Here is a 57,671-nt window from a genome sequence, read left to right on the forward strand (position 1 = left end):
TCTTTCGTCGGTTCGGCCTCGACGAAAGCCTGACCCGCTACGGCCACGAAGACACCAAGTTCGGGTGGCGGCTGCGGGAAGCCGGCATTGCCGTACGCCACCTCGACAACCCCGTGCTCCACGATGGGCTGGAGCCCGCCGAGGACTTTCTGCACAAGACGCACGATGCCGTGCGTAATCTGGCGCTGCTGTATCGTACCGAAGGGTTGGGAACCGATACGCGCCTGCTCCGCATGGCTTTGCGCCTGGAGCAAAATGGCCTGAGCGGGCTGGTGCGACCTGCCCTGACCGCGCTGGAACCAGTCTTCCGCCGCAATCTACTGTCCGGCAAGCCCGGCCTGCGGCACCTGGATATGCTGAAGCTAGGCTGGCTTCTGCAGGCTCTGTACCGGCCTGCTGAGAAATAAGAAAGGCCCGTCACTCTTCGTAACGGGCCTTTCTTATTTCTCAGTAATCTGACTTATTAGTCGTTGTCCGTATTCTTCACTTCGGACTTCACTTCCTTGTAGGCCCCTTTTACGGCACTACCTACCTTACTGCCCACTTTGGCGGCACCCTGGCCTACGTCTTTGCCGGTTTCCTTTACATCGGAGGCAGTATTGCGGGCCGCCTGACCTACGGCACCGCGCTCGTCGGCGGTGCGGGCGTTCATTTCGTTGGCTTCGCCCCGAACCTCGGCGGCTCCCTGCGAAACCCGGGCTTCCGACTTATCAAACGACTTAAAGGCGGCGTATTTCAGCTTCTCCTTCTGAATCTCGGCCAGATCGTTGGCGGGAATGTCGCCTTTCACCACGTCGTAGGCTTCATCCAGGGCGCGCCACTCGGCATTGATGTTTTTCCAGTCGTTGATATCGTACTTGTCCTCGTTCAGCTTCACGCTCTGCACGAAAGCTTCGTAGGTGGCCCGGGCATTGGCCGCCGTGACTTTGCTGGCCGGGTTGCTGGGTTTGTAGTACTGACCCATCACCGCCGTGGTAGCCATGCCGCCGGCGCTGCGGTTGCGCCAGGCCATGTCGCGCTGGTCGTAGGCCGTGGTGTAGCGGGTGCGCAGCTGCTCGATTTCCTGGCGGCGGGCGTCGTCGTACTGGCCGGCATACTGGTCAACGGCGGCTACCTTGGTATCGAAATCGGCCTTGAGCCGGGCCGTTTCGGCATTGTAGTCGGCTTCGGTAGCCGTGGCGGCGTTGCCGGCGCTGGTTTCTACCGTCGCTACGTAGTCTTTAAAGTTCGTGTAGGCCTGGTCGCTATCCTGGGATACTTCCTTTTTTTCGGCCTGGGAGCAGCTGGTCTGGGTGAAAGTGAGGCCGCCGATGGTGAGCAGCGCGGCCAGGGTATGGAGGGTTATGGTTTTCTTAAACATGGCAGGAGGTGTTGAAGGGAGAGAATATAGCAGCAGTCAAATGCTACGCTGCCCAACTAAACGGAAGCTCCGGCGCGGGGTTGCATCGCGCGGCCGAGAACAGGCATCAGCTGGGGGTACTATCTTTGGCTTTTACCCTTCAGCCGCTGCCCTTGCCCACGCCTTCTTCCCCGGTCTCACCAATCCAGATGCTGGACCTGGCGGCCCAGCACGCCGCCATTCAACCGGAGCTGGACGAAGCCCTGCGCCACACGCTGCACGAAGCCGCCTTTATCCAGGGGCCGGCCGTAGGGGAGTTTGCCCAAGAGCTGAGCGACTACCTCGGCGGCCCCCACATCGTTCCCTGCGCCAACGGCACCGACGCGCTCCAGCTGGCGCTAATGAGCCTGAGCCTGCCGGCCGGGGCCGAAATCATCATGCCCGCCTTCACCTACGTGGCCACGCTGGAAGCGGCCGCCATCCTGGGATTGCGCCCCGTACCCGTAGACGTGCGGCCCGACACGTTCAACCTCGATCCGGCGGCGGTAGAGGCGGCTATTACGCCCCGCACCGGCGCCATCATCGTGGTTCATCTGTTCGGGCAGTGCGCTGATCTGCCGGTGCTGCTGTCCATAGGGGAGAAGTACGGCGTACCCCTTATTGAAGACAATGCCCAGGCCATTGGGGCCACCTGCCAGCTGGCTGATGGCCGGCGGGTGGCGGCCGGCACGGCGGGCTACGCGGGCACCACCTCGTTTTTTCCCTCCAAAAACCTCGGGGCCCTCGGCGACGGTGGGGCCCTGTTCACGCAGGATGCGGCGCGGGCCCAGCTCCTGCGCCAGCTCGCCAACCACGGCCAGACCCGCAAGTACCACCACGAGTACATCGGCCTCAACTCCCGCCTCGACACCCTGCAGGCGGCCCTGCTGCGCGTAAAGCTGCGCCACCTGCCGGCCTGGACCGCCCGCCGTCAGCGCCTCGCCGATCAGTACGATTCGGCTCTGGCGGACGTAGCCGGTCTGCGCGTTCCGGCCCGGGACCCGCGCAGTACGCACGTCTTTCACCAGTACACGCTCATTGTGGAAGAAGCGGCAAGTGGCTCCAACCGTCGCGACGAGCTACAGCGGTTTTTGCAAGAGCGCGGCATTCCCAGCGTCGTGTATTACCCCTTGCCCAACCACCTCCAGCCGGCCTACGGCTACCTGGGCTACCGGGCCGGGCAGTTTCCGGTGGCCGAGCGCCTGTGCCGCACGGTGCTGTCGGTGCCTATTCATCCCACGCTAAGCGACGAGCAGGTGGCGTACGTGGCGCAGACGATCCGGCAATTCTGACGAACGGGCCAAACCGATAAGTTTTGGGCGCGTGCAGCGGAAGCAGCCGGTTCGCGCTACATTCGCAGCCTGTGAGCAACATTCTTCCCGCCGTTCGTTTCGCCATCTGCGGCGTGGGCCACATCGGCCGCCGCCACGCCACCTTCGTCCAGAACCACCCCGGAGCGGAGCTGGTGGCCCTGATCGATATTCTGCCCGTCCGTCAGGCGGCCCTGGCCGCGGAATTTCCCGGCGTGCCGTTTTTTCTCTCCCTGGCCGACTATCTGGCTCAGGGCCCCGCCGCCGACGTGCTGACGGTGGCCACGCCCAACCATCTGCACGCGCCCCAGGCCATTCAGGGGTTGAAGCACGGCCTACACGTTGTTATTGAAAAGCCTATTGCGTTGCGGAAGGTTGATGCCGAGGCCATCGTGCATACGGCCCTGCAAACCGGCCGCCTCGTGTTTGGGGTGATGCAGAACCGCTACTCGCCGCCCGCCGCCTGGCTCAAGCAGGTGTACGACGAAGGCCGGCTGGGGCAGATCTACCTCGTGCAGCTCAACTGCTTCTGGAACCGCGACGCCCGCTACTACCAGCCCGACGGCTGGAAAGGCCGGCAGGAGCAGGACGGCGGCACGCTCTTCACCCAGTTCAGCCACTTCGTCGATCTGCTCTACTGGGTGTTCGGCGACATCACCAGCATCACGGCCCGCTTCCGCGACTTCAACCACGCCGGCCTCACCGACTTCGAGGACTCCGGCCTGGTGACCTTCGACCTGGTGCGCGGCGGCAGCGGTACCTTGCAGTACAGCACCGCCGTCTGGGACCGGAACCTGGAAAGCTCCCTGACGGTGGTAGCCGAACACGGCAGCCTGCGCATCGGCGGGCAGTACATGGACAAAGTCGAGTACTGCCACCTGCGCGACTACCAGCTGCCTGAACTGCCGCCCACCAACCCCGCCAACGACTACGGCCCCTACCAGGGCAGCGCCGCCAACCACGTGCAGGTGATAGAGAATGTGGTGGATACGGTACAGAAACGCAGCTTCGCCACGACCAACGCGCTGGAAGGCATGAAGGTGGTGGAGATTATCGAGCGGGTGTATAGTTTGAAGTGAGAACCAGTTCGCCAAAATGACTGTATCTTCATCGTATTCTTTTCCATCAGCTATGAGCCGCACGGACACGATTCTGCAGGAAATTGCTTCGCTGACTCCCCACGAGCTAGAGCTGGTGTATCAGGAAATCCTGAAGCGGCGGAGCAACCGGGTAGCGGAGGTGTTAGACCGCCATCGGGGTAAAGGTCAGGGCGTATGGACCACCGATGCCCAGCAGTATGTAAATCAGCTGCGCGCCGACGACCGTGAGTAAACTGTTCTTTGACACGGCCCCGTTTATTTACCTGGTCGAAAACCACCCCGATTTCTACCGGCCCGTCGCTGGCTACCTGACGCAGGTAGTAGGGGGCGGCGCAGTGCTGGTTACCAGCGTACTTACCTACACCGAGTTTTGCGTAAAACCTGAGCAGCTGGGGCGTCCGGATGTAATTCTGGACTTCGACGCACTATTACGGGACCTGGACATTCAAGTGCTTGATATACCGTTGGCTGTGGCTACGCTGGCTTACAAGCTGCGGGCGAAGTACTCATTTTTGAAAGGCATGGATTCGCTGCAAGTGGCCAGCGCCCTTCACGCCGGCTGCAGCCAGTTTCTAACAAATGATAAGAAATTGAAGAGTGTGCTGGAAATACAGGTAGTCGTGGTAGCTGACTTATAATGGCTGCGCTCCGCTGCTCTCGTTAGCATCTTTGAGCGGCGCAAATGAAATCGTTCACCGAGAAGACGCGAAGGGTCGCGTCGCTAGACCGTTCGTGAAACCGCTACATGTCCTTCCCCGACCAGCAGGCCTACGACGAGCTGCACGCCTGGCAGCAGCAGATGCAGCGGCCCCCGTCGCTGCTGAACCGCGTGGCCCGGCGGGTGCAGACGCGGCTCAATGCCCTGCTGCCGGAGAAAGTGCACCAGGCCCTTACTTCGGCTATTAAGCAGATGGTGCGCGGCGTGCTGTTCGGCTCCACCCACACCACCCGCAAGCCCATTCTGGAAGCTTCGCTGGCGGCCCGCGAAATAGCCGTGCGCGACCATATCCGCTACTACCGCACCACGGCCGCGGCCGAAGGAGCTCTGACCGGCGCGGGCGGCTTCCTGCTCGGCCTGGTCGATTTTCCCCTCCTGCTCAGCCTTAAGCTCAAGCTGCTCTTCGACATTGCGGCGCAGTACGGCTACGATGTGACGGACTACTCCGAGCGGCTCTACCTGTTGCACATTTTCCAGCTGGCCTTCAGCAGCCAGCACAGCCGCAACGAAACCTACCGCCGCCTCGCCGACTGGGAAACCTACCGCCACACCCTGCCCACCGACGTCCACGAGTTCGACTGGCGCACCTTCCAGCAGGAGTACCGCGACTACATCGACCTGGCCAAGATGGCCCAGCTTGTGCCCGTAATCGGGGCGGCCGTGGGCGCCGTGGCCAACTACCGCCTCATCGGGCAGCTCGGCATCACGGCCATGAACTGCTACCGGATGCGCTACTTCGCGGCGCAGCCGCCGACACTGCTCACGTAGCAGCACCGCGGCTTTACACCCTTCAGAACGACACGGTGAGCTTATGAAGCTGTTTAAGAAGTCGGTTTCGGGTCATGCTGAGCGCAGTCGAAGCATCTTGCTCGCGTCGTTGAACGGCTCCGATGACGCGAGCGAGATGCTTCGGCTGCGCTCAGCATGACCGTCTGGAGTGTTTCGAACGACTTCCTGAACAGCTTCTATATAAAGCCGCCCGCGTTGATGATTGCGTGGTGACCAAACAGCAGCGACAGCGAGGCAACGACCGGCAGACCCCAGTGAGCACCAGCAGTTTTTAGGTCACTACCAAACGCGTACTGGAAATTGGCTTGCAAATCCCAGGTATACGGACTTACCTTTGCCGCATCAATTCTTTATCCCAAAGGATTGTTTTTATAGAGAGGCGCTGAGAGACAGGCTCTGTGACGCGCCGGCAACCATCCGCAACTGCGGGCAAGGTGCCAATTCCTGACCATATAAAAACAAGTTGCCGTGGACGCTGCCAACACTTCCCCCGTTTTCTCTGCTGCTTTCGATGCCCGGCATCGGTCGTGTGGTACCTGTGGTACCCGACTGATGTGTACGCGCCCGGCGGATATGGGCTGTTGTTGTTGTCGGGCGTAACGTTTCCGGTACCCTCCTCGGGCGGGACTAAGCGGGCGGAAGGGCGGTTGATCCGCTGCCGGCTCCCGCTTTTCCGGCTGCTTTAGCGGCCTCCTTTCCTTTCGTGGTTTTTGCCCGGCTACCGGGCCCCCGCTCGTCGTGGGGCTTGTTGCCCTGAGCCGTTAAGGTCGCTCCTCAGTCCGGGAGTCCGCCGGGGTTTTCCGCGACCACGCAGGTGCCGAAGTGCCGCCGCCAGAAACGCCCGGACCCGCCGGTTGACCGCCCCGAAGCAGGGGCCCTGCTGCCAAACTCCCCTTTCATTCCTGGTCCGGCCATTTACCCGACTGACGGGCCGTTTATCTCCTCTTTTACTTCAACTTCTGCTGCGTATGTCATCTTCCCCCAAGCCCATTGGCATCTATTTCGAGCACCCCGAATGGTTTAAGCCGCTCTTCGCCGAGCTGGACCGCCGCGGGCTGCCCTACGAGAAAATAGACGCCGCCCATCACCTCTTTAACCCGGCCGAAAAGGAGAGCCGCTACAGCTTGGTAGTGAACCGCATGAGCTCTTCGGCCTACCTGCGCGGGCACGGCCAGGGCATTTTTCACACGGCCGGGTTTGCCACCCACCTCGAGCGGATTGGTACGCGCATCATCAACGGCTCGGCCGCCACGGCCATCGAAACCAACAAGGCCCGGCAACTCTCGCTGTTTGAGTCCCTGGGGCTGAAATATCCCAAGTCCCTGGTGATAAACCACGCTTCGCGGGCCGTGGACGCGGCTAAGGAGCTGCGCTTTCCCATCGTGGTGAAGGTGAACATCGGGGGCAGCGGCGCGGGCATCATCCGCTTCGACACGCCCGAGGGCCTGCAGGCCGCCGTAGACGCCGACCAGATTGACCTGGGCATCGACCAGACCGCCCTGGTGCAGGAGTACGTGACGCCCCGCGGCGGCAACATCCACCGCGTGGAAATGCTGGACGGCAAGTTTCTCTACGCCATGAAAGTGTTTACCACCGGCGAAAGCTTCAACCTCTGCCCGGCCGAAATCTGCCGGATTCCGGAGGAGCAGTCGGCGGAGTTCTGCCTGACGGAAGCGCCCAAAAAGGGCATTCAGGTGGAAGCCTTCACGCCGCCGGCCGAGGTGATTGCCGCCGTGGAGCTCATCGTGGCCGCCGCCGGAATCGACGTGGGCGGCATCGAATACCTGATTGATGACCGCACCGGCGACGTGCTGTTTTACGACATCAACGCCCTGTCCAACTTCGTGGCCGACGCCGTGAACGTGGTCGGCTTCGACCCTTACGCCCGCTTCGTGGACTACCTGGAAACCCAGCTGCCGGGGGCGGCCACGCCGGCTGCGGCGCAAGCTGAATTCGCTACCGTTTAAACCACCCCGCCATGAAATTTGGATATTGGATGCCCGTTTTTGGGGGCTGGCTGCGCAACGTCGAAGACGAGCAGATGCCCACCGACTGGAGCTACGTGAAGCAGCTGGCCCAGCGCAGCGAGTCGCTCGGCTACGATCTGACGCTGATTGCCGAGCTGTACCTGAACGATATCAAAGGCCCCGAAGCGCCGGCCCTGGAGGCCTGGAGCACGGCCGCCGCGCTGGCCGCCGTGACTAAGGAGCTGGAAATAATGGTGGCCGTGCGCCCCACGTTTCACCAGCCGGCGCTGCTGGCCAAGCAGGCCGCCAACATCGATTTGATTGCCCCCGGCCGGTTGTCGCTGAACGTGGTGTCGAGCTGGTGGCGGGATGAGGCCACCAAGTACGGCCTGCACTTTGAGCAGCACGACGACCGGTACGCCCGCACCCGGGAGTGGCTCGACGTGGTGACCAACGTGTGGAAGCAGGATCATTTCAGCTACGAGGGCAAGTATTATCAGGTGACCGACAACGTGCTGCAACCCAAGCCCGCCAAGGCCCCGTTCCTGTATGCCGGGGGCGAATCGGAAGCGGCCAAGGACCTGATTTCCAGCCAGTGCGACGGCTATGTGATGCACGGCGACTCGCCGGAGCAAATCGGGGCCCGCATTGCCGACATGCGCCGCCGCCGCGAGCAGAAAAGCCTGCCGCCGATGAAGTTCGGCGTGGCCGGCTACACCATCGTGCGCGACAACGAGCAGGACGTAAAAAAGGAGCTGGACCGCATCACCAACGTGAAGGCTTCCGCCGCCGGCTTCGGTAACTACCAGCAGTGGCTGGCCGGCACCCAGCTCGAGCAGCAGGTGTCATTGCACGACTATTCCGTATCCAACCGGGGCCTGCGCACCGGCCTCACGGGCACGTCGGCGCAGCTCCAGGACCGGATTGGGGCCTTTGAGGCCGTCGGCGTCGACTTCTTTCTGCTGCAAGCCAGCCCGCAGCTGGAGGAAATGGAGCGGTTCTCGGAATCGGTTATTCGGGTGCTGGCCTAACTGCGCATACCCGCGCGCCGGGCTTGCCCGGCAGGGGCAGGCCCGGCGTAATTCAGGGGGCCGGAATCGGCTCCTTTTCATTCATGCAGGCAGGCGCCTGCGGCCCCGCCCGACGCCTGTTTATTTTGCCTTATGCTTAAAAAATCACTGGCCATGCTTCGTCTGGAAGCGGCCGAAACGGGAGCCCATACCCTCAAAAGAAGTCTGGGCGGCTTCAGCCTGATTACCATTGGTATCGGCGTTATCATCGGGGCGGGCTTGTTTTCGCTCACCGGCATTGCGGCGGCCAACAATGCCGGCCCGGCCGTCACGCTGTCGTTTCTGGTAGCGGCCCTGGGCTGCGCGTTTTCGGCCCTGTGCTACGCCGAATTTGCCTCCATGGTGCCGGTGGCGGGCTCGGCCTACACCTATTCCTACGCCACCATGGGCGAGCTGTTCGCCTGGATTATCGGCTGGGACCTGATCCTGGAATATTCCGTGGGCGCGGCCACGGTGGCCATCAGCTGGTCGCAGTACCTGGTGCGGGTGCTGGCCAAGTTTGACCTGCACATTCCGGCCCAGCTGGTGATGTCGCCGTTTGAAAAGGCCACGCTGGCCGACGGCTCCGTGATATCCGGGGTGGTGAACGTGCCGGCCATGCTGATTGTGCTGGCCATCACGGCTATCATCATCCGCGGCACGTCGGGCTCGGCGTGGTTTAACGCGCTGGTGGTCACGCTGAAAGTAGCCGTGGTGCTGGTGTTCATTGCCCTGGGTTGGCAGTACATCGATCCGGCCAACTACCAGCCTTACATTCCGCAGAATACGGGCACGTTCGGCGAGTTCGGGCTGAGCGGGATTCTGCGCGGGGCGGGCGTGGTGTTCTTTGTGTTCATCGGCTTCGACATCGTGGCCACCATGGCCCAGGAAACCAAGAACCCGCAGAAGAATATGCCCATCGGCATCATCGGCTCCCTGCTGGTCTGCACCGTGCTGTTCGTGCTCTTCGGCCACGTGCTGACGGGCGTCGCCAACTACACCGAGTTCAAGAACAGCGCCGCGCCGGTGGCCATTGCCATCGAAAAAACGCCCTACGCCTGGCTGAGCTCGGCCATCATCGTGGCCATTCTTATCGGCTATACCTCGGTTATTCTGGTCGATCTGATGGGGCAGAGCCGGGTGTTCTTCTCCATGTCGAAAGACGGGCTGCTGCCGAAGGTATTCTCCGAAGTCCACCCTATTTTCCGCACGCCCCACAAGTCGAATCTGCTGCTGGGTTTGTTCATCAGCCTGTTCGCGGGCTTCGTGCCGATTTCGGTGGTGGGCGAGATGACCAGCATCGGCACGCTGCTGGCTTTCGTGATGGTGTGCCTGGGCGTACTGATCATGCGCAAAAAGGAGCCCGACGCCCCGCGCGGCTTCCGCACGCCCTGGGTACCCGTGGTGCCCATCCTCGGCATCCTGACCTGCCTGCTGATGATGGTGTCGTTGCCGCTCGATACCTGGCTGCGGCTGTTCGGGTGGCTGGCTATCGGGCTGGCTATCTACTACGGCTACGGCAAAAAGCACAGCAAGCTGCGCCAGGCAGCGGAAGCTAAGTTGGTAACAGCTAACAAGTAATCGGCTGTCATCCTGAGCAGCGCGAAGGACCTTCCTCTTCGGCCCCGCGAAACGTCATGCCATATAAAAAGCCCTTTCCTGCGCTACAGGGCTTGTCCTTACCCAAAACTCAAAAGCCCTTCCAGCCATGTGGCTGGAAGGGCTTTTGAGTTTTGGTTGAGTCCCCGATTCGCAGCTTTTCAAATGGCGTTAGCTGTCAAAAAAGTACATTTTTGCTACTGCTGAACAGCCAGAAAAAGATTTGGGTAAGGACAAGTCCTGCGCTACAGGGAAGGGCTTTTTATGTTGAAGCAAGCTGGTTAGCGAAAGGAGGAAGGTCCTTCATTCCGCTCCGCTGCATTCAGGATGACAGACGATTTTTTGGTGCTGCTGAACAGGAAACTACATAAACAGCTTCCGCAACGCCCACAGGCTCCACACGATTACCATCAGCCCCACGCCCACGAGCATCCAGCGGGTGGGGATGCGGCCGGCCATCCGGGCGGCCAGGGGCGCGGCGGCCACGCCACCCACGATCAGGCCCAGCACAATCTGCCAGTGGGTGATGCCGATGGTGGCGAAGAAGGTGAGGGCGCTGGCGAAAGTCACGAAGAACTCGGCTACGCTCACCGAGCCGATAACGTACTGCGGCGTACGGCCGCCGGCAATGAGGGTGCTGGTCACCAGCGGGCCCCAGCCGCCGCCGCCAAACGAGTCGAGGAAGCCGCCGGCCGCGGCCAGCAAACCCAGCTTCTTATGCTTGGTGCGCTTGCCGGGCTTGCTGAAGGCCTTGAACAGAATGCGCAGCCCGAGCAGCAGCAGGTACACGGCCAGCAGGGGCTTGACGTAGCCGGCGTACTGCTCGCCGAAGCGCGACAGCAGATACGCGCCCGTCACGGCGCCCAGCACCCCCGGAATCAGCAGCACCTTGAACAGGCGCTTGTTCACGTTGCCAAACCGGTAGTGGTGGTAGCCCGACGCGCCGCTGGCAAACATTTCGGCGGTGTGAATGCTGGCACTCACGGCTGCCGGCGCAATGTTCATGCTCATCAGGCTGATGGCCGTGACGACGCCGTAGCCCATGCCCAGCAGCCCGTCGATCAGCTGAGCGCCGAAGCCGATGGCCACGAATACGTAGAACATCTTCGCGGTGGTGGCCACGTCCCAGGCCTGCTGCCAGGTAACGTAGTAGGAGAGGATGTTGAAGCACAGCATGGCCGCAAACGCCAGCAGCGACAGCGTGGCCAGCCGCCGCCACTGGGCCGCCGCCGGCGACTCGTCGGCCAGGCCATCCAGCCGCTCCGTCGGCACGGCGTTGAGCGGCTTCACCCGCTGCGCAAAGTTGCCCCCCAGCTTGCTGCGAACGGCGGTCAGGTGCCGGAGCACCCGGTGCAGCTCGTCGGGTAGCGTCTCGTCGAGTACCAAGCGCAGCCGCCTGGCCACGGCGGGCAGCTTACCGTTGGTGGAAATGGCAATTTTCAGGTCGCCTTTCTGCACGATGGAGCCCAGGTCAAAGTCGGACTCGGCGGGGGTGTCGGCCACGTTGCAGAGCAGGCGCTGGGCCGTGGCGTGGGCCTTGACGAGGCGGTTGACGGCGGCATCGTTGGTGGCCGCAAACACGATATCGTGCCCCAGCAGGTCCTGCGGGTCGTAGGGTTTCTCGCGCAGCTGCACGTGCGGGTACTTCGCCGTGAAAGCCAGAATTTCGGGCCGGAAGGTTTCGCTGACTACCGTCACGGCCGTGGCGGGGCTGTTGCCAAGAATAGCCGTGAGCTTTTCCAGCCCTGCCGCGCCGCCGCCCACGAGCAGCACCCGCAGGTTTTCCAGCTTCAGAAAGATGGGAAACAACGCGTTGGTGGCGGGCAGGGCTGCCAGCACCGACCCTGGCGGCGGCAGGCCGGCAGGTAAAGGAGTGGACGGGGTCATGGTTGAGGTAGTAGAAGGGCGGAGCGGCCGAAGCCGGGGGGAAAAGATAGTCAGAATCGGATTAACCCATTGATAGATTTAAGGTTAGCGGCCGCGGCCGGCCGGGGGGGAACCCGCCGGGGCGCGTCGTCCCCCGGCCGACGTAGTCAGGGCTATGGGGATGGGGGTACGCAGCCAGAACCAACTAAGGGTCAGTTTTATACGTCAATCCGCGACTCCGGAGGCAACCAGGAGCCGGCTAAATCGTGACACCCAGGGGCCCGGGCACGAAGCTGTTCGGTACGGTTTCCACCATGCCGGCAGCCAGCGTATCCCCGCTCAGCTCATCTACCAGGATAAAGGCCCCCGTCGCGCGGTTGTGCTGGTAGGCATCAACCACCAGGGGGGCGGCCGTTTTGAGGCGGATGCCCACGATGTCGTTGAGCTGGGCCGATTCGGTGGCGGCGCGGTCGTAGGTACGCACGTTCACCTGGTAGTCAATGGCCGTGACCACCGCCTTAACTACCGCCGAGTGGTGCTGCACCAGCAGCTTACGACCGGGCCACAGCGGCTGCTCACTCATCCAGCATACGGTGGCTTCCAGCTCCCTGGTTACGCGCACCGAGCTGCCCACTGGCACGATGGAGTCGCCGCGGCTGATGTCGATGTCGTCGCGCAGGCGCAGGATTACGGCCTGGGGCGCGGCGGCGGTTTCCACTTCCCGCTGGTCCACCTCAATGGCCTCAATCACCGACTCCCGGCCCCCGGGCAGGATCTGAACCCGGTCGCCGCGGCGGTATTCGCCGCTGTGGATGCGGCCGGCGTAGCCGCGGTAGTCGGGGTAGTCGGCGGTCTGGGGGCGAATAACGAACTGCACCTGAAAGCGGGGCTCGCCAATAGCTGCTTCCTCAAAGGCCGGCACGCTTTCCAGGTGTTCGAGCAAGCTGGGGCCGGCGTACCAGGGCAGGTTTTTGGAGCGCGTCACGATGTTGTCGCCGAGCAGGGCGCTGAGCGGAATGGCCGTCACCTGGGGCAGTTGGAGCTGGTCGGCCACGGCGGCGTAGTCGGCTACGATCTGGTCGAACACCGTTTCGTCGTTGCCCACCAGGTCCATCTTGTTCACGGCCAGCACGAAGTGGCGGATGCCCACGAGCGAGGCAATGAGGGCGTGGCGGCGGGTCTGCTCCACCACGCCCTGACGGGCATCGACCAGCACGATGGCCAGATCGGCGGTGGAGGCGCCCGTGACCATGTTGCGGGTGTACTGCACGTGGCCGGGCGCGTCGGTGATGATGAACTTGCGGCGGGGCGTGGTGAAGTACTTGTAGGCCACGTCGATGGTGATGCCCTGTTCCCGCTCGGCGCGCAGGCCGTCGGTGAGCAACGCCAGGTCCACGGTGCCGTGCACGGTAGGCCGGTTTTCCAGCGCCGCCAGCACGTCCAGCGACACGGAGTCGGAGTCGTAGAGCAAACGGCCAATCAGCGTACTCTTGCCGTCGTCGACGCTGCCGCAGGTGATAAATCGGAGAAGGTCCACTGGTTACTGTGATGAATGTGATGAATGTGGAGAATAGGGAGAATGGGCTGGATGTGGGAATGGGTGAAATGTGATTAATGAATTTTCGGTCGGCGCTAGGTGCTACGACCGTTTCATTCCTCCCATTTTCACATTCACCGCATTGCCCACATTATTAAAAATAACCGTTCCTTTTCCGGTCTTCCATGCCGGCTTCGGAGATGTTGTCGTCGAGGCGGGTGGCGCCCCGCTCACTGACTTTGGCCTGGAGCAAATCCTCAATGATGTCGTCGATGGTGGCCGCGTCGCTTTCCACGGCGGCGGTGCAGGTCGAGTCGCCCACGGTGCGGAAGCGCACCTGGCGCTCCACGATTTCGTCGGTTTCGTCGAGGTGCAGGTGCTCATTGAGGCCCAGCAGCTGGCCGCTGGGCAGCACCACGCAGGTGCGCGGGTGGCCGAAGTAGATGCTGGGCAGGGCAATGTTTTCGCGCTGAATGTAGTGCCACACGTCGAGCTCGGTCCAGTTCGAAATCGGGAACACGCGCACGTTCTCGCCCCGCTGGATGCGGCCGTTATAGATGTTCCAGAGCTCGGGCCGCTGACGTTTGGGGTCCCACTGCCCAAACTCGTCGCGCACCGAGAAGATGCGCTCCTTGGCCCGGGCCTTTTCCTCGTCGCGGCGGGCCCCGCCAATGCAGGCGTCGAACCCGAACTCCTCGATGGTTTCGAGCAGCGTATAGGTTTGCAGCGGGTTGCGGCTGGGGAATTTGCCGCCCGGCTCGCGCAGGCGCTGCCGCCGGATGGTGTCTTCCACGCTGCGCACGATCAGCTTTTCGCCCAGCTCGGCGGCCAGCTGGTCGCGGAAGGCCAGCACCTCGGGGAAGTTGTGGCCGGTATCGACGTGGACCAGCGGAAAGGGGAAGCGGCCGGGGCGGAAGGCTTTTTCAGCCAGCCGCGTCAGCACGATGGAGTCTTTACCGCCCGAAAACAGCAGGGCCGGCCGCTCAAACTGGCCCGCCACTTCCCGCAGGATGTGAATGGCTTCGGCTTCCAGCCGGTCGAGGTAATCGAAATGGAGGGTACTCATAGGATCTGTTCTGGCGGGGCCTCACCCCCCGGCCCCCTCTCCGAAAGAGAGGGGGAGCCTGACGATTGTCAGCGCAGACCTTGGGGCCTGCTGGCCGGGGAGAGGTGAAATGTTGGTTTCCGTTAAATTCTTGGGGGGGAGCTTCACTACTCACTACTCACTACCACCTCCGGGTCGGGGCCGTTGTGGGTACCGTGCAGGCCGCACTCTTTGGCCGACTGATCTTCCCACCACCAGCGTCCGGCCCGGAAATCCTCGCCGGCTTTGATGGCCCGGGTGCAGGGGGCGCAGCCGATGCTCACGAAGCCCTGCTGGTGCAGCGGGTTGAACGGAATGCCATGGGCATGCACAAATTCCCAACACTGCTCCCAGGTCCAGTCGAACAGCGGATGAACTTTGATGAGCCGGTGGCCGCCGTCCCACTCCACTGCGTGCATATCGTGCCGGTTGACCGACTGCTCGGCGCGGATGCCGGTAATCCAGGCCTGCTGCCCGGCCAGGGCCCGATTCAGCGGCTCCACTTTGCGGATGCCGCAGCACTCTTTGCGGTTTTCGACGCTATCGTAGAAGCTGTTCGGGCCCTTTTCGCGCAGCAGGTCTTCAACCCTGGCCTGCTGCGGGAAGTAGGGCGTAATGGTCCGGCCGTAGCGGCGCAGGGTTTTGTGCCAGGTGGAATAAGTGTCCTGAAAATTGCGGGCCGTATCGAGGGTGAAGACGGTTATCGGCAGATTGTGCTCGAAAATCAGGTGGGTGATGATCTGGTCCTCGAGGCCGAAAGACGTCGAGAACGTGGCTTGGCCGGGAAACTGCGCGGCTACGGCCGTCAGCACGGATACGGCGGAAAGCCCGGCGAGCTGCTGGCGCAGGTCGGAAACCAGCGCCTCAGAGGCTACTTGCATAATGAGAGGATAATGGGTCTTTTTTCCGGAGCAACGGGCCCAGAAAGCCGGCGCGAATCCGGGCGGGCTATCCTGCGGCAGCCGAAAGAAAATGGGCGGAACAAAACCTCAGCCGGCTGAAGTCAGGGCCCGGACAGGAAAAGGGCAGGAGTGGGCCGCACTACCAACAACGCCGGCTCATCAGCCTGCCACAACATCCATGCGGTAGAGCAGAGAGGGTGGCGGTGACGGGGCGGAGGTTGGAAAAGGCTTTCACGGTGACTTGTTTTTATATGGTCAGGACTTAGCTTCGTTGACCTTCGGTTGGCACCTTGCCCGCGGTGGCGGGTGGTTGCCGGCGTTTCGTCGAGCCTGTCTCTCCACGCCTCTGTATAAAAACAATCCTCTGGGGGGTAAAGAATTGCTGCGGCAAAGGTAGCAGCCCGATTTCTGAACTTCCTAACTATTGTTTTATCTATCTTAAAACAAGGTAGTTGAACGGAATAAGGGTGAAATTCTTGGGGGTTGATCCTGAATTACTTAACGTAATACCCGATAACCTAAGGTAATATGCTTTTTTTCAGACTGCCCAATAAAACCCGGGCTTCCGGTACGGCATTCGAGCCCAGAATCAGGATTGTGTACACGCCGGTAAGCACCACGGAGCGCACCAGCATGGTAACCAGCAATGAGTGGGTGAACGGGACCAGCCAGCCCGCGAAACCTGCTCCGGCCGCCACGGCCACGATGAGCGGAATGCGCCGGTCGAAGGGCTGCAGGCGGTAGGAATACCACACAAACCAGGTGCGGGCCGTGTTGATGCTCACGAGGGCAATGAGTGTGGCCAGGGCCGAGCCGGTGAGGCCATAGCGCGGAATCAGCAGCCAGTTCATAAACACCGTGCCACCGGCCAGAAACAGGTTGAAAATCAAATCGAAGCGGTAGCGCGGCGAGGTGACGACGATGAGGCCGTTGACGCCGGTGATGCCGTCGAACAGGCGGCCGGCCAGCAGCAGCAGCACGGCGGTAGTGCCGGTGGCGTACACCGGATTTTTGATCAGGGAGTAGATGAAGTCCAGGTTCAGGCCGATGCCCAGGGCCAGGTAGCAGCCCACGGCCGTGTTCAGGCGGGTGGTGCGGCGGTAGAAGTCGGCCATCTTGGCCAGGTCCTGGTCTTTCCAGTACTGGGCCAGCAGCGGGAAGGCAATCTTGTTGAGCGAGCGGGCCGGGATGGTGAGGGCCGTGCTGATGTTGTAGGCAATGCCGTACACGCCGGCCGCCGCCAGGCTGAGCTGGGCGCCTACCATCCAGGAGTCGATAAAGCCCAGGATGCTGCCCGAGAGGCTGGACAGCAGGGCAAAGCCGCCGAAGCGCACGATTTCACTCACCGGCCGCACCCGCAGCGCCGCCCGGGTGGGCCGCAGGTGCAGCTCCCCGATATAGCCCAGGTAGGCCGTCAGCAGCAGTAGGATGATGCCGTAGAGCCCGATGTAGCCGAGCACGAACTCGTGAAAGTTGAGGTAGCCTTTGCCATAGAGCAGAGCCAGTCCCACGATGAGCAGGCGCAGCACAATATCCTGCAGAAAGCCCGAAAAGGCGGTGTGGTACAGCCCTTTCAGGTAGGCATCCTGCAGGGAGTAGAGCAGCGTGAACAGCGCCAGCGCGCTGCCCCACCAGTAGTAGGGCACGAGCAGCGCCGCGTCCTGGGGGGCGTACTGGTCCAGCAGCAGCGGTTTGGCCAGCCCGTAGAACAGCGTGACCAGCAGAAAGCCCAGCAGGGGCAGTCCCAGCAGCAGGGGCAGAAAGCCGTGGTGGCCGGCCTCGCGGTTGCGGAAGTAGGGGAAGAAGCGGATGCCCACGCTGGCAAACCCGAAAGCGGCAAACTGCGCGTACACCGTGGCACTGGACACCAGCAGCGTGGTCAGCCCCAGCTTCTCGGGAGCCAGCAGGTGGGGCAGCACCAGGGCCGTATTGACGAAGCCCAGTGCCAGCCCGAGGTAGGAAATAATGGTGTTGCGCAGCCCCTGCCGCTGAACGATACCCAAATCAGTTGTCAGTTATGAGTTGTCAGTTGCCAGTTGCGTGTTGCCAGTTGCCGGTTGTGAGTTGCCGGTTATGAGTTGCCGGTTGTGAGTTGCCAGTTGCGTGTTGCGTGTTGCCAGTTGCCGGTTGCCAGTTGTGAGTTGCGCGTTGCCAGTTGCCAGTTGCCAGTTGCGTGTTGTCAGTTCGTCCTGATGGCTTTATTAAACGAACTGGCAACTGGCAACTGGCAACTGGCAACACGCAACTCACAACTGGCAACCGGCAACTCATAACCGGCAACAGATTTCCCGGCCGTTGACGAAAGCTGTTTTGCGGCTGCGAAGGTAGTCCATGATGATGTGGAACTGCTGCGGGCCGTTGTGGAGGTTGGCCGGGTCGAAGTTCTCGTTGTGCCAGAGCACGGTGCATACGCCCCCGAACCGCTCGATTTCCCCGAACATGGGCTGCAGGGCCGGCAGAATCTCATCGGGGGCCAGCTGCAGGTAGTTGGGGTGATAGAGCGTGGCGTCCATCACGTTGAGCGGGATTTCGAGGAAATCAGTGGCCCGGCTCTGCGTGAAGTCGAACGGGTGGAACGGGTGGCAATAGGAGTGGCGGAAGCCGAAGTGCTCGGCAAAGCCCAGGGTGGTGTCATAGGTGAAGCGTAGCGAATCAAGCAGTATCGGGGTGAGGCGTGGTTCCCAAATCAGGTAATGAAACCGGAGGCCGGAAGCCGTTATGGGCAGCAGGTGTTGCTCGCGCTTCAAGCGCAGCCCGTGCCCCGACGTACCGATACTCCCATGGAGCTGTATTTCGTCTCCTGCTGCCGCCAGCGCCTGGATCTGCGTCTTAAGCTCGGTTGTCAGGCGGTAGTCGGCATTGGGCGTGCTATTCGTGGGCAGATGGTTAGGTAGGAAGAAAAATGTGCTTTTTGCGCCGTATTCTGCCACCGTTTGCCGCACCAGCGCCAGATTATCCCAGGCATCGGACTGGGTGAAGTGCTGCCAGAGTTGCCGGCCAAACCCAACTACGTCACGTCTTTTGAGCGCTGCTTTGGCCGGGGCTTTCCAGGCACTGTGCAGATTGTCGATGTCGTGCGTAATGAAGGCCGCAAAGGGCGCATCAGCTGCCCATTGGCGGGGCTGGCAATGCTGGCCCGTGACGTGTTCCACAGCCGTTTTCAGGATGTCGAAGTAATAGTTGACCACGGGCACCGCCACGAAGCCGTAGCGGTGCTGCACGCTGGCCGTGAAGGGGAAGCGGCCATGATGGTCCCGCTCGTCGGAGAAATATTCCTGCCAGCCGCTGAGCAGGTAAAAGGCGGCCGAAATCAGGTCGGCGTGAATGTGGGCGCGGCCATCGGGCAAGAGCTCCAGCAGCGGCTGGTCGGCGGCCGGGCTGAAGAAGAAGGGAATCTGCTGGCCCAGCCATTCCCGCCAGACCGGCTCGGGCGGGTAAGGATTGGTCTGGCTGAAAAACTGCCCGGCGGCTTCTGTTACCTGAATCTGCGCGTCCCGGTAGCCTATCGAAACGGCCGGCACGGCGGCGTAGGCCTGGCCGAAATGCCGGAGCACGTAGGTCAGCCGGGTTTCGGCGGAAATGGGCGCAGTGGCGGGAAGCGGAGGCAGCATGGTGCAAAGTAAGGTTCTGGGGCTGGTTCCGTTCTGGCGATGGTTCCGTACTGGGGCCGGTTCCGTTCTGGCGATGGTTCCCGCAGAGGAGCGCAGAGGATTTCGCAGAGGACGCAGAGCTGTTCTTATGGAGTGGTGTTCAGCCATTCCTCCAGCTGCCGTAATGCCCGCTGCTGGCTGTGGCCCTCGTCGGCGGTGCCGAGCGTGGCATTGTAGTAGATGGCGCGACGGTAGTGGTCGGTGGGCTTGTGCAGCTGGTACTGGCGCAGCAGGGCCGTTAGCTCGGGCAGAGAGTGGACGCGGTCCACGAGGCCGTGGGCCGCGTAGCCGTAGTAGTCGTCGGCAATGCCGTGGGTGCCGAAGCGGTAGTAGAGGCTGACCACGTTCAGCAGGGTGGCTTCGAGGTGGGTGCTGGTGTCGGCGGCAATAAGCGCATCCTGCTGCTGCAGAAACTCAAACACGTTTTGCTGCCGGGCATCGGAGAAAAGTAGCTGCGGATGATGTTGGCCCAAAAAGCGGAAGTCGCGCCGGTCGCCGGGGTGGGGGCGGAAGGTGAAGGTGAGGCCGGGGAAATCCCGGAACAGGTGGTCTACGACGGCGGCAATGGCGGCGGTGGCGTCAAGGGCATTGCAGGCTATTCCCACGCGCTGCACGGTAGGATTCAGGTTCTTTGCCGCCAGAAAAGCATCCGCCTTGGGCATACCCACCAGCGCCACCCGGCCGGGTACGGGGCCGCACTGCCGGTACTTGTCCAGCGCGTCCTGGCCTTCGAGCAGGCTCAGATCGAAGCCCAGTGGAGGGAAGTTGGTGCTCACGCTGGCGTGCTGCACGTAGGCCGTGGGCACGCCGCCGGCCCGGGCCGCCAGCAGCAGGGCGCGGGAGTCGTCGTTGTGGTCGTTGGCGAAGATGATGGCCCGGGGCCGGTAGTGGCGCAAAGCCCGCCCGTACACCTCGTAGTAGCCGACGGCGTTGAAAATCAGGTCGAAAAACCGCCACGCCCGCCGGCCCTCCGTCCGCATCAGGCTAATCAGCACCAACTGAAACTGCCAGTAGTACAGCAGCTTGCGCCGCAGCGAAAGCCGGTTGACCACCGCGTTGTAGCGCCCGATTTCCTTGCTTTGCCCCGCCACCAGCACGCTGTCGGGCCGGGCGGCGCGGATGAACTGCAGCGCCTCGTAGTTGTTCTGGCTCACCACGTACAGCCACACCTTTCCCTGTAGCGGCTCGGGGTTGCGGACGGGCCGGAACACATTGCCAACGAGGCGCACGGCCGCGTAGCCGAGAACTTTGGCGAGCCGACGCAGGGGGTCCGGCGGCGAAATACCGGCCAGCACGTGGGCCGGAAACGCGGCGAAATGGTCGGTGAAGCGGACGTAGAGAATGTCCCGGAGCCGCTGGGTCAGCTGGTCGAGCACGGCTACCCGATGTGCCGGATGAGCATAAACGCCTCGGCCAAGGGCTGCCCAATCACGATGCCCCAGCGCTGGGCCTGGATGCGCAGCGCTTCCGGCGAGCGGGGGTGCGGATACGCCCGCTTTTCAAACTCGTAGGCCTCCATGCCCGCAATCTTAGCCGCCACATCTGCCTCGCCCACGGCCAGAAAGAAGTTGGGCAGAAAGGGGTTCGGGTAATTAGCCGCCTGCCACTCGGTCGACGAAGGCGTTTCGCAGGCCAGAATAGTGCGGGCCGGTTCGCCGGGCAACGGGCGGGTGGCGGTAATGACGGCTTCGAACGTGCGGCGGTGGTCGATGTTGGTGTCGCCGCCGTGGTGGGTGAAAATGACATCGGGCTGAAAATCCTCCTTTTCCTGCTCCACCACTTTCACGATATCCAGCAGGTCCACGGAGTCGAAGCGGTTGTCGGCGAAATCGTGGATGCCGGTGGAGGCGTAGCCGATGGCCTGGGCCGCCCGCTGGATGTTGGCGCGGTGCACGCGAAGCTCGGCCGCCCACTTTTCCGGGTCGCGCACGGTGGCCCGGGACGTGATGCCCTCCCCCAGGATGATGGCGCGGGCCGTGCAGCCATGCTCGTGCACCAGGCGGTGAATGGTGGCGCCCAGGCCCAGCAGCTCATCATCAGGGTGGGCCACCACGACCAGCACTTTCTTGTTTTTCCAGTTAAAGGGCATCGGGCGAAACGGCTAGCAGACGACGGTATTCGGCGGGCAGGATGGAGGAAAAGGCCTGGCCGGTGTAAAACTTGATGCCGCGGCGGCGCAGGAAGTCCCGGAAGTCTTCCTCCACCTCGGTGAAGGCTCCCGCAGTCTTCATCGTGTCGAGGTGAAACACCACCTCGTTGCAGCGCAGCGCGTGCCGCTCCGGCGCGTAGGTCAGCTGCACGCGCAGGTCTTTGTAGGCGGCCAGCGCCTCGTAGTCCTGCACGATGCGGCGGATGAGCTGCTCGTTGCGGGCCGCGTCGTGGCTCGGGTACACGTTTTCCTTCAGGACGCGTACCGGAATGCCGCCGGCCAGGCAGCCGTCGGGCAGATCCTTGTTGATCAGGGAGTTGGTGCCGATGACCACGTGGTTGCCGATACGGCGGTTGGGCAGTACCGTCGACTTGGCGGGCAGCCACACCTGATTGCCGATGCTGACGGGCCCAAAATCGGCGGGAAACCCTTCCAGCACCGGCAGGTAGGAGCCGTGGGTCCAGATGGCCACATCCTCGCCGATGCCGACCTGCTCACCGATGGTGATAGAATGGTTGACGTTCAGCGTGATACGCGCGCAGATCATGGAGTAGGAGCCTACTTGCAGATGCGCATCCGGACTGAACTTGCCACCGTGGCCGACCACCACGTTCGAGTCCCAATACACGTACTCGCCGATGCGCACGGTGCGGGCCGTCAGGTCGTTGTGGTGGCCCAGAATGGTGCGGGCCCCGATTGTGAGGTGCTGCCCGATGAGAAACCGGTTGTGGGCGCCGATAACGACGTTGTCGGCAATGACGCAGTCGGTGGCCCGGATCTGGGTGTCGGCCCCGATGCGGAAGTTTGCCCCGATGCTGATACGCTCGGCAATGATAAAGCTGCCGTTATCGAATTTGCGGATTTCCATGGGCCCGAAGATAGGGGAATGATGCACTGGGCGCCTACAGCGCGTCCCAGGTGAGGGCCGTGCCCCGGCGCAGGGCCTGCCGCACCGGCCGGCCCAGCACTTCCTCCAGGTGGTGGGGAGCCAGACCGTGCCCGGGCCGGATCACCCGGATGTTTTCGGCGGTAAGCCGCTCGCCGGCGGCAATGTCCTGCGTCACGTAGATGGAGCGGCGGAAGCCCAACGACTTCTGCTCGGCGGTGGTGGGGCCGTACGTCACCTGTCCCAGGGCCTGCTGCGCCTGCCGGCACTCGTCCACCAGCCGCTTCATTTCGGCAGGCTCCATGGAGAAGGACGAGTCGGGGCCGCCGTCGGCGCGGCGGATAGTAAGGTGCTTCTCAAGGACGGTGGCGCCCAGCACCGTGGCCGCTACGCCCACGCCGGTGCCCATCGTGTGGTCGGAAAGGCCTACGTGGCAGCCCAGCATGGCCCGCAGGTGCGGAATCGTGCGCAGGTTCGTATTCAGCGGCAGGGCCGGGTAGGTGCTGGTGCATTTGAGCAATACCACCTGGTCATTGCCTTCCTCCCGCATGATCTGCACCATGCGCTCCAGCTCGGCCAGGCTGGCCATACCGGTGGAGATGATAACGGGCTTGCCCGTGCGCGCGGCCCGCCGGATCAGGTCGGGCCAGTTGTTTTCGAAGGAGGCAATCTTGTAGGCCGGGCAGCCGAGCGTTTCCAGAAAGTCGATGGCCTCCACCGAAAACGGGGAGCTGAAGCCGACCATGCCCAGCTCGGCGGCCCGGGCAAAAATGGGCGCGTGCCACTCGAAAGGCGTGTGGTTGGTGGTGTAGAGCTCGTACAGCGACTGGCCTTCCCAGTCGTCGTTGGCCCCGCGCACGATGAAGTCGGGCTCCCGGCTGTCGAGCGTGAGCATGGCGGGCGTGCTGGTCTGGATTTTCAGCGCCTGGCAGCCGGCCGCGGCCGCGGCATCTACAATTGCCAGGGCTTTTTCCAGGGACTGGCCGTGGTTGCCCGACATTTCGGCAATAATAAAAGGCGGGTGGGCGTCGCCGATGCGGTGGGAACCCAGAACAATATCCTGCATAGTCTTTATTCAGCGGCGGACGTTACGTCCAGCCGAAACACGTCATACATTTCGCCGTGCACCCGCACGGGCGTCAGCGGGGCAAAGCCCAGGCGGTGAAATACCCGGGCGGAAGGCAGGTTGGCGGCCTTCACCTGGCCTAGCAGCGCCCAGCTGCCGGTTTTGTCGTGGCGCAGCTGCCCCAGCGCCCGCCGCAGCACGGCCAGCCCCAGGCCCTGACCGCGGAAACCGGCTGCTACCGAGTAGTCGATGGTGCCTTCGCCTTCGGCAAACTCGACCCGCACCTGCCCGACGGGCTGGCCGGCCCGCTCAAAAATATAGAGAAACGAGTCAGCATCGGCCAGGCGGCGCGAAAACCAGGCTTCGTGCGTGGTCCAGGCAATAGGCTCGGCCTGGAGGGCATTGCTCCGCACGGCACTATCGTTGGCCCACTCGAAGTACTGCCGTGCATCGGCGACTACGGCGCGGCGGAGGGTGAGCTGGTAGGCGGTATGCAGCTGCTGAAAGACGCGGCGGAAGCGCTGGGCCGCCGCGCCGTCGAACACGGCCCGCTGCCGTAGCCGCAGTTGGTGAGCAAGTTCGGGCAGGGCGTCATCGGCCATTGCTTCCAGCTCCGCCAACGGCCGCGCCAGGCCGGCCTCGGTGAGGTAGGTAAACAGGCGCTGCTGGTTGTCGGCAATGGGATGCAGCAGCACCAGCCCGCCCACCGCGCAGCATTCGTAAGCCATGCCGCTGGGCGGACAGACGTGCAGGCCGCAGAGCCCCAGCAGATCCGCCAGCTCGGCAGCCCCCAGGTTATGATACAGATAGACTCCGGGCAGCCCGCTGGTGGCCCGCGCCAACTCGGGCTGATGCGGGTAGGCGGCGCCCGTAACCACGGCCAGCGACTTGTGCGGAAACCGTTGCCGGAGCTGGTGCAGCGTGCGTAGGGTATGGTTCTGGGGGTCGGCCCCGCCCATGTTCAGGAATATCCGCTCCAGATCCAGTCCCGTTTCGACTCGTTGAGCGGCCGCCTGAAATGGCGGGCGCAGCAGAGCATAGGCCGGCCCCAAACAAAGCTCCCCGCCCGGAATCTGCCGGTATTCGGCCGGCGTAATGCCGCCGGCCTGGTTGATAACCACGTCGGCCCACTGATAGTGGCGGAGCAGATCATCGAGGTAAACCAGCCCCTGGCCCCGGTTCCCCAGCCGCCGCTGATAGTCGGCCGTAAACTGGTAGCCATCCAGCACTACCAGCTGGCCGGGGGGCAGCTGGGACAGCAGCCAGTCGGCTTCCTGGGCCAGGGTGGCGAAAGCCGGCACCACCAGGACCGTCGGGCAGATGGCCCGGATCTGCCGCAGCACGGCCGGCCCGGGGTCGTGGATGGCGAAGATGCCCTCAAAATCCGGGGCCAGCATGGCCGCCAGCGCCAGGCAGCGGGTGACGTGCCCGAGGCCGATGGTAGCGTTGCCGTCGGCCCGGAATACAAGGCGGGGATGCGCCGGGCTCATATTTTCTTTTGCTCAATGTGGGCATTGAGAGCCACCAGCTCCGGATGCTGATCCAGCAGCTGCACCAGCGCATCCGTACTGAGTGCAGCGGCCCCGTACGCCTCAATCAGCTGCTGGATCAGCCGAAAATCGTCGGCGGTATCTACCGTCAGGCGGTACGAGCTGCGGTCTTCGGCGCGGGTGACGTGCTGAAAACGAACCCGGCCGGAGCGGTTCTGGTGGATATACGGGGTGACGTGCTCCCGGTCGGAAGCCGCCGTGGCCTGCGCCTGGGCCTCGTCGAGCAGCTCGCGGGAAAAGACCTCAAAATCCAGCCCCCGCGGAAACGTGCGCTCCAGCACGTTGGACAGATACAGCCGCGAGTCGTTCTGCCGCAGGTAGTCGGCCACGCCCTGCCCGATCAGGCCGCCATCCAGCAGCGGGCAGTCGGAGGTGACGCGCACGATAACGTCCAGCGCCTGGGCCCGCGCCGTCAGCCAGTAGCGGCTCAGCACGTCGTCTTCGTCGCCGCGGCAGCACGGCAGCTGCCGCGCGGCCGCGAAATCCGCCAGCGGATCGTCGGTGGCGTTGGTGGTAATGGCCAATAGGACCGGCCAGCCCGCCTGCTGCAACCGCGCCACGTGGTAGTGCAGCAGCGGCTGCCCCGCCACGGGCAGCAGCACCTTGCCCGGCAGGCGGGTGCTGGTCATGCGGGCCTGGGAGATGATGCCGACGCGGGGGTGGGAGGGAAGCCGGGCCATTACTGCTGCCGGATGAATTCCTGAATGCAGGCCACCACGTAGTCCTGCTGCTCATCGGTGAGCGTGGGAAACATCGGAATGCTCAGGCAGTGCGCGTAGTAGGCTTCGGCCCGCGGAAAGGTGCCCGGCTGCCAGCCCAGCTGCTGGTAGTAGGGCATGGCGGGCACCGGGATGTAGTGGACCTGGGCGAAGATCTGCTTCTCGCGCAGGAAATCGTACAGGCCTTTGCGGTCCGGCACCTGAATCACGTACAGGTGGTAGGCGTGGCCGGCGGCTCCCGCCAGGGGCCGCACGCTGGGCAGCGGGGCAAAGGCGGCATCGTAGCGGGCGGCCAGCTGCCGGCGCCGGGCCAGGCCCGCCTCGGCGCGCTCCAGCTGGCTGATGCCCAGGGCGCAGAGCATGTCGGGCATACGGTAGTTGTAGCCCAGCTCCTGCATTTCCATGTACCAGCCGCCGTCGTGGCGCTGCATCTGGGCCGGGTCCTTGGTGATGCCATGGGTACGCAGCTTCAGCAGATCCTGATACAGCGCCTCGCTGTTGGTGGTAATCATGCCGCCTTCGCCGGTGGCAATGTGCTTGACGGGGTGAAAGCTGAAGATGGCCAGCTCGGCCAGCTGCCCGCTGCCGCAGCGCTGCTCCCGGCCCTGCGAGTCGGTGAAAGAGCCGCCGGGAGAATGGCAGGAGTCCTCAATGAGCCAGAGGCCGAACTCATCGGCCAGCTGCCGGGCTTCCTCCAGATTGACGGGCAGGCCGGCAAAATCAACCGGAATCAGGCCGTGGAAATAGCCCCGGGGGTGCCTTTCCAGCAGCTGCCGGACCTGCTGCAAATCGATCAGGGCCGTGGCGGGGTCGATGTCAGCGAAATGAACTTCGCCGCCGCAGTAGAGTACGCAGTTGGCGGAGGCAGCGAAAGTAATGGGCGAGGTAATCACGCGCTGCCCCGGCTGCACGCCCAGCGCCAGCGCGCACAGGTGCAGGGCCGCGGTACCGTTGGCCACCGCTACGGCGTAGCGGGCGCCGATGTAGGCGGCAAATTTCTGCTCGAACTCCGCCACCTTCGGCCCCTGGGTGAGGAAATCGGATTGCAGAGTTTCAGTTACGGCGGCAATGTCGGCGGCGGTGATGTGCTGGCGGCCGTAGGGAATTGGAGACATCGGAATGGAAAGAAGGCGAGGCAGGCAAAGGTCAGAAAACGCGGACAACCCGCAAGGACGCGGCGGGAAAGTACCACCTTCGGTGCCTGTAGCTAACCGCCTGGAGCCGCTTTTGGTCTGAGCTACTCTATTAATATCAGCCACTTTTAGCCCGGCAATTTATTATGAAGAGTATTTACAAGGGAGTACTATTGTTTTTGGGCTGGGCCGTCGGCGCCCTCTGCCCCGTCGCCAGCGCCCAGGCCCAACCGGAAAATGGTAACTGGTATTTTGGCAATCAGGCTGGGGTAAGCTTTACGGCGCCGGTGCCGGTTGCCCTGTCGGCTAACGCCATGACTTCCTGCGAGGGCAGCGCCTCCGTGTCCACGACTACCGGCCAGCTGGCAATGTATAGCAATGGGGAGCAAGTCTGGGATACTGCCCACCAAGTAATGCCGGATGGTGCTGGCTTGGGCGGCCATAATCCGGCCTCCCAGGCCGCGTTGATTCTACCGGCCCCGGGCAGTGCCACGCGGTACTACCTGTTCACCGGCGATGCCATCGCCAACAATCTGGCGGGCGGCCGGCAGTATTCGCTGCTGGATGTGAGCCTGCACGATGGGCGGGCCAACGTGGTGGTCGGGCGCGGGGGCGTGCGGCTGCCCCCGCCCACGGGCAAGGTGACGGAGAAGCTTACGGCGGCCCTGCACGCCAACGGCCGCGACTACTGGGGGTGGTGCACGGCTGGGAATCGAATGCCTGCCACCGCTTTCTGCTCTCCCCCGGCGGCATCAGCTCCCCGCCCGCCGTTAGCACCGTCGGACCCAGCCATGAGGGAGGAGGCAGCTTTAACGGGGCCGCCAATGCCATTGGCTCCCTGCGCGGGTCGCCCAACGGGACAAAGCTGGCGCTGGCCCAGCGCGGCACCCAGGTTGAGCTCTACGACTTCGACAACGCCACCGGTACCGTATCAAACTTGCTGAGCCCGCGGGGCCTCAGCCACCGGTACTACGGAATAGCGTTTTCCCCCGATAATTCTCGCCGGTACACCACTACGTACTCAAGCAAAGGCGTTGGCAGTGATATTTACCAGGATGATCTGCAGGCTGGACCAGCCGAAGCTACCCGTGCTCCAGAACGATAATCGGCTCCGTAGCGGGCTTATCCGCCACTTTAACGACGGGGGGGCCGACGGCCGGATTTACGCCCCGGTGTTCGGCAAAAACTACCTGAACGTAATTGATACGCCCAACGCGCCGGGCGTGGCCGCGGGTTTCTGCGAAAATGGCGTTTCCCTGGGGGAAGGAATCGGGCAGAATGGCCTGCCCAACTACCCCAACGCCTTTCCCGCGCACCGCTGGACGGGGAGCGTGAGCTCCGCGTATACGGAAGCCGGTAACCGGAGCAAAAAGACGGTGCCCGCCGCCAATGATGCTGTATTCATTCCGGCCGGGGCCGCCCGGATGCCCGTCCTCACGGCCGCCGCCGCCCGCAACTTTACCGTGGAAGCCGGCGCCACGCTAACCGACAACGGGACGCTGACCGTGCTGGGCAACCTGGGCACGCCGGGTTCTGCCCCCGAACCCGACCCCGCCACCACCCGGATCAACGTGGCGGCTTACCGCTACGCCGCTGATTGCAAGGCGGGCTGGAGCCTGCCGGCTGCGCCGGCTATTCCGCTGGTAAGTGGTGTCGGCTACGCCGTGCAGGGGCACCCTCCGCGCTGACTTTCACCGGCGAGCCGGGCAATGGACCTTATCTGGCCGGGGGGCTGGCCCGCAGCGCGGCCACGCCTTCGGGATGGTGGCGGCCGGGCAATCCGTATCCGGCGCCCCTGGCCTGGGACCAGCCGCTGCCGGTGATTACGGGCCTCGATGCCGCCCTGTACACCCTGCAGTCGGCCGGGCGCTATGAGGGCCCGTACGCCAGCTTTGTGCGGGGCGTAAGCGTAAACGGGGGCTCAAACCTCATTCCGCCGGGCCAGGCGTTCTTCGTGCGCAACAGCCGGCCCGGAACTACGGCCACCCTCCGCTTTACCAACGCCGCCCGCCTGAGCACCTACCCCAGTCCGGCGGCCCGGTCCGCCCCCGAAGCCCGGACGCTGCTAACGCCGGAAGTGCAGGGCAGCGGCGGGGCCAGTCCGGCGGCGGTATACTTCGAAGCCGGTGCCACCCGCCGCTTCGACTCCGCCTTCAATGCCTGCCAGCGCGTCTGCGGCTACGCCTCAAACCCGGCATCGACGTGCCGGCGGATTTCTTCCCGGATCTGCTCGGCGGAAAGCCAGTCGTCGTTGTTGGCCGAGTTGTAGTGGAAGCCGGCGGCGACGCGCTTACCCGCGAAATGCCGGATGAAGTCGTCCACGTCCCAGCGCGGGGTGAAGGGCAGCACCACGTAGTATTTATCCAGCTCCACCGTGCTCAACGCGTCGGTTTCGGTTATCATTTCCTCGTGCAGCTTCTCGCCCGGCCGGATGCCGACAATTTCCTGCCGGCAGTCGGGGCCAATGGCTTTGGCTACCTCCGTGATTTTGTACGACGGAATCTTAGGCACGAAAATCTCGCCGCCCCAGGCATGCTCCAGCGCATAGAGCACCAGGTCCACGCCTTCCTCCAGGGAGATATTAAAGCGGGTCATGTCGGGGTGGGTGATGGGCAGCACTCCGGTGTGGCGGCGCTGCAGAAAGAAGGGCACCACTGAGCCCCGCGAGCCGATAACGTTGCCGTAGCGGACCACCGAAAAGCGCAGGTCGCGCCCGCCCTTCATGTTGTTGGCCGCCACGAAGAGCTTGTCCGAGCACAGCTTGGTGGCCCCGTACAGGTTAATGGGAGCCGCCGCTTTGTCGGTGCTCAACGCCACCACGTGCTTCACCCCACAATCCAGGGCGGCGTTGATAACGTTTTCGGCCCCGAAAATATTGGTTTTGATGCACTCCATCGGGTTGTACTCGGCCGCCGGCACCTGCTTCAGGGCCGCGGCGTGCACGATAACGTCGATACCCTCGCAGGCGCGCTTGAGCCGCTCACCGTCGCGCACATCCCCGATAAAGTAACGGATGGCCGGGAATTTATCGTGCGAAAACGTCTGCGACATCTCGTACTGCTTCAGCTCGTCGCGGGAGAAAACCACCAGGCGCTTCACCTCGGGGAATTGCCTGAATACCGTGGCAACGAACTGTTTGCCGAAGGAGCCGGTACCACCGGTTACCAGAATGGATTTGTGATTTAGGTCGAGGGCCATAGAGGGAAGAATGCCGTTGTCGCCCGGCTGGCAAAGCGCAAAAGTAGGCATTCTGTTATCAGTTGCCAGTTACCGGTTGGCGGTTGCCGGAATCAGAGCCGCCGTACGGGTTTCCAGTGGCCGGTTAGTCGTAGCTTTGGCCAATAATCTTGTGCTGAATCCGCCGCAATTGCTGCTGATCGTCCCGTAGTGACCCCGCACCAAAGGGTATGGTAACCAAACTCGCATGAAACCGGCAACTGGCAACGCACTACGGGCAACGGAACAGCCTATTAAACTCGTTATCTGGGATCTGGACGATACCTTCTGGCAGGGCACGCTTTCGGAGGGAGCCGTGGAAGCGCTGGCCGAAAACCTGGCGCTGGTGCGCGACACCGCCGCCCGGGGCATCATCCACACCATCGTTTCCAAGAATGACTTTGCCGCCGCCGAAGCCAAACTAACGGAGCTGGGCATCCGTGACCTGTTCGTATTTCCCCGCATCAGCTGGCAGCCCAAAGGCCCCATCATCCGGGAGTTGCTGGCAAGCATGCAGCTGCGGGCCCCCAATGCCCTGTTTCTGGACGACAACCCCATCAACCGCGCCGAAGCGCAGTTCTACAACCCCCAGCTGCAGGTAGCCGACCCCGCCGACCTGCCCCGGCTGGCTCCGCTGCTCCGCGCCAGCGGCAAGCCCGACCCCGAACTGAGCCGGCTGGAGCAGTACAGGCTGCTGGAGCGCCAGCAGCAGGCCCGCTCGTCGTATCAGGATAACCGGGCTTTCCTGCGCGATTCGCAGGTGCGCATTGAGTTCCGCGAAGGCCCGGCCGTAGGGCCCGACCTGGACCGCATCGAGGAGCTGATCAACCGCTCCAATCAGCTCAACTTCACCAAGCAGCGCGTTACCAAAGCCGGGCTGGCGGCTGGTTTCGAGGATCAGACCTGCCGTTGGGGCACCGTGCGGGTGCGCGACCGGTTCGGGGATTATGGTCTGGTGGGCGTATACTGCGTGGATCAGCAAGCGAACCGGCTGACGCAGCTCGTTTTTTCGTGCCGCATTCTGCACCTGGGCGTCGAGCAGTTCACCTACGCCTGGCTGGGATTCCCGCCGCTGACCGTGCAGGGCGAAGTAGCCACGGCACTGAACGCAACCGACACTCCCGACTGGATTAGCGGGGAAACGGCCCCTGCTGAGGGGGCCACGGACCGCCCCGCAACGGAGGCTGAGCCCAAAGGCCGGCTGCGGGTACTGCTCAAGGGCGGCTGCGATCTGGGCCAGCTGACCCCGTTTCTGCATGCATTTCAGCTGGACGTAAGCGAGGAATTCAACTTCGTAAACGAGAACCAGATTCCGGTCCACGTCGAGCATACCGTGCTGCTGCGCCACGGCCGCGAACTGCCGGCGGCCGGGCAGCAGCGCCTGGCCGCAACGCTGCCCTTTCTGGGGCGCGAAGCCTTCGATACGAAGTTGTGGAACGCGGATTTTGATGTCCTGATATATAGCCCGCTCATGGACTACACCCAGGAGCTGTACCGCGAAAAAGCCACTGGTCTCGAAATTCCCTTCGGCGGCTACCAGGATCTGACTGCCGTCGACCCGGCGGCTCAGGCGGCGAAGTATACCCAGCGCCGCTTCCGGGGGCTGGAGGAGGATTTTCTGCGCCGGTTTCAGCAGGAGTTTACCTGCGAAGGCCAGATTTCCCCGCTCCGCTTCCAGGAAAACCTGCGCTGGCTGCGGACCCGGCTGCCGGCGCACGTGCCCATCTTCTTCCTCAACGGGGCAGAAATTGACGTGCCCGGCTCCGGCGAAACCGGCGCGGCCGTGCGGCAGGCCGGCATGAACCAGGCGTTGCAGGAGTTCGTGACCGGAGCGGCAAACTGCTTTATCATCGACGTGCGCGACTTCGTGCGCACCCCGGCCGACGTAACCAACAACCTACGCCACTACCAGCGCCCCCACTACCGCACCCTGGCCCAGCGCGTGGCCGCGGCCATCAGCGCCTGGCACGGCCGCCAGCTGCCCCGCTCTGCCTGGGCTGATTTCCGGGCCCGGCTGGCCAGCCGCGTCCCCGGCAAGCTGCGCGGGGTGTGGGAAAAGCTGAAATAGACCAGGACGGGTAAGCCAAGGATATGGCCATCCTCGCCCGAAAAACCTACTTGATGAGCTTCACCAGCCGTTCCGTCAGCGAATAGCGGGAGTAGCGGGAGTGGTTCAGGGGCGGCAGGTCCAGGTTCGGGTTCACCCGCCAGGCCGCTACCTGGGCTTCCAGGTATTCCAGCATGTCGCCGTAGGCCAGGTAGGGAAAGGTGCGGCCGGCCCCGCACTCTTCCAGCAGCGTGTCGGCATCGGCACCCACGGGGCCAATACAGATAATGGGCTTGTTGGCCGCCAGGTACTCGAACACCTTGCCGGGCAGAATACCGAAGTTGTGGTCCACGTCGGGAATAGCCATCAGCAATACCGTGGAGCGCAGCAGGTAGCCTACCGATTGGTCGTGGGGCACGAAGGGAATCAGCTCGGTCCGGTCGCCGAGCTCGTGGTCGTGAATGAGCTGCTGCACACCCGCCGATACCTTGCCCACGAAACGCAGGCGCAGGTTCACGTCGGGGTGGCGGCGCGTGCATTCGCCACAGGCGGCCAGAAACAGCTCGATGTGGTAGATTTCCGAAATCGTGCCCGTGTGGGTAATCAGCAGCGCATCGGTGGGCGGAGTGGAAGGCTCCCGGAAGTCACTTTCGTCGTAGCCGTTGGGCAGCACGTGGAATTTGGCGTCGGTGAGCCGGGCCGATTTGCCCAGAAACAGCCGCTTGGTGTCGGGGCTCGTGACCAGCACCTCATCGGCCTGCTCCAGCACCTGCCGCTCGTAGCGGGCGTCGAGCCAGCGGGCGGGGCGGGTCTGGTTGAGCTCTTTGGAGTAGTAGATATCGGTCCAGGGGTCGCGCATATCGGCCAGCCAGCGCAGGCCGTAGCGCTTTTTGAGGGCCAGGCCAATCAGCTGGGTGGAATGGGGCGGGCTGCTGGTGAGCACCGCATCAAACGTTTCGCCCGCCGCAAACAGCTCTTCGCAGGCCCGCAGCACGTGGGCGTTCCACCCCCGGCGCGGGTCGGGAATGAACATATTGCCCCGTACAAACCTGAAAAACTGCTGCTGCAAGCTGGTCTTGCTTTCATTGGCAAAGCCGCCGTACGGAATCTGCTTACGCCCCGTGAGCTTCTTGTAGCTACCGAATGGCTCCGACGTGCCCGTGCGAATCACCCGGACCGAGGCCGGCACCTCGGCCGCCAGCGACGCGTCGAGCACCGGGTACGCACCCTGCTCCGGGTCCACGGTAATCACGGTCGGTTCCACGCCCAGGGCCGGCAGGTGCTTCACGAATTTCAACGTCCGCTGCACGCCCGCGCCCCCGGAAGGCGGCCAATAATAGGTGATGACGAGCAGGCGCATGAGGGACGGGAAAGCGAATTTGGGCGGTTTCGGAGCGTGAAGGTAAGCACGTATCGGCTTTCGCGGTTTTCTGGCTAATTTTGGGGCGCGAAACCCCCGCTTTTCGCGTATCTTGTTTGTTATGGCTGAAAATAATTCCGACCTGCTGGCCCTCATGGGCGACGTCCTGCGTGCCGTAGACCGGCAAACGGAGGAAAACAAGAAGGCTATTGACGAGCTGGGCGGCCGGTTTGAAGCCATCTTCAACCGCTTCGCCACGGCCACGGCCGACGGCTTTATTCGGATGGAGAAGAAGGTTGACGCGCTTAAAGAAGAAGTGGCCGGCGTCAAGCAGGAAGTGGCCGGCGTGAAGCAGGAAGTGGCTGGCCTGCGGCAGGATGTGCAGGGAATTGACCAGCGGCTGGCCCGCGTCGAAAAAAGCCTGCCCGTAGCCGAAGACGTTATTCGCCGCCTTATCATCCTCGAAAACATCGTGCTGAACAAGGCTTCCTAACGGCAAGTCATCAGCGAAATCAAGTAACTCAGCGCAAATCAGCGATTCATGTTCGATAACCTCAGCACCAAGCTCGATAAAGCCTTTAAAACCTTAAAAGGCCAGGGCAGCATCACCGAAATCAACGTCGCGGCGACCATCAAGGAAATCCGCCGCGCCCTCGTCGATGCCGACGTGAACTACAAGGTGGCCAAGGACGTCACCGACAAAATCAAGGATGAGGCCATGGGCCGCGACGTGCTGACCACCGTGTCGCCGGGGCAGCTGATGACCAAAATCGTGTACGACGAGCTGACCCAGCTCATGGGCGGCACGAAGGAAGACGTGGTGCTCAAGGGCGACCCGGCCGTGATTCTGCTCTCGGGCCTGCAGGGCTCGGGCAAAACCACCTTCGCCGGTAAGCTGGCCACCTTCATCAAGAAGCAGAACCGCACGGTACTGCTCGTGGCCTGCGACATCTACCGCCCGGCCGCTATCGACCAGCTGAAAGTACTGGGCGAGCAGGTGGGCGTGGAGGTGTACGCGGAGCCGGAGAACAAGAATCCGGTCGAGATTTCGCAGAACGCCATTGCCTACGCCAAGAAGAACAACAAAAAGGTCGTCATCATCGACACCGCCGGCCGTCTGGCCGTGGATGAGCAGATGATGGCGGAGATTGAGGCCGTGAAGCGGGCCATCAACCCCTCGGAAACGCTGTTCGTGGTGGATGCCATGACGGGCCAGGACGCGGTGAACACGGCCAAAACCTTCAACGACCGGCTGAGTTTCGACGGCGTGGTGCTCACCAAGCTCGACGGCGACTCCCGCGGGGGGGCGGCGCTGAGCATCCGGGCCGTGGTGGAAAAGCCCATCAAGTTTATCTCGACCGGCGAGAAGATGGAAGCTCTGGACATGTTCTATCCCGACCGGATGGCGCAGCGGATCCTGGGCATGGGCGACGTAATTTCGCTCGTGGAACGCGCCCAGCAGCAGTTCGATGAGGACGAGGCCAAGCGCATCAACCAGAAAATCCGCAAAAACCAGTTCAACTTCGACGACTTTCTCTCCCAGCTGGAGCAGATCAAGAAGATGGGCAACCTGAAGGATCTGGTGGGCATGATTCCCGGCATGAGCAAGGCCATCAAGGACGTGGACATCGACGACGACGCCTTCAAGCCGATTGAAAGCATCATCAAGAGCATGACCAAGCAGGAGCGGGCCACGCCCGAAATCCTGAACGGCTCCCGCCGCCGCCGCCTGGCCAAGGGCAGCGGCACCGACATTCAGCAGGTCAACAACCTGATGAAGCAGTTTGAGGACATGCGCAAGGTGATGCGCACCATGAACAAGATGAGCTCCACCAAGGGCGGTATGCAGCAAATGGCCAAAATGATGGGGATGAAAGGCCGGCTGTAGACTTTGCCTTCTGGCCCGCATAAAAAAACCCGAACGCCTGGCGTTCGGGTTTTTTTATGCGGGCCAGACAGACAGGGCGGCAAGCGTCTATTGCTTCACCACCCGCAGCGTCTGCAGGCCCTGCGGGGTCTGAACGCGGAGCAGATAGACCCCGGCGGGCTGGGCGCTCAGATTGACGGGAATAGTGTGGGACCCAGCGCCCAGCGACTGGTCGAAGCGCATCACTTCCATGCCCAGCATATTGAGAACCGTGCCCCGAATCGTGGTGGCTTTAGTCGTGCCGAGCGTGAGGGCTACGATACCGGTGGTTGGGTTGGGAGCTGCTGAAACTGCCACACCGCCGCCTTGCACGGCCACCACCGGCGAGTAGGCCGATTTGCCATTTGCATCTACTTGCCGCAGACGATAGTAGGCCGTGCCGGCCGCGGGCTGCCGATCCGGAAACGAGTAGGCGTGGCGGTTGGTGCTCGTGCCAGCACCCGCCACGGTGCCGATAACGCTGAACGTGCGGCCGTTGAGGCTGCGCTCTACGTCGAAGTGGCTGTTGTCTTTTTCGCTGGCCGTTGCCCAGGCGCAGTTCACTACCCCACCCACACGCATCACGTCGAACGAAACCAGCTCTACGGGCAATGGCTGCGACGCATCGGAGGAAACGGTGAAGGGCGAGAAAGTGGTGATGTTGGAGCGCGAAACGGTGTAGGTATCCGTGGTGGCGGGTACCAGCGTGGCCCTGGCCTCTACGGTCCGGTCCCAGAAGCCATTGTGGAAGTGGCTGACAAAGGCTTTGGCCGGTTCAAAATCAGCGGTTTGCTCCGTGTCTTTCCACTGCATTTTCACGGAAAGACTGACGTTGCCTTTCACTTCCTCGCTCACAAACCAGGTTTTGCCGACGCTCTTCGCGGCCGTAACCGGCGAGCCGATGCCCGTGTCGTTGGCATCATAGGTAGCATACTTATCGTCGGCTACCTGCACGGAAAATACATCTTCGGAACGGGTAGCCGACTGCCGCAGCGCGACGGGCAGATAGCTGGTGGCGGTACCAACGGGGAACAAAACCTCCGCGTTGTCGCTGAGCACCGACTGGCGCAGGCGGCCGCTGCTGCTGGTCACTACATACGCGTTGGCATCGGCCCCGAGTACTTTGCTGCCTTTGGTAATGGTTGCATTGAAGCTGCCCAGGCCGAGCTTGGCGCCGCTGAGCTGTAGATTTCCGTTCAGCAATACATTGCCGACCAGGGTTTTAGGGCCTGCGCCTTCCAGCAAGAGCCGGCCATAGCTGGCGGGCTTGATGGTGTGCGCGGCCGTAGCGCCCGCATAGACCACCGTGCTGGTGGGGGCCAGCAGGCCAAAGGCCACGGGCGTGGCGGCGGCCCCTTCCTCAATGCGCAAGGTAGACCCCGCCGTTACGTCTATGGGCACGCCGACGACGGTATTGTCGGCCAGCACGAGCAGACCTTCCTGGGCCGGATTGCCATTCTGCGCTGGAGCGCCGATGATGACCTTGGAATTAGCACCCGTGATGGTGGCCAGATCGGTGGCACTCACGGCCCCGGTTACATAATAAGTGCGGTTGGGTGCGTCCAGCGTAGCCGGCGACGCACCGGCGTTGTCCTTCCAGTCCAGCGTAGTGGCGGTGCCACGGCCACCACTGCCCGTGGGCCGGATGGGGGTTCCCTGGGCGAAGAATACGCTGGTCTGGGGCGTAATCAGTACATCATCGATGCTGACCCCGTTGCCATTGGTGGTGGGGTTGAGCACATAATCCCACCGGATCATAATCTCCTGACCGGGCAGGATATTGATATCGGCCAGCGTGGTTTGCACTACCCGGCGGTTGGCGGGCGAGTTGCCGTCGCGGCTCTGAATGACGGTGCCGGTGGAGGGGGCTGCTACCGTAAGGGCGGGCACCAGGGTCCAGGCATCGCCGATGGCTCCGGTGCTGAGGGTGGCAAAGTTTTCGCCCGGCGTGCTGCTGCTCTTGCGGTACGATACGTTCACGTAGGCCGCGGCGTCATTGCCGGAGTTGTACCACTGCTCCATGGCGTACTGGATTTCCAGATTCTGGATCGTTACGCTGGTGGCATTCTTCAGGCGGATGCCGGCGTAGCCCTTGCCCGTGTACATGCCGGTTTCGGCAATACCGCCGAAAGCCCGGTCAGTTTCGGCCACCTGACCAAAATGATAGTAGTTGCCCGATACCCGCGAGCCATCATTGGCTGAAACACTGGCGGGGAAAAGCGAGCCGCTGCCAAACTGCGGATCGGCCTGCGTTTCGGCATACACGCCTACCATCGAAGGAATGGCCGTGGTGCCGTGGGAGAAGGCCACATCTCCACTCATGGCATCAAAATTCTGGGCATAGGGAGTCAGGTTGCTATCCGTAAACATATACTGCGCGGAGGCGGGCAGCGCACCGATTAGCGACAACAGCAGAAGACCGGACTTCGGATTGCTTGCGTAATTTTTTTTCATGAGGAGCAAATAACGTAGAAGGAAGTTTTGGTACTTTTTACAGTCTGAAGGATATTGACCAAGCAGGGATCAGTCGATGTTATTACAAAAATACGAAACAAAAGTTCAGCTCTATGGTCTTTTGTAAGAGTTTTTTGTGAATTTATGCCGGGTAATTAGCTCGGTGTATTAAAAGGAGAAATGGGCATTCTTCTTTTTAATTTATTGTAAAATACCAATAAAATGGATTTGGCCGATACCCTAAATGCGGGTCGTCCTGATACTTTTTTCGCGGTAGCTGGTCCCGGCGCAGCCGTGGTTTTCAGGGCCCGAGGAAGCGGCGGGTGAAATAGCCGGCCATGCTGAAGCAGGCCTGAAAACGTGGGGCCGCGGCAATAAAAAACGACCGGCCTCCTGCAAGCAACTGGTGTGCTTGCAGGAGGCCGGTCAGAAAACACCCGTCAGGACCTGAGGCGCTGCTGCGCTACGGAGCGAAGAGGCTAGTATTGAGTCTTGCCCTGCTTATTCTGCCAGGCCTCAAAGCCGGCCCGGGCTTCGTCGCGCAGCAGCTGCTCCATCGGAATCTGGCGGGCGGACAGCGGTTTGTCGAGCTCATCGTAGATAAACTGGTCGTCGAAGCCGATATCCGCCGCATCCTGCTTGGTGTTGCCATAGAATACCCGGCGCGGACGGGCCCAGTAAATGGCTCCCAGGCACATCGGGCAGGGCTCACAGGAGGTATACAGGTCGCAATCGTCGAGCTGGAACGTGCCTAGTTCCTGGCAGGCCTTGCGGATGGCATCCACTTCGGCGTGGCAGGTAGGGTCGTTGGTGTGGGTTACCTGGTTGAAGCCCCGGGCAATGATCCGACCGTCTTTCACGACCACGGCTCCAAACGGCCCGCCGTAACCAGCCTGCATTTTTTCAATTGAAAGGCGAATGGCTTCGCGCATGAACTCGTCGTGGGGAGCTTCCATAGAAGTAGGGAAAAAACACTGAAAAAGCCGGCAAGATAATGCCCGCCCCACCCTGGAGCCAAACTATTGGCGCACCCAATACCGATCCAGAGGCAGATGTACCAGTGGGCTTGGGGGCAGGGTTAGCCGGATTTTGCCGGCGCAGGCAACCATTGATAGAAATATTTCGAGTATTTAGGTGCTTGTAATCACAGTTATTGTTCATTCACTCACTTCCTTCTCATCATGCGCAAACAACTTACTCTTTTCTTCACCGGCTTGTTAGTACTGGCCTCGGGCCTGGTTCAGGCCGACCATCTACGGCCCCACCTGCTCATGGCGGCCAAGCTGGAGGGCGCCCAGGAAGTGCCCGCTGTGGTTACGGCCGCCAAAGGAGTGGCCAGCTTTAGTATGAATCCTACCCGCGATACGCTCTTTATCACGGCCTCATTTGTGGGCCTTTCGGGCCCCATTACGGGGGCCCATGTGCATTTAGGCGGCCGTGGTATAAGTGGCCCAATCGTTACGGGGCTGACGCAGTTTGTAACCGGTAACCGACTGCAGGGCTTTCTGACCGGTGCGGAGTTCGACGTGGCCAAACGCCGGAAGTATTTGCTGGGGGGCTATTACCTCAACATTCATACGGCCGCTAATCCCGGCGGGGAAATACGGGGCCAGATTGAGCTGGAAAAGGATTTTGCGTACATCGCTCAGCTCACCGGGGCTGGCGCCGTACCGGTCGTGACCACTACGGCTTCGGGCTTCGGGGCTTTTGCGCTATCCCAGGACAAAACCAAAATCAAGTTCCAGGCCATCGTGCGGGGGCTGAGTGGCGCCATTACGGGGGCCACGCTGCGCAATGCTACGGCTACTACCGCCGGTACTGCGGTAGTGGACCTGCTGCCTTTCCAGGATCCCAACAACCGGGGAGTATTCAGCGGAGAAATTGCCACTACGCCAGATTTGCTGACCGCTTTTGAAGCCAACAACCTGTTTATGAATGTGAGTACGGGGGCTAATACCGGGGGCGAGATTCGCGGCCGGGTGTTTCAGGATCGTCGTTTCCTCAACTTCGATGCCCGGCTCGATAGCGCACAGGTGGTGAACGGCCGCTTTACGCTTGCCCGCGGAATTTCCGTGCTGCGCATCAGCCCCACGCTCGACTCGCTGACGGTGTTTGCCACCTATGCCGGCTTGAGCGGGCCGGTTACTTCGGCCATCCTCTACGCTTCCCCTTTCGGGCAGGCCAACACCCCGGCTACGCAGGCTACCAACGACCTGTCGCCGTTCATTCAGAATGAGTTTTTAGGTGTGCAATTCACCGGCCTGAACGCCGGTAATGGGGCCCTTACCACTGCCCTGCTCGCGGGTAACGTCAACATACAACTGACCACCGCAGGCTTCCCGAACGGGGAAATCCGCGGGCAGATTTACCGCCTGGCCCGGGAAGGCTACACCTTTGCCATAGATGGCCGGCAGGAGCGCCCTACGCCGGTTAGCTCCGCTGGCTATGGTGCCGGCCTGGTTTCTGTTGACCGGGACCAGAGCAATGCGCATTTCATGATGTCCTGGGGCGGGCTCACGGGGCCAGCCCGGGCCGGCCATTTCCATACCGGCCTGCGCACGCAAGCTGGTCCGGTAGTGTTCGAGCTAACCTCGTTTTTTGATAATGCTACGGCTCCCGCATCGGCAGAAGGCTACTGGCAGGCTAGCGGCAATGCGGCTCCTAACGCTCCGCGGCCGTTCACGCTGCGCCGCTCACTGCAGTTCCGCCGCGACAGTGTGTACGTCAACATTCATACGGCAGCTTTCCCGGGCGGCGAGATCCGGGGCCAGGTCCTGCGGGGGGCCCGTGACCGGGTTCTGGCTCCGCTCAGCACGCAGCCGGCAGCATTGATTGCCGGCTCGTTTGCCAGCTACCCTAACCCGTTCCAGAGAGGCATTACCCTGAGCTTTGAAGCCCGTAGCTCCAGCTCTGGCACCCTACAGGTATCGGATCTGCTAGGGCGCATAGTAACCTCTCAGCCTGTTCAGATCCGAACCGGGGCCAATGTTCAGCAGCTGGCCCTGCCGCAAGCCAAGCCTGGAGTCTACCTGGTGACGATAGAAACCGGGAGCTTCAAACTTCTGACTAAGATTATGAAAGAGTAGCTCGCCACTTTGGTCGGCCTGGGCGGAATTCGGGGGGCGGCCGAGTGGAAAAATAAAAACCAACAGGTATCAACTGGTCAGCTCTTCTGGCATAAACCTTGCTAAGGTTTTGCCTGAAAGAATAGTTTTTTAGGTGTTTTGGTTGTGGAAAAGGGGACGTCGATTCGGCGTCCTTTTTTTATGTCCGGTTGGCAACCCTTCAACTCCGGGGGGAGTGACCGTACCGGAGAATACGGGCTGCAGCGAAGCCGTTTGGGTTAATGTACGATGCGCAATTCATAGTCAGTTCCCCCGGCGGTGGCAAAGGCTCCTACGCGGCTGGGGCCATAACCTAGGTTCACCTTCACGAATTCGTCGCGCACGGGCAGCAGACTAATGATTTCACGGCGTAGCTCAGCCAGGTCGGTGTGCATGTTCTGGATTCGTTGTTCCACCTCCTCAGCCCGCTGATCAAAGCTGCCGGTGGCGGGGCGTTGCTCAAACTGCCGGGCGGCGTGGGCGTCGGCTGCTTCGGTGGCCGGTAGGCTACTGGCCTCGACCGTGGCCTTACGCAGGTCGTCTTCGGCCTCCAGATAAGCAGTTATTTTCTCTTCGAGCGGAATCAGGGTAGGATCGAGGTAATCGAGGTTGCTGGCCATGGGAATGAAATCGAAAAGAGTAGGGGTGTGCCTTCCCCAACGCAGACCAGTTGGGGAAGGATGCGCCCCCACGCAAAAAGTCTCCCGTCCCGGGCTCCGCCGGGCCCAACCCGCCAGTATAACTCCCGTATCTTCGCCCTATGTCCCAATCTTCTGCCCCCGATCCGGTGGGCCACGCCCTGATAGCTTATTTGCGCGGTAACCAAGCGACGGCTCTACTGGTCCATAGCAACGTAACCGATGACGAGGATCTGGCCGCCAGCTACTTCTTTCGATCGCTCTGGGAAATGCCGGAACTTGAGCGCACCGCCCTGCAGGAATGCCGGGGCCGCGTTCTGGATGCCGGGGCCGGAGCCGGCTGCCACAGTCTGGAGCTACAGAGCCGCGGCTTTCAGGTGAAGGCCATTGATGCCTCCCCGGGTGCGGTGCAGGTGATGCAGGAACGGGGGGTACGGGAGGCCGCCTGCCACAACCTGTTCGACGCGCCCGCCGCAGGAGAGCGTTTTGATACCATCCTGATGCTGATGAACGGACTGGGCTTAGTGGGCACGCTCGATGGTCTGGAACGCTTTCTGGTTCATGCCCGCACCCTGTTGGCTCCTGGCGGTCAAATCCTGGCTACTTCTTCCGACATCAGCTACCTCTACGAAGACGAGGAGGGAGCGCTGGTTATTAACATCAACGGTCCTTACTACGGGGAAATAGAGTACGCCATGACCTACGGCGACGAAACCGGCCCGCAGTTCGACTGGCTGTTCGCCGATGCCAGCATTGTGCAGGACTATGCCGAATCAGCGGGGTACGAAGTGGAGTTTCTGGGCGAAGACGACCAGCAGCAATACCTGGTGCGGCTTACGCTGCAACAAACGGATAGAAGCTAACTGCCCGCGTCATCCGCATCACCCCCCTGACTTCTGATTTCCATAGTATGGAATACGCTAAAACATACACTGCTCGCTGGGCCGATATGGACCCGAACGCTCACATGCGGCATTCGGCTTATACCGACTACGCCGCTCAGCTGCGTATCGAATACCTGGCGGAGCACGGCTTTGGGATGCAGCGTTTCGCTGAGCTGGGTATGGGGCCGATTCTGTTTCGCGAAGACACCCGCTTTCTCAAGGAAGTTGGTATCAGCGAAGCAATTCGGGTAACGGCAGAAGCCGCCGGGTTAAGTGCTGATGGGTCGCGTTGGCGCATTATTCATACCCTCTACAAGGCTGATGGGCGACCAGCGGCTACCGTTACCGTAGATGGTGCCTGGCTGGATCTGCGCCGCCGTAAGCTCATGGTTCCTCCCCCCGAGATGGTTGAGGCGATGCGCCGGATGCCGCGCCACGAGTCGTACGCGGATATAATCAGGAATTAAAAATCGATAAACCAGGCAACCCCGGTCAACAGACAAGGCGTACAGATTCTTAATTCTTAATTCTTAATTCTTAATTCTTAATTCTTAATCCTGCTACTGATACGCTCCAGCTGCCGCTGGTGGTGCAGCACGTGGTCGACCATGAAATCCAGTGTCTGGTAGATGTTGAGCATGCCCGAGCGGGGGTGCTTGAAAATCATGCTGCTCAGGAGCTTGGAAGGAAACTCATTCAGCGTGCGCTCCAGCTGGCGGCGTGTCCGTTCCCATTCGGTGCGCAGCTCAGCGAGGGGAGGGGCGGTTTCGGGGGTAAGGGCGGCCAGATACTTGGGGGCCTTAAAGCGGAGAAACGGCAAGCGCAGGGCCAGCCGCAGGGCCCGGGAACGCAGGAACGTCAGCAAGCCAGTCTGGCCCAGCCCTTCAGCCTGCTGGACCTTCTTATCGATGTACTGCCCGATACCGGTTTCGGCTACCAGCAGGTGCTGCACTACCTGCGCGGCAGACCATTGCCCCGGGACGGGGGCCTGATGAGCTTTGTCGCCCAGGGCCTGGGTCATGTCGAGCAAGCGGGCCGTGGCTTGTTCGAGCTGCTCGAAGCGGAGGTGCAGACGATGGTTCATGAGCGGACGCAGGCGGGAGAATACAGTAGCTTTGGGCAAAAGGTACAATAAAATCCGGGCCCCTGACCAGCTATGCTACTTTCTGAGATCTTACCTGTTGCGGCTGATTTCAGGCAGCTCAGGGCGCTGAACAAAACTAGGACGCTCCTTGGGAGGGGGGGGCGGCCCGGCGTTTTTTTTGTTTTCCGGCCCGTTGGTGCGCTATGAGAAATAAGGGCCTGAAGCGGGACGGCTGGTGGTTTGTGGGCGGATACCTGCTGTGGCTGGGGTATCTGCTCAATTCCGGCTACGAGGTGATTTATGGTGATGCCGGTACGTACTGGGAGCTGGCCTACCGGTTTTTCCACGGTCATGCTTTTTCCCTGCTGGCCTACAACGACCGGATGCGGGGCTATGCCTACCCATTGCTGAACGTGCCGGGGGCCGTGCTGGCAGCCGTGCTGCCTTGTGCGCCGGCTACGGCGGCCAAGGTGCTGGGCGCCGGCTACGCCGCGCTGGCCTTCACCGTGGTTGGGCCCCGCCTCTGGCAGGCCCTGACCGGGATGCTTAAGCGGCCCTCCTGGCCGCAGACGGTTGTTTTCGGGGTATTGGGCTTTGGGTTCTGGCGCGACTATTTCAACTTTCCCCTTTCCGATTTTCCCGCGCTGCTGGCCCTGGCTGCCGGGCTGCTGGCCTTGTATCGGCTGCCGGGCTGGCGGGGGCACCTGCTGGCCGGCGTCGGACTGGCGCTGGCCGTGAACATCCGCCCGATCTATCTGGCCTCGGTCCCCTTTTTTATGGTCCTGGTCCTGGTGCTGCCAACCCCGTTAAAAGCGGGACATTGGCGTTACCGGGGCCTGGGTCTGGTTCTGGGGTTGGGCCTGACGCTGCTGCCCCAGGCGCTGATAAACTACCGTCATTTTCGGACGCCGACGCCCTTCGTGCTGGCAGAATCACCGAAGTACGGGACCCGGAATCTGTACCTGGAAAAGCTGATCTGGGGCTTACACCACCAAAAATACGAAACCGCTGTTGAGGCCAATGGCGCCGTGGGGCAACTGCTGTTTCTGGACCCGGCCGGGCTGGCCCTGATTGAGCGGGAGCACCTCAGCCTCCACAGTACCTACCGCGCCTATGCGCGCGCCCTGCTGCACCACCCGGCCGATTTTGCGGGGCTCTACGCCCGCCGGCTCTTTAACGGCCTCGACGTGCAGTATCCTACTCCCTACGTGCGCAAGGCAGCGGCCTCCACCATCGGCCTGGCGCTGATCAACTACACCATCTGGTTTCTGGTATTGCTGTACGTGACTACCGGCGCCTGCGGCGTAGTGCGCCGCGACCAGTGGGTTGTGTTAGCGGTCTGGCTGGCTCCCGTTGTGGCGGTGCTGCCCATGAGTATGGAATGCCGCTTTGTATTGCCCCTGCACTTGCTGGCGTATGCCCTGCTGGCTTTTGGGTGGCCGGCGGCCTGGCGGCTCTCCTTGCTGTCGTTCAATACCCGGCTACGCCTGGGCATAGCTTACTTGGGTTTTGTACTGCTATGTCTGGCCCTGTCCTCGGCAACGCAGGCTAATCTGGAGTCAGCGCCGCGTTTGCTGACGTAGTCCTGGCCTGGCAGAAAGCCTGGCTTTATTCCCGCCTTCGCCTGTGTCGTCAGTAAGCCGCTGAAGTTACACGCGCGGCACCGATGGGTTTTCCGTGACAACCTGCAAGAAAGCTGTCAACCTATTCCCGGACCAGACACAACATCAAAAAAGCCCCGTAACCACTGTGGTTACGGGGCTTTTGCCTTCAAAAAGATCCGGGGGCTACTTGCTCACATACAGCACTTCCTTCACGGCCTGCACGGTGCGGGCCACGTTGGGCAGCGAAGCCTCAATGAGCGTGGGAGCGTAGGGCAGGGGCACGTCCATGCAGGTGATGCGCAGCACGGGCGCGTCGAGGTGGTCGAAGGCGCGGCGCTGCACCATGTAGGCCAGCTCCGAGCTGATGCTGGCCAGGGGCCAGGCTTCTTCCACCACCACCATGCGGTTGGTTTTCTTCACCGATTCGATCAGCGTGTCGTAGTCGATCGGGCGCACTGAGCGCAGGTCAATAACTTCGGCCTCGATGCCTTCCTTCGCCAGCTCATCGGCGGCGGTCAGGGCAATCTTCATCATTTTGCCGAAGCTCACGATGGTCACGCTCGTGCCCGGCCGGACTACGCTGGCCTTACCGATTGGAATCAGGTATTCTTCCTCGGGCACTTCCCCCTTGTCGCCGTACATCAGCTCCGACTCCATGAAAATTACCGGGTCCGGGTCGCGGATGGCGCTTTTCAACAGGCCTTTGGCGTCGTAGGGCGTGGAAGGAACCACTACTTTCAGGCCGGGGCAGTTGGCGAACCAGTTCTCGAAGTTCTGGGAGTGCTGGCTGCTGAGCATGCCCGCGTTGCCGGTGGGGCCGCGGAATACGATGGGGCAGGAGTACTGCCCGCCCGACATCGAATAAATCTTGGCGGCCGAGTTGATGACCTGGTCGATGGCCACCAGCGAGAAGTTGAAGGTCATGAACTCGATAACCGGAATCAGGCCGTTGGCGGCGGCCCCCACGCCGATGCCGGCAAAGCCCAGCTCGGCAATAGGGGTATCAATCACGCGCTCCGGGCCAAATTCGTCGAGCATGCCCTGGCTCACTTTGTAGGCACCGTTGTATTCACCTACTTCTTCGCCCATCAGAAACACGCGCGGGTCGCGGCGCATTTCTTCGTTGAGGGCTTCACGCAGGGCTTCCCGGAATTGGATGGTCCGCATACTCATTAGGGGTTGACAGAAACTCAAAAGGTCAAAGCAGGAAAAAGCCGGCTCAAAACCGGTGGGTAAAGCTACGACGAGAAGGGGGGTTAGGCAAATATGTCCGTGTCATTGCGAGGAACGAAGCAATCGGTCCTCCGCAACGTGTCGAACGCTGTTTCAGCAGAAAGCTCCGGCATTGAAGCACAGCAGGCCTTTTTGATCTAGCCCGGTTTTCTTCTTTGTTCAGCCCGGATTGCTTCGTTCCGCGCAACGATACTTACCGCAACGCCTCCAGAAACATCTTGCTGCCGGCATAATCCCGGAACTCCAGATCTTCCACGGCGCGCTGGGCAAAGGCGCGGTCGAGCTGAATGGCCCGGCGCAGCTGCTGACCCACCTGGGCTTCGTTTTTGGCCCGGGCAGCCACCACGGCCAGCGTGTAGTACGCCAGTGGGTCGTCGGGTTTCAACGCCAGGGCTTCCTGATAAATGCTGGCTGCTCCGTCGTAATTGCCTTTGAGCAGGTAAATCAGCGCCTTGTTCATGGTGTTCTGGTAGCTGCGGCTGCTGTAGCCCAGGCTATTTACGGCATCGTCGAGCTGGCCGATTTCAATTTCGAGGGCGGCTTTGTCGGCGAATACTTTATCCAGCACCGGGCGCGGGCCCCCGAGCTTGATGGCGTAGTCGTAGTTCTGCAGCGCTTCGAGCTTGTCGTCGGCGCGGTGGTAAGCCGTGGCCACGCGGTAGAACATGGTGGCCGTGGGGTTACGGTGGGCCGCCAGGGTAAAGTTGGTGGCGGCCCGCCGCAGGTAGGCCCGGCGTACTTTGTCGTTCACTTCTTTTTCCGAGCGCAGCAGCAGCACCACGGCCAGGTTATGGTAGGCCTGCCAGCTGCCGGTGGTGGCTACTGACGTTTCGTAGATGCGCTGCTTCTCGGCCAGCAGGGGCGTGAGCGTGGCCGAATAGCGCAGCTCCTCGGGGGTAAGGGCGTCGGCCTCGGTTTCCTTTTCCACAATCTTTTTCGAGAGCAGATAAATCTCCGAGTCGTAGCGCTTGGGGGCGGTATATTCCACGGCCACCGTGCCGAAGCGCAGCACGGGGTAGATGTACTGGTCCAGGTAATCGAAGAACGAGAGGCGGTGCAGGCTTTTTTCCTGGCGGGCAAAGGAGCCCGGCGTCTCGTTCAGCAGCAGCACCACCGAATCGATTTGCTCGGGTTTCAGCGCCGACTCCTGCACCTTGTTCAGGAACAGGTCCCAGCGGCGGTGGTAGGCCAGGGTCTGGAATTTGATGGTGCCCACCGAATTGAGGTAGGAGTAGGTGTCGACGCGCTTTTTATAATACTTCAGCAGGGCCTGCACGCGCTTGTCGGCCAGCTGCGGGTCGTGGGCGTCGAGGGAGTCGGGGGAGTGACCGGCCACGATCATCACCCGGCTGGTGCGCTGATTGGCATCGATAAAGTCTTCCAGCGCCGCCACATTCGTCCCCAGGTAGTTGCGTACTGCCGCCTGCCCGCCATCAAAGAAGAAGGGCAGGACCCGGGTGCCGCTGCGGTTGTTGTCGGCCGTTGCGGGCAGCAGGGCAACAGCCGTATCCTGGCGCACGACCATCCGTCCGGTGGCGACGAGGCCGCGGGCCACGTGAAACTCCGTTCCTTTCAGCTGCTTCCCCCCAGGCTTCAGCTCCCGGGCATCGGGTTTGGCTATCAGCTCGCCGGGGTTTTTGCGGGGCGCGTAGGGAAAAGAAAACTGCCGGGTGATTAAGAGCTGGTCCTGGTGGTCGGGGTCGTACACATACTCGCCCGAGACGAAGGTGAGGCGGCCAAGGGTGTCTTCGCGCAGGCCGTTGTCGTAGCGGTAGCTTAGAGCGAGGTTGTAGGCTTTTCCTTTTTGCAGCACGCTGGCCGGCACGCGGGCCTGCACTTCGAACAACACGTTTTCGCCGTTGCTTTCCAGTACCGCGGGCTTCACCGTCACCTGCTGGCCCGCCTGCGCAACCTTTAGCAGGCGCGGTAACGTACACCCGGGCAACGTGCCCAGGGCAATCAGCAGGAGAACAGACGAACACAGGCGGGGTAAATAGCTCATAGGCGCTAAGCAAGTCGGGAAGGGCGGGGCCTAATTTCTGCCCATCAAACGCAAAAACCGCCGTTGAAGGTCAGAAATTGTGGCCGATTGCCACTTTTTCCCTTGCCATTCGCCGTTTTCCTTGTTATTTTGAGCTGCCTTAGCCGCGTCAACTGGTTATAAATGAGGAACAATGAAACGACTAACTGACTTCATCGAAAAGCAGAGCTTTGGCGTCTGCAATGCGTTGGGCAACCGGCTCGGCTTCTCCAGCCGGAGCATTCGGCTGTCGTTCGTGTATGCTTCCTTCTTCACTTTCGGCTCCCCCGTCGTGCTGTATTTCGCCCTGGCGTTCTGGATGGATGCCCGTCGGGCGATGCGCCGGCAGCGCAGCACCATCTGGGATTTATAAGGGTCAGGGTTTCGGTTTCCGGTCGGCGGGAAAACCGGCGGAGTCAAGCTGGGAAAACGCCCGGACTTCCTGCCCAAAATAAGCCCATACCAGACTGCCATTGTACACCCCCGGGCGTTCCGGGGTAAGCCGCTGCCGCGGGGCCGCCCGCCGCTGCTGCTGCCAGTATTTTCGATTGCGAAAGAAGTCCCGGTGCGCCCGCAGAACAGCCCTGGCATCGCCGGTAGCGCCCTGAGTGAGAAACCGGAGCGCGGCTACCCAGTCCAGAATCAGCCGGGTTGCCATAATGCCGGTCAGCTCCCGGGAATTCACGTTTTTGTACACCAGCGCCAGTCCGTTGCGGAAGTTGAGGTAGGTTTTGCGCGAGTTCGACTTGTGCAGCGTGCCGCCGCCGACGTGGTACACGGTGCTGCTGCCCTGGTACCAGACTTCCTGGTCCGCGTTCCAGAGCCGCCAGCACAGGTCGATTTCCTCCATGTGGGCGAAGAATTTCGTTTCCAATCCACCCAGCGCGTGCCAGGCCTCGGCACGCACGAACATACAGGCGCCGGTCGCCCAGGCTACCGGACGGGCGTCGTTGTACTGGCCGAGGTCTTTCTCGAGCGTATCGAACAGGCGGCCGCGGCAGAAGGGGTAGCCAAGCCGGTCGAGGTAGCCCCCGCCGGCCCCGGCGTATTCGAAGCTGGTTGGGTCGGCGTGAGCCAGAATCTTGGGCTGGCAGGCGGCCACGGCGGGGCGCTGCTCCAGCAGCTCCCGCATCGGGCGCAGCCAGCCGGGCGTCACGGCCACGTCGGAGTTGAGCAGCACGTAATACTTCGCCGTAATCTGCGGCAGGGCCTGGTTGTAGCCTTCACAAAAGCCCAGGTTGCCGGCGTGGCGGAGGATTTCGACGGTGGGAAATTCCTGCGCCAGCACTGCCCGCGAATCGTCGGTGGAGGCATTGTCGACCACGATAATGCGGGCCGCGTCGGAGTGCGCCAGCACGGAGGGCAGAAACCGGCGCAACAGGGCCTGCCCGTTCCAGTTCAGAATAACGACCGCCACATCGGCGCAGCTACCAGCCGGTACGGGCGGACTAAAGGCCAAAGTTGCCGAGGTCGAGGCCGGGGAGGTTGGGCAGCAGGCCGGAGGTTTTGCTTTTCAGCTCTTCCTTGGCTTTTTCGCCCACTTCCTCCATCACCTTATTTACCGCCGCCACCACCAGATCGGCCAGCATGTCGCGGTCCTGGGGCGTGAGCAGGGATTCGTCGATTTCGAGCTTGAGCAGGCGGCGCTGGCCATTGGCCGTGGCCTTCACCAGCCCGCCACCCGACTCGGCCGTGGCGGTGAGGTGCTGCAATTCGTCCTGGGCCTGCTTCATTTTCTCCTGCAGCTCCTTCACCTTGCCCATCATGCCCATCATATCAAACATAGGTTCTAAATCGTTGTTTCCAGCGAACTGAAAGGGTTTTGAAAGTGGAAATGGTACAGGGTCGACACCGCTTGAAGCTGATTGGCCGGCGCAATAACCCGGCCGGCACCACCCAACGAATACGGTTAGGCACCTAATCAGGGGATGCTACGGAATATCATAAAGGGTGGTTTTCGGGACAATTTACGGAAAGCTCCCGCTTTTGTACGGCCCCTTCGTTGGACCAGCCAGTGCGGTCCGGGCGGCTTTTGATTTTGGCCAGTCTCCGCGGCTACCCGGCTGGTCGCCTCCCCCGCCGCAAGCTGGCGCACCGCTACCTGGGTAATGGGACAGGTATGGCAACGGGCTTTCAGAAGTGAGCAGGCAGTGCTAAGCCACCGTGGATCAGGGTTTTCCAGGGCCTGACGGAGAAGATGGCGACCGGCGACCGTTACGCTCAAAAATCGATAAGACTTTCACTCCCTCAACCCGGATAACGTGAATTTCGCGGCCCATACTGTCCAGATAAGACTGCGGGTGCCAGCGGTAACCCGTCATAAAATACCGGGCCCCGGCCACGCGGTCAGGCTCGTAGTGCAGGCGGGCCCGCTGTTCCGGCCGCAGAATCAGGGCGTTGTTGTAGAGCGGGTAGTGCCACTGCTCGTGAACAGCCAGCTTGGGGGCCGTGTCGTGGGCCAGCAGCCACTCTAACCCCTGCCGGTAGGCCAGCCCCCAGTAGTCGCGCTCAAACAGTCGTTCCACTACCGGGGCCGGCAGGAAGCTGAAGTAGACCTGCTGAAAAGGGTGCATCCGTACCATCCGGATCGTTGTGGCCGCTAATTCCAGGCCGGCCGCCAGCATCAGGGCCCCCGCCAGCCCGCGCAACGGAGCGGCTGGGCGCGTCAGCCGCAACAGGTCGCGCAGTCCGCTGACGGCGAACAGCAACAGGGCCGGATAAATGAAATACAGATGCCGCCAGCCATCATACACCACCGCCTGGCGGCTGATGACCAGCACCAGCGGCCCGAGCAGCCACAAAGCCAGCCACGCATCGAGCTGCCCGACTGCGGAGCGGAGCCCCCGGCCGCGCCGGCGAATCAGTTGCGTTAGTGAGCTGCTGAGGCCAAGCAGGGCCAGTGCGGAGTAGGCGACGGGGGTGGTGATAAGCAGCCAGACGGGAATGTAGTGCCAGGGCAGACGCGTAGCGGGCACCAGTTGGCCCAGGTAAACCACCGTGAACGGCCAGGGATAATTGCCCAGCTGCTGCGCCGCCCGCCACAATTCGGTTGGTGGCGTAGCCCACAGGTAGGGCCAGCCCGCGTACGTGCCGCCCAGCGCCGCCCCCAGGTACCCGACGGCGAGCAACGCCCGTCGTCCCACCGGATAGTGGGGGGCAGGCAGACTTAGCAGAACCACCAGGGTGGGCAAAACTACCAGCAGGCCCTGCAACCGGATGTCGGTGGCCAGCGCCGTGAGCAGGCCGTGGACGACGACCCGACCGACGGTGGGCTTCTGGCGCAGCCATAGCAGTCCGGCCACTGCCAGGGTAAAGAACGACATGAACACCACGTCCTTGCCGTTGTAGAACGCCTCGGCAAAGAACCGCGGCGAAAGCACCAGCAGCAGACTGCCCAGCAGGGCCCAGCGCCAGTCCCGGAAGCGTTGGCGGCCGATGTAACACAAAGCCCCGGTGCCCAGCACGAAGGTGAAAAACGCCAGCAGATGCCGCACGAAATACACGCCCCGCGAGTCGCCATCGGTGAACAGGTAGCCCAGCAGGGCCGCCGCCATTTCGAAGATGGGGCCGTGGTCACTGTCGGGGAAGTCGCGGATAGCGGGGATGGGCGACTGCCCGGCAGCCACCCGCCGGGCCAGGTCGGGGGCCAGCTGCCGGGCCACGTGATTCAGGCTGACCAAGCCGTTCAGATGGTTGTTCACCTCGTCCCACGATACTCCGTAGTCGCGGTGCAGGCCGATGCCTAAAGCCAGTAACAGGCCAAAAAACAACCCCACCAGAACCGGCGGCCGCAAGGCAGGGTGGGAAATCCGGGAGGTACGCAAGGCCGACGGGAAGTTAGGGTGCCCGACCCGGTTGCGGGCCGCCGGGCGGGAGAAAAAACGCTGAATTCGGGCTGCAAAGGTAGGCAAGGACTCCGGCCGGGCGGCCAAAAATGATTTCCGGCTGGCCTGGTTCCGGCCGGGCCGCCGGGCCGCCGCAGACAACCCGGGCTGCCGCAATGGGGTACTAGAGGCAGAGCCCGGGGAGAAAAGGGCCAGTTCGCAGTCAACCCAAGCTCCCGTTAAAACTGATTCTGAATGACGAAACATACCTACGACATGGGCCTGATTGGCAACTGCGCCTTTCTGGGCCTCATCGGCACCGATACCGCCGTGCGCTGGCTGTGCTGGCCCCGGTTCGACAGCAGCTTCGTGTTTGGCAGCCTGCTGGACGATGACAAGGGCGGCGAATTCAGCATCCGGCCCGCGGCGGGCGGGCAAGTCGGGTCGCACCAGTATTATCAGCAGAACACCAACGTGCTCTGCACCGAAATCGAAACGGCGGACGGCCGCTACCGGGTCACGGATTTTGCCCCGCGCTTCGAGCAGTACGAGCGCAACTACAAGCCCCTGATGCTGATCCGGAAGCTGGAGCCTCTGGGGGGGACGCCCCGCGTGCGGGTCATCTGCCGGCCCGTGGGCCAGTACGGCACCCTGGCCCTGAACCGCCGCCGCAGCTCCAACCACATTGCCTTTCTGGGCCTGGACGAGGAAATCCGCCTTACCACCAACATCCCGCTGACCTACGTGCTGGATGAGGAAGACTTCGTGCTGAACGAAACCAAGTATCTCGTGCTCACTTACGGCGCCCCGCTGGAAGCTCCGTTGGAAAGCACCGTCGAGCGGTTTCTGAGCAACACCCGGGAGTACTGGCGCAAGTGGGTGAAAAGCATGAGTATCGGGCATTTCCACCAGGAGCAGGTTATCCGCTCGGCCCTGGCCCTGAAGATGCACCAGTACGAAGACACCGGCGCCATCATCGCGGCCACCACGACCAGCCTGCCCGAAGCGCCCGGCAGCACCCGCAACTGGGACTACCGCTACTGCTGGATGCGCGACACCTACTACATCCTCACGGCCTTCAACAACATCGGCCACTTCGAGGAAATGGAGCGCTATTTCCACTACATCGTCAATATCTCGACCAAGGTGACGGGCAAATACCAGCCCCTGTACGGCATCAGCGGTGCTTCCCAGCTGGTAGAGCAGGAGCTGGATCTGGCCGGCTACCTGGGCAACCAGCCCGTGCGCATCGGCAACGATGCCTACACCCATATTCAGAACGACGTGTACGGGCAAGTGCTCGTGGCCCTGCTGCCGCTCTACGTCGACCGGCGCTTTATCGACCCCGAGCGGCCCAACCCCGAGAAGCTGATTTTTGAGGCCCTGCGCATGATTGAGGTGACCATGAACCAGCCCGATGCGGGCCTCTGGGAATTCCGCAACCTGGCCCAGTACCACGCCTACACCTACCTGTTTCACTGGGCCGGCAGCCACGCTGCCCGCAAGGTGGCCCGCACGCTGGGCAATGCCGACATGGAAGCCCTGGCCACCCGGCTGATGGACGAGGCCGCCGCTCACATCGAGCAGTGCTACAGCCCGGAGCACGGAGCTTTCACCAACGCCGTGGGCTCGCCTCACCTCGATGCCAGTGGTATGCAGCTGATCATGATGGGCTACCTCGACCCGGACTCCCCGCTGGCGCACCGCCACCTGGAAGCCCTGGAACGGGAGCTGAAAACCCCCGAAGGCCTGTTCTACCGCTACCGCCACGCCGACGACTTCGGGACGCCGGAAACCACTTTCCTGATCTGCTCCTTCTGGTACGTAGAAGCTCTGGCCTGCGTGGGCCGGGTGCAGGATGCTATCCGGGAGTTTGAAAAGCTGATCACCTACACTAACCACCTGGGCCTGCTCAGCGAAGACGTGGATGCCAAAACCGGCTCGCAGTGGGGCAACTTCCCCCAGGCCTACAGCCACGTCGGGCTGGTAAATGCCGCCTACCGGATTGCCAAAAAGCTCGACAAGCCGAATTTCGTGTAGGTTGGGGTCCTGGGGTCTTAGGGGCTTGGGATCCTGGCAAAATCGTCTGTCATCCTTCATCTGGCGTCCGCTTGCGAAGGACCTTCCTCAGCCATCTGCTTAGCCCTCATACATAAGCAAAGCCCTTTAAGTAGGTCATGAAAATTACTTTGCAATAAAAAAACGTCATGCTGAGCTTGTCGAAGCATCTCTACCGCTTCATCAGGTCCGTTTAGCGAAGCGGTAGAGATGCTTCGACAAGCTCAGCATGACGTGCTGATAAGTCAAACTAATTCCTTCGGCCTACTTACCACGCAATGGTAAAGGGCTTTGCTTATGTATGAGGGTTTATCACTGACCCTGGCAGGATTCATTACTTCACTTCGCGCCGTTCGGGATAACAGCCGGTCTTACCACGACCCCAAGACCCCAGCCTACCCCAGGCTATGGAGCAGCTGCCGGACTTCGGTGGTGGAGCGGACGTGAAAGCGGGCCAGGGAACGGGCCTCGGTGCCGACTTTGATGGTGTATGCCTCAGCCGGCAGGGCCCCGAAGGTGTCCTCGTCGGTACGGTCGTCGCCGATGGCCAGCAGGAAGCCGGGGCCATGCTGGCTGATCCAGCGCGCGGCGGCCGTGCCTTTGTTGATGCCCGCATTCTTGATTTCGAGCACTTTGTTGCCTTCCAGCACCTGCAGATCAGTGTTGGAAGCCATGAAGGTGAGGTGACTGAGCAGCTCCCGGGCCCGCACCGCGCCCAGGTCGGCATCGGCGCGGCGGAAGTGCCAGACCAGGGAATATTCCTTCTCCTCAATGAAAGAGCCGGGAGTACGCGCCACGTACAGCTCCAGCACGGGCCGCAGCTCCCGCTTCCAGTCGTTGCGCAGGGGCTGAAACAGCTGCCAGTCTTCGCCCGCGGTGCGGAGCCAGGCGCCGTGCTCGGCAATGAAATCGAGCGGCAGGTGGCCCAGCCAGGTCTGGAGCGTGGTCCGGTCGCGGCCACTGATGACCACGACGCGGTTCCGCGGGTTATCGGTCAGGGCCTGCAGCAGCCTTAGCAGCTCCTCATCGGGCCGGGCGCGTTGCGGGTCGGGGTGAAACGGGGCCAGGGTACCGTCGTAGTCGAGCAGCAGCATCCGTTGCGGGGCGGCTTCGTAGTCCTGCTGCAGCCGGGCCAGGGTAGCCGGGTCCAGCATTTCGGTGGCCAGGGTGTGCTGCTTGATTTTGGTGTAGGCCAGCTGGTTCATAAACAGCCTGGTCCAGGCAAACACATTGTAGCGCCGTACCAGGGCCTGCATGGCCGCCATGCGCTGCTGCTGCTCTTCCAGGGGCATCATCAGCGCGTCGTGCATGGCCTCAACCAGCTGACTGGTATCGGTGGGGTTGATGATGAGGGCGTCGGCCAGCTCGCGGGCGGCTCCGGCCCGCTCACTCAGGATCAGCACCCCGCCGTTATCAGCTTTGCAGGCAATAAACTCCTTTGCCACCAGGTTCATGCCGTCGCGCATGGGCGTCACCAGGGCCACTTCCGCTAACCGGTACAGGGAGGCCAGCTCTTCCAGGGGCAGGGAGCGGTAGAAATAGTGAATCGGGTTCCAGCTGATGGTGCGGTACTGGGCATTGATGCGGCCCACCAGCTCGTCAATTTCTTCTTTCAGCGCCGCGTATTCCGTTACCTGGTCGCGCGAGGGCACCACCAGCATAATCAGGCACACCTTTTCCCGCCATTCGGGGTAGCGCTGGAGCAGCAGCGCGAAGGCCCGCAGGCGCTGGGCAATGCCTTTGGTGTAGTCGAGCCGGTCGATGGAGAGGATAACGCGGGCGTCGTGCAGGGCCTTGCGGTAGGTCACCTCATACTCCTGAGCGGCGGGTGAGGCGGCCGCCCGGGCATACCGCTCGTAGTCAATACCCATTGGAAATGCATCGACGCGCAGGGTGCGGGTCGGCGTTTCGATCTGGCCGTTCTGGGTGGGCAGGCCCAGCAGCTGGGACACGGCGCTCAGGAAGTGCCGCATGTAGCCGTAGGTGTGGAAGCCGATCAGGTCGGCCCCCAGCATACCGCGCAGCAGCTCGGCCCGCCAGGGCAGCACCCGGATCAGCTCGTAGGAGGGGAAAGGGATGTGCAGGAAGAAGCCGATGGTGCAGTTGGGACGGGCCTCGCGCAGCATGGCGGGCAGCAGCAGCAGCTGGTAGTCGTGAATCCAGATGGTGTCGTCGGGGCCGGCCTGTTCGAGCACGGCGCGGCAGAATTTCTCATTCACCGCCACGTAAGCATCCCAGTGGGCCTGCTCGTAGGTAGCCAGCTGACTGAAATAATGGAAAGTAGGCCAGAGCGTGGAGTTGCTGAAGCCTTCGTAATAATCCCGGATTTCGGTTTCCGTCAGAAACACCGGCCGCATGCTGTCGGCGCGGAGCTGCTCGGTCACGTACTGCTCCTCGGCCGCGTCCTGCACGAACAAGCCGGGCCAGCCCACCCACATGTTGCCTTCGGCCTGGTAAATGGAGCCCAGGCCCGTGGCCAGCCCGCCTTCACTGGATTGAAAGGTCAGGCTGTCGTCGGTGCGTTGGACTTTGGTGGGTAAGCGGTTAGAGACAATAATCGTTTGAGACATGTGCTTTTCAGAATGGTGAGCCCTTGGACTTACGCAGAAAAGGCCGCTTTAGCCATATAAGACGCGTCAGCGAGTGGTCCGGCAGCCTTTGGGAGCCCGGCAAATACCGGGGAATTCAGCCGTAGCGGCCGGTTGCTGTTTTCGGGGACCGGCAATGCCGCCCCGGCGCCGATACCGCTTTATTCCTGGGCCGGGAGCACCAGCACCGGAATCGGGCTTTGCCGGAGCACCTGGGCTGTAACGCTGTGGTGAAACAACTCGCTCACAAAGCTGCGGGGGCGCGCAATCAGGATTACCATATCAAATTCCGTGGGCCGGGCGACCCGCAGAATGCCTTCGGCCGGCCGGAGGGCACTGACGCTGCGGGTCCGCACCGATTGGGGTAGCGCCAGGCCCAGGCTCAGCACGGAGTTCAGCGCCTCGGTGGCTATTTCCTCCGGAGCCGGGCCTTCCACTACCTGCACTACGGTCAGCTCGGCCTGCAAAGCGTCGAGCAGGTGGCGCAGGGTGGCCGCGTGCGCGCCCAGGGTGAATGGTTCGCCGTCTACGGCCACCAGCACGCGGCGGGGCGGGTGGGGCGCGGGCAGCGGGTGGGGAACTACCAGCATGGGGTAGGGCACGGCCCGCAGAATGTCGAGCGAGGTAGTGGTTACCAGCTCGTCGGGGGTATTCTCCGAGTTAGGGCGGCCCAGCACCAGCAGCGTAGGATGGTGGTGGCGCACGGACTCGGCAATGGCATCGGCTACCTGGCCGTGGCCTATTTCGGCGGCTACGGGCCCCGGCAAATCCCGGATTAAGCGCTGGAAACCCAGGTCTACGTCCTCGTGCTCCAGGTCGGGGGCTTCGCCGCTGAACCGCTCCGGATCCAGCAGGGAATCACGCTGCACGTGGAGCAGCACCAGCCGGGCGCCAAGCGGGGGGGCCAGGGTTGCAGCATAGTCCAGGGCCCCGTTGGCGGCCTGGAAAAAGTCGGTGAGCACCAGCAGGGAAGGAGTCATAGCAGAAATAAGTAGGTTGCTGGCTTTACGGGGAATTCCCGGCCTCGGTCATTATCGTTTGCGCGAAGGCTACGGAGCCCGACGTGGACGCGGGAGCCGGCAAGGGCGGCGGGCCAGGGCTATGATCAGGTAGCCCTGCCGGCGGCCCGGCGGCTGGGGCTGCGGGTGGCCAACGTGCCCCACTACTCGCCCTACGCCATTGCCGAACACGCGCTGGCC

The 57,671-nt window shown here is 62.1% G+C and carries 48 protein-coding genes, 1 pseudogene and 2 riboswitches (2 of these 51 only partly in view); of the genes and pseudogenes, 22 read left to right on the forward strand and 27 right to left on the reverse strand.

Translation table 11 applies throughout. The annotated features are described in order from the left end of the window. Positions 1–407, forward strand: the 3' portion of a protein-coding gene (locus ABD833_RS02125) for a glycosyltransferase family 2 protein (RefSeq protein ID WP_345070653.1). 502 nt of this gene lie to the left of the window's left edge; the window shows 407 of its 909 coding nt (coding positions 503–909); its start codon lies beyond the left edge, outside the window; its stop codon occupies positions 405–407. Positions 408–463: 56 nt separating this feature from the next. Here ABD833_RS02125 and ABD833_RS02130 read toward each other — a convergent pair whose 3' ends face one another. Then, complete coding sequence (locus ABD833_RS02130) at positions 464–1,360, reverse strand: hypothetical protein (RefSeq protein WP_345070654.1); 897 nt, start codon at positions 1,358–1,360, stop codon at positions 464–466. 125 nt (positions 1,361–1,485) lie between these two features. Between ABD833_RS02130 and ABD833_RS02135 the strand changes: the two genes are divergently transcribed. The 8 genes from ABD833_RS02135 (at position 1,486) to ABD833_RS02170 (ending at position 9,892) form a co-directional block, all read left to right on the forward strand. Further along, positions 1,486–2,670: a DegT/DnrJ/EryC1/StrS family aminotransferase gene (locus ABD833_RS02135; RefSeq protein ID WP_345070656.1), complete on the forward strand. Its 1,185-nt coding sequence runs from the start codon at positions 1,486–1,488 to the stop codon at positions 2,668–2,670. A 71-nt stretch (positions 2,671–2,741) separates the two neighbouring features. Then, entirely contained in the window at positions 2,742–3,767 is a 1,026-nt protein-coding gene (locus tag ABD833_RS02140; protein ID WP_345070658.1) for a Gfo/Idh/MocA family protein, read from the forward strand. Between the two features lie 52 nt (positions 3,768–3,819). After that, on the forward strand, positions 3,820–4,020 hold the full coding sequence (locus ABD833_RS02145) for a hypothetical protein (protein ID WP_345070659.1): 201 nt from the start codon (positions 3,820–3,822) through the stop codon (positions 4,018–4,020). Beyond that, complete coding sequence (locus ABD833_RS02150; protein WP_345070660.1) at positions 4,013–4,426, forward strand: type II toxin-antitoxin system VapC family toxin; 414 nt, start codon at positions 4,013–4,015, stop codon at positions 4,424–4,426. The genes ABD833_RS02145 and ABD833_RS02150 overlap by 8 nt, the downstream gene beginning before the upstream one ends. Before the next feature lie 107 nt (positions 4,427–4,533). Continuing rightward, positions 4,534–5,274, forward strand: coding sequence for an EcsC family protein (locus ABD833_RS02155; RefSeq protein ID WP_345070661.1), 741 nt, complete (start codon positions 4,534–4,536; stop codon positions 5,272–5,274). A 387-nt stretch (positions 5,275–5,661) separates the two neighbouring features. Further along, positions 5,662–5,754: riboswitch (SAM riboswitch) on the forward strand. Between the two features lie 509 nt (positions 5,755–6,263). After that, positions 6,264–7,262 (forward strand): ATP-grasp domain-containing protein, encoded by a 999-nt coding sequence (locus ABD833_RS02160; protein ID WP_345070663.1) that lies wholly within the window; start codon positions 6,264–6,266, stop codon positions 7,260–7,262. A gap of 11 nt (positions 7,263–7,273) precedes the next feature. Next, on the forward strand, positions 7,274–8,293 hold the full coding sequence (locus tag ABD833_RS02165) for an LLM class flavin-dependent oxidoreductase (RefSeq protein ID WP_345070664.1): 1,020 nt from the start codon (positions 7,274–7,276) through the stop codon (positions 8,291–8,293). Between the two features lie 132 nt (positions 8,294–8,425). Beyond that, positions 8,426–9,892 carry an amino acid permease gene (locus ABD833_RS02170; RefSeq protein ID WP_345070665.1) on the forward strand — a complete coding sequence of 489 codons (1,467 nt, stop codon included), beginning with the start codon at positions 8,426–8,428 and terminating at the stop codon, positions 9,890–9,892. 381 nt (positions 9,893–10,273) lie between these two features. Here the strand turns inward: ABD833_RS02170 and ABD833_RS02175 are convergent, their stop codons facing one another. The 13 genes from ABD833_RS02175 to pseC all read right to left on the reverse strand — a co-directional run bounded on the left by ABD833_RS02175 (position 10,274) and on the right by pseC (position 26,434). Continuing rightward, on the reverse strand, positions 10,274–11,797 hold the full coding sequence (locus ABD833_RS02175) for a TSUP family transporter (protein ID WP_345070666.1): 1,524 nt from the start codon (positions 11,795–11,797) through the stop codon (positions 10,274–10,276). A gap of 238 nt (positions 11,798–12,035) precedes the next feature. Then, the gene (locus ABD833_RS02180; protein ID WP_345070668.1) at positions 12,036–13,313 is read right to left on the reverse strand and encodes a sulfate adenylyltransferase subunit 1; all 1,278 of its coding nucleotides are present in this window, start codon (positions 13,311–13,313) and stop codon (positions 12,036–12,038) included. Positions 13,314–13,467: 154 nt separating this feature from the next. Next, positions 13,468–14,379, reverse strand: a complete 912-nt coding sequence (cysD, locus tag ABD833_RS02185; RefSeq protein WP_345070669.1) for a sulfate adenylyltransferase subunit CysD — start codon at positions 14,377–14,379, stop codon at positions 13,468–13,470. 146 nt (positions 14,380–14,525) lie between these two features. Next, on the reverse strand, positions 14,526–15,278 hold the full coding sequence (locus tag ABD833_RS02190) for a phosphoadenylyl-sulfate reductase (RefSeq protein ID WP_345070671.1): 753 nt from the start codon (positions 15,276–15,278) through the stop codon (positions 14,526–14,528). A gap of 265 nt (positions 15,279–15,543) precedes the next feature. Continuing rightward, positions 15,544–15,656, reverse strand: a riboswitch (SAM riboswitch). Positions 15,657–15,817: 161 nt separating this feature from the next. Further along, positions 15,818–17,302 (reverse strand): lipopolysaccharide biosynthesis protein, encoded by a 1,485-nt coding sequence (locus tag ABD833_RS02195; protein WP_345070672.1) that lies wholly within the window; start codon positions 17,300–17,302, stop codon positions 15,818–15,820. Between the two features lie 264 nt (positions 17,303–17,566). Continuing rightward, positions 17,567–18,910 (reverse strand): DUF7033 domain-containing protein, encoded by a 1,344-nt coding sequence (locus ABD833_RS02200; protein ID WP_345070674.1) that lies wholly within the window; start codon positions 18,908–18,910, stop codon positions 17,567–17,569. Between the two features lie 125 nt (positions 18,911–19,035). After that, positions 19,036–20,325, reverse strand: coding sequence for a hypothetical protein (locus tag ABD833_RS02205; protein ID WP_345070676.1), 1,290 nt, complete (start codon positions 20,323–20,325; stop codon positions 19,036–19,038). Positions 20,326–20,327: 2 nt separating this feature from the next. Next, positions 20,328–21,038: a PIG-L deacetylase family protein gene (locus ABD833_RS02210; RefSeq protein WP_345070677.1), complete on the reverse strand. Its 711-nt coding sequence runs from the start codon at positions 21,036–21,038 to the stop codon at positions 20,328–20,330. Continuing rightward, positions 21,028–21,966 (reverse strand): acyltransferase, encoded by a 939-nt coding sequence (locus ABD833_RS02215; protein WP_345070679.1) that lies wholly within the window; start codon positions 21,964–21,966, stop codon positions 21,028–21,030. Before ABD833_RS02215 ends, ABD833_RS02210 begins: the two co-directional genes overlap by 11 nt. Positions 21,967–22,000: 34 nt before the next feature. Continuing rightward, positions 22,001–23,050 carry a pseudaminic acid synthase gene (gene pseI, locus ABD833_RS02220; protein WP_345070680.1) on the reverse strand — a complete coding sequence of 350 codons (1,050 nt, stop codon included), beginning with the start codon at positions 23,048–23,050 and terminating at the stop codon, positions 22,001–22,003. A gap of 5 nt (positions 23,051–23,055) precedes the next feature. After that, the gene (gene pseG, locus ABD833_RS02225; protein ID WP_345070681.1) at positions 23,056–24,540 is read right to left on the reverse strand and encodes a UDP-2,4-diacetamido-2,4,6-trideoxy-beta-L-altropyranose hydrolase; all 1,485 of its coding nucleotides are present in this window, start codon (positions 24,538–24,540) and stop codon (positions 23,056–23,058) included. Continuing rightward, positions 24,537–25,280, reverse strand: a complete 744-nt coding sequence (locus tag ABD833_RS02230; RefSeq protein WP_345070683.1) for a cytidylyltransferase domain-containing protein — start codon at positions 25,278–25,280, stop codon at positions 24,537–24,539. The genes pseG and ABD833_RS02230 overlap by 4 nt, the downstream gene beginning before the upstream one ends. Beyond that, positions 25,280–26,434, reverse strand: coding sequence for a UDP-4-amino-4,6-dideoxy-N-acetyl-beta-L-altrosamine transaminase (pseC, locus tag ABD833_RS02235; protein WP_345070685.1), 1,155 nt, complete (start codon positions 26,432–26,434; stop codon positions 25,280–25,282). Before pseC ends, ABD833_RS02230 begins: the two co-directional genes overlap by 1 nt. 164 nt (positions 26,435–26,598) lie before the next feature. On the opposite strand from pseC, the gene ABD833_RS02240 reads away from it, so the two are divergent. From ABD833_RS02240 to ABD833_RS02250, 3 genes are all read left to right on the forward strand, one after another. Then, entirely contained in the window at positions 26,599–27,396 is a 798-nt protein-coding gene (locus ABD833_RS02240; RefSeq protein WP_345070686.1) for a hypothetical protein, read from the forward strand. 144 nt (positions 27,397–27,540) lie between these two features. Beyond that, on the forward strand, positions 27,541–28,140 hold the full coding sequence (locus tag ABD833_RS02245; protein ID WP_345070688.1) for a hypothetical protein: 600 nt from the start codon (positions 27,541–27,543) through the stop codon (positions 28,138–28,140). Further along, entirely contained in the window at positions 28,050–28,721 is a 672-nt protein-coding gene (locus ABD833_RS02250; protein ID WP_345070689.1) for a hypothetical protein, read from the forward strand. The genes ABD833_RS02245 and ABD833_RS02250 overlap by 91 nt, the downstream gene beginning before the upstream one ends. Here the strand turns inward: ABD833_RS02250 and pseB are convergent. After that, on the reverse strand, positions 28,631–29,650 hold the full coding sequence (gene pseB, locus ABD833_RS02255) for a UDP-N-acetylglucosamine 4,6-dehydratase (inverting) (RefSeq protein ID WP_345070864.1): 1,020 nt from the start codon (positions 29,648–29,650) through the stop codon (positions 28,631–28,633). The two genes, ABD833_RS02250 and pseB, sit on opposite strands and share 91 nt — an antisense overlap. Positions 29,651–29,876: 226 nt before the next feature. Between pseB and ABD833_RS02260 the strand changes: the two genes are divergently transcribed. Then, on the forward strand, positions 29,877–31,736 hold the full coding sequence (locus ABD833_RS02260) for a hypothetical protein (protein ID WP_345070691.1): 1,860 nt from the start codon (positions 29,877–29,879) through the stop codon (positions 31,734–31,736). Positions 31,737–31,782: 46 nt separating this feature from the next. On the opposite strand, the gene ABD833_RS02265 is transcribed toward ABD833_RS02260, so the two are convergent. Then, a complete protein-coding gene (locus tag ABD833_RS02265) occupies positions 31,783–33,075 on the reverse strand; it encodes a glycosyltransferase family 4 protein (RefSeq protein WP_345070693.1) in 1,293 nt (430 codons plus the stop codon). 121 nt (positions 33,076–33,196) lie between these two features. On the opposite strand from ABD833_RS02265, the gene ABD833_RS02270 reads away from it, so the two are divergent. Together ABD833_RS02270 and ffh are read left to right on the forward strand one after the other, a co-directional pair. Further along, positions 33,197–33,568, forward strand: coding sequence for a hypothetical protein (locus tag ABD833_RS02270; protein WP_345070694.1), 372 nt, complete (start codon positions 33,197–33,199; stop codon positions 33,566–33,568). A 48-nt stretch (positions 33,569–33,616) separates the two neighbouring features. Further along, positions 33,617–34,963: a signal recognition particle protein gene (ffh, locus tag ABD833_RS02275; RefSeq protein WP_345070695.1), complete on the forward strand. Its 1,347-nt coding sequence runs from the start codon at positions 33,617–33,619 to the stop codon at positions 34,961–34,963. An 87-nt stretch (positions 34,964–35,050) separates the two neighbouring features. Here ffh and ABD833_RS02280 read toward each other — a convergent pair whose 3' ends face one another. Together ABD833_RS02280 and ABD833_RS02285 are read right to left on the reverse strand one after the other, a co-directional pair. Further along, a complete protein-coding gene (locus ABD833_RS02280; protein WP_345070696.1) occupies positions 35,051–37,435 on the reverse strand; it encodes a T9SS type A sorting domain-containing protein in 2,385 nt (794 codons plus the stop codon). A 479-nt stretch (positions 37,436–37,914) separates the two neighbouring features. Next, positions 37,915–38,391: a nucleoside deaminase gene (locus ABD833_RS02285; protein WP_345070697.1), complete on the reverse strand. Its 477-nt coding sequence runs from the start codon at positions 38,389–38,391 to the stop codon at positions 37,915–37,917. Between the two features lie 225 nt (positions 38,392–38,616). Here ABD833_RS02285 and ABD833_RS02290 point away from each other — a divergent pair, with 225 nt between their 5' ends. Then, entirely contained in the window at positions 38,617–40,521 is a 1,905-nt protein-coding gene (locus tag ABD833_RS02290; protein WP_345070698.1) for a CHRD domain-containing protein, read from the forward strand. A gap of 257 nt (positions 40,522–40,778) precedes the next feature. Here ABD833_RS02290 and ABD833_RS02295 read toward each other — a convergent pair whose 3' ends face one another. Further along, the gene (locus tag ABD833_RS02295) at positions 40,779–41,159 is read right to left on the reverse strand and encodes a hypothetical protein (protein WP_345070699.1); all 381 of its coding nucleotides are present in this window, start codon (positions 41,157–41,159) and stop codon (positions 40,779–40,781) included. Between the two features lie 140 nt (positions 41,160–41,299). On the opposite strand from ABD833_RS02295, the gene ABD833_RS02300 reads away from it, so the two are divergent. Both ABD833_RS02300 and ABD833_RS02305 read left to right on the forward strand, forming a co-directional pair. Further along, the gene (locus ABD833_RS02300; protein WP_345070700.1) at positions 41,300–42,040 is read left to right on the forward strand and encodes a class I SAM-dependent methyltransferase; all 741 of its coding nucleotides are present in this window, start codon (positions 41,300–41,302) and stop codon (positions 42,038–42,040) included. 86 nt (positions 42,041–42,126) lie between these two features. Next, entirely contained in the window at positions 42,127–42,528 is a 402-nt protein-coding gene (locus tag ABD833_RS02305) for a thioesterase family protein (protein ID WP_345070702.1), read from the forward strand. A gap of 77 nt (positions 42,529–42,605) precedes the next feature. On the opposite strand, the gene ABD833_RS02310 is transcribed toward ABD833_RS02305, so the two are convergent. Beyond that, entirely contained in the window at positions 42,606–43,184 is a 579-nt protein-coding gene (locus ABD833_RS02310; protein ID WP_345070703.1) for a DinB family protein, read from the reverse strand. Between the two features lie 164 nt (positions 43,185–43,348). On the opposite strand from ABD833_RS02310, the gene ABD833_RS02315 reads away from it, so the two are divergent. Next, positions 43,349–44,728, forward strand: a complete 1,380-nt coding sequence (locus tag ABD833_RS02315; protein WP_345070704.1) for a hypothetical protein — start codon at positions 43,349–43,351, stop codon at positions 44,726–44,728. Positions 44,729–44,932: 204 nt separating this feature from the next. Here ABD833_RS02315 and ABD833_RS02320 read toward each other — a convergent pair whose 3' ends face one another. Next, a complete protein-coding gene (locus ABD833_RS02320; RefSeq protein ID WP_345070706.1) occupies positions 44,933–45,916 on the reverse strand; it encodes a pyruvate dehydrogenase complex E1 component subunit beta in 984 nt (327 codons plus the stop codon). Between the two features lie 259 nt (positions 45,917–46,175). Next, positions 46,176–47,984, reverse strand: a complete 1,809-nt coding sequence (locus tag ABD833_RS02325; protein WP_345070708.1) for a tetratricopeptide repeat protein — start codon at positions 47,982–47,984, stop codon at positions 46,176–46,178. A 172-nt stretch (positions 47,985–48,156) separates the two neighbouring features. Here ABD833_RS02325 and ABD833_RS02330 point away from each other — a divergent pair, with 172 nt between their 5' ends. Next, a complete protein-coding gene (locus ABD833_RS02330; RefSeq protein ID WP_345070710.1) occupies positions 48,157–48,375 on the forward strand; it encodes a PspC domain-containing protein in 219 nt (72 codons plus the stop codon). A 3-nt stretch (positions 48,376–48,378) separates the two neighbouring features. On the opposite strand, the gene ABD833_RS02335 is transcribed toward ABD833_RS02330, so the two are convergent. From ABD833_RS02335 to ABD833_RS02345, 3 genes are all read right to left on the reverse strand, one after another. Then, a complete protein-coding gene (locus ABD833_RS02335) occupies positions 48,379–49,419 on the reverse strand; it encodes a glycosyltransferase family 2 protein (RefSeq protein ID WP_345070712.1) in 1,041 nt (346 codons plus the stop codon). A gap of 31 nt (positions 49,420–49,450) precedes the next feature. Next, positions 49,451–49,786: a YbaB/EbfC family nucleoid-associated protein gene (locus ABD833_RS02340; protein WP_345070714.1), complete on the reverse strand. Its 336-nt coding sequence runs from the start codon at positions 49,784–49,786 to the stop codon at positions 49,451–49,453. A 384-nt stretch (positions 49,787–50,170) separates the two neighbouring features. After that, positions 50,171–51,826 (reverse strand): glycosyltransferase family 39 protein, encoded by a 1,656-nt coding sequence (locus tag ABD833_RS02345; RefSeq protein WP_345070716.1) that lies wholly within the window; start codon positions 51,824–51,826, stop codon positions 50,171–50,173. 255 nt (positions 51,827–52,081) lie between these two features. Between ABD833_RS02345 and ABD833_RS02350 the strand changes: the two genes are divergently transcribed. Next, positions 52,082–53,866: a glycoside hydrolase family 15 protein gene (locus ABD833_RS02350; protein WP_345070717.1), complete on the forward strand. Its 1,785-nt coding sequence runs from the start codon at positions 52,082–52,084 to the stop codon at positions 53,864–53,866. Positions 53,867–54,279: 413 nt separating this feature from the next. Here ABD833_RS02350 and ABD833_RS02355 read toward each other — a convergent pair whose 3' ends face one another. After that, a complete protein-coding gene (locus ABD833_RS02355) occupies positions 54,280–56,454 on the reverse strand; it encodes a bifunctional alpha,alpha-trehalose-phosphate synthase (UDP-forming)/trehalose-phosphatase (protein ID WP_345070718.1) in 2,175 nt (724 codons plus the stop codon). Positions 56,455–56,633: 179 nt separating this feature from the next. After that, positions 56,634–57,452, reverse strand: a complete 819-nt coding sequence (locus ABD833_RS02360) for a universal stress protein (protein ID WP_345070720.1) — start codon at positions 57,450–57,452, stop codon at positions 56,634–56,636. Between the two features lie 120 nt (positions 57,453–57,572). On the opposite strand from ABD833_RS02360, the pseudogene ABD833_RS02365 reads away from it, so the two are divergent. Next, positions 57,573–57,671: pseudogene (locus ABD833_RS02365) on the forward strand (NAD(P)-dependent oxidoreductase); its annotated part runs 714 nt beyond the window's last position; the annotation flags it as partial.

Origin of the sequence: Hymenobacter fastidiosus (assembly GCF_039539565.1) — a bacterium.
GTDB classification, from domain to species: domain Bacteria; phylum Bacteroidota; class Bacteroidia; order Cytophagales; family Hymenobacteraceae; genus Hymenobacter; species Hymenobacter fastidiosus.

Bases quoted from the DNA above. Each gene is read 5' to 3' on its own strand.
- ABD833_RS02260 (WP_345070691.1), top strand. From the start codon at position 29,877: ATGAAACCGGCAACTGGCAACGCACTACGGGCAACGGAACAGCCTATT.
- ABD833_RS02215 (WP_345070679.1), bottom strand. From the start codon at position 21,966: ATGGAAATCCGCAAATTCGATAACGGCAGCTTTATCATTGCCGAGCGT.
- pseG (WP_345070681.1), bottom strand. From the start codon at position 24,540: ATGAGCCCGGCGCATCCCCGCCTTGTATTCCGGGCCGACGGCAACGCT.
- ABD833_RS02230 (WP_345070683.1), bottom strand. From the start codon at position 25,280: ATGGCCCGGCTTCCCTCCCACCCCCGCGTCGGCATCATCTCCCAGGCC.
- ABD833_RS02270 (WP_345070694.1), top strand. From the start codon at position 33,197: ATGGCTGAAAATAATTCCGACCTGCTGGCCCTCATGGGCGACGTCCTG.
- ABD833_RS02280 (WP_345070696.1), bottom strand. From the start codon at position 37,435: ATGAAAAAAAATTACGCAAGCAATCCGAAGTCCGGTCTTCTGCTGTTG.
- ABD833_RS02165 (WP_345070664.1), top strand. From the start codon at position 7,274: ATGAAATTTGGATATTGGATGCCCGTTTTTGGGGGCTGGCTGCGCAAC.
- ABD833_RS02325 (WP_345070708.1), bottom strand. From the start codon at position 47,984: ATGAGCTATTTACCCCGCCTGTGTTCGTCTGTTCTCCTGCTGATTGCC.
- ABD833_RS02130 (WP_345070654.1), bottom strand. From the start codon at position 1,360: ATGTTTAAGAAAACCATAACCCTCCATACCCTGGCCGCGCTGCTCACC.
- ABD833_RS02285 (WP_345070697.1), bottom strand. From the start codon at position 38,391: ATGGAAGCTCCCCACGACGAGTTCATGCGCGAAGCCATTCGCCTTTCA.
- cysD (WP_345070669.1), bottom strand. From the start codon at position 14,379: ATGAGTACCCTCCATTTCGATTACCTCGACCGGCTGGAAGCCGAAGCC.
- ABD833_RS02295 (WP_345070699.1), bottom strand. From the start codon at position 41,159: ATGGCCAGCAACCTCGATTACCTCGATCCTACCCTGATTCCGCTCGAA.
- ABD833_RS02340 (WP_345070714.1), bottom strand. From the start codon at position 49,786: ATGTTTGATATGATGGGCATGATGGGCAAGGTGAAGGAGCTGCAGGAG.
- ABD833_RS02360 (WP_345070720.1), bottom strand. From the start codon at position 57,452: ATGACTCCTTCCCTGCTGGTGCTCACCGACTTTTTCCAGGCCGCCAAC.
- ffh (WP_345070695.1), top strand. From the start codon at position 33,617: ATGTTCGATAACCTCAGCACCAAGCTCGATAAAGCCTTTAAAACCTTA.
- ABD833_RS02240 (WP_345070686.1), top strand. From the start codon at position 26,599: ATGAAGAGTATTTACAAGGGAGTACTATTGTTTTTGGGCTGGGCCGTC.
- ABD833_RS02190 (WP_345070671.1), bottom strand. From the start codon at position 15,278: ATGCAAGTAGCCTCTGAGGCGCTGGTTTCCGACCTGCGCCAGCAGCTC.
- ABD833_RS02330 (WP_345070710.1), top strand. From the start codon at position 48,157: ATGAAACGACTAACTGACTTCATCGAAAAGCAGAGCTTTGGCGTCTGC.
- ABD833_RS02145 (WP_345070659.1), top strand. From the start codon at position 3,820: ATGAGCCGCACGGACACGATTCTGCAGGAAATTGCTTCGCTGACTCCC.
- ABD833_RS02210 (WP_345070677.1), bottom strand. From the start codon at position 21,038: ATGCCCTTTAACTGGAAAAACAAGAAAGTGCTGGTCGTGGTGGCCCAC.
- ABD833_RS02155 (WP_345070661.1), top strand. From the start codon at position 4,534: ATGTCCTTCCCCGACCAGCAGGCCTACGACGAGCTGCACGCCTGGCAG.
- ABD833_RS02300 (WP_345070700.1), top strand. From the start codon at position 41,300: ATGTCCCAATCTTCTGCCCCCGATCCGGTGGGCCACGCCCTGATAGCT.
- ABD833_RS02305 (WP_345070702.1), top strand. From the start codon at position 42,127: ATGGACCCGAACGCTCACATGCGGCATTCGGCTTATACCGACTACGCC.
- pseI (WP_345070680.1), bottom strand. From the start codon at position 23,050: ATGCAGGATATTGTTCTGGGTTCCCACCGCATCGGCGACGCCCACCCG.
- ABD833_RS02350 (WP_345070717.1), top strand. From the start codon at position 52,082: ATGACGAAACATACCTACGACATGGGCCTGATTGGCAACTGCGCCTTT.
- ABD833_RS02290 (WP_345070698.1), top strand. From the start codon at position 38,617: ATGCGCAAACAACTTACTCTTTTCTTCACCGGCTTGTTAGTACTGGCC.
- ABD833_RS02200 (WP_345070674.1), bottom strand. From the start codon at position 18,910: ATGCTGCCTCCGCTTCCCGCCACTGCGCCCATTTCCGCCGAAACCCGG.
- ABD833_RS02175 (WP_345070666.1), bottom strand. From the start codon at position 11,797: ATGACCCCGTCCACTCCTTTACCTGCCGGCCTGCCGCCGCCAGGGTCG.
- ABD833_RS02355 (WP_345070718.1), bottom strand. From the start codon at position 56,454: ATGTCTCAAACGATTATTGTCTCTAACCGCTTACCCACCAAAGTCCAA.
- ABD833_RS02265 (WP_345070693.1), bottom strand. From the start codon at position 33,075: ATGCGCCTGCTCGTCATCACCTATTATTGGCCGCCTTCCGGGGGCGCG.
- ABD833_RS02315 (WP_345070704.1), top strand. From the start codon at position 43,349: ATGAGAAATAAGGGCCTGAAGCGGGACGGCTGGTGGTTTGTGGGCGGA.
- ABD833_RS02170 (WP_345070665.1), top strand. From the start codon at position 8,426: ATGCTTAAAAAATCACTGGCCATGCTTCGTCTGGAAGCGGCCGAAACG.
- ABD833_RS02320 (WP_345070706.1), bottom strand. From the start codon at position 45,916: ATGCGGACCATCCAATTCCGGGAAGCCCTGCGTGAAGCCCTCAACGAA.
- pseB (WP_345070864.1), bottom strand. From the start codon at position 29,650: ATGGCCCTCGACCTAAATCACAAATCCATTCTGGTAACCGGTGGTACC.
- pseC (WP_345070685.1), bottom strand. From the start codon at position 26,434: ATGTCTCCAATTCCCTACGGCCGCCAGCACATCACCGCCGCCGACATT.
- ABD833_RS02160 (WP_345070663.1), top strand. From the start codon at position 6,264: ATGTCATCTTCCCCCAAGCCCATTGGCATCTATTTCGAGCACCCCGAA.